General features: G+C 69.9%; 55 protein-coding genes and 3 pseudogenes (1 of these 58 cut by a window edge). 28 read left to right on the top strand and 30 right to left on the bottom strand.

Annotated elements, in window-relative coordinates; all coding sequences use genetic code 11:
* Together ACGFSB_RS28645 and ACGFSB_RS28640 are read left to right on the top strand one after the other, a co-directional pair.
* Window positions 1-714, top strand: the 3' portion of a protein-coding gene (locus ACGFSB_RS28645; RefSeq protein WP_393405134.1) for a DUF2470 domain-containing protein. It extends 6 nt beyond the left edge of the window; only the last 714 of its 720 coding nucleotides appear in the window; the start codon falls outside the window, past its left edge; the stop codon is at window positions 712-714.
* Window positions 715-810: 96 nt separating this feature from the next.
* Window positions 811-2898, top strand: a complete 2088-nt coding sequence (locus tag ACGFSB_RS28640; protein WP_393405132.1) for a glycoside hydrolase — start codon at window positions 811-813, stop codon at window positions 2896-2898.
* 57 nt (window positions 2899-2955) lie between these two features.
* On the opposite strand, the gene ACGFSB_RS28635 is transcribed toward ACGFSB_RS28640, so the two are convergent.
* The gene (locus ACGFSB_RS28635) at window positions 2956-4107 is read right to left on the bottom strand and encodes a hypothetical protein (protein WP_393405129.1); all 1152 of its coding nucleotides are present in this window, start codon (window positions 4105-4107) and stop codon (window positions 2956-2958) included.
* A gap of 223 nt (window positions 4108-4330) precedes the next feature.
* Here ACGFSB_RS28635 and ACGFSB_RS28630 point away from each other — a divergent pair, with 223 nt between their 5' ends.
* Entirely contained in the window at window positions 4331-4948 is a 618-nt protein-coding gene (locus ACGFSB_RS28630; RefSeq protein ID WP_393405126.1) for a TOPRIM nucleotidyl transferase/hydrolase domain-containing protein, read from the top strand.
* Here the strand turns inward: ACGFSB_RS28630 and ACGFSB_RS28625 are convergent.
* Together ACGFSB_RS28625 and ACGFSB_RS28620 are read right to left on the bottom strand one after the other, a co-directional pair.
* Window positions 4870-5286, bottom strand: coding sequence for an EamA family transporter (locus tag ACGFSB_RS28625; RefSeq protein WP_393405432.1), 417 nt, complete (start codon window positions 5284-5286; stop codon window positions 4870-4872). The genes ACGFSB_RS28630 and ACGFSB_RS28625 overlap by 79 nt on opposite strands.
* Window positions 5287-5832, bottom strand: a pseudogene (locus ACGFSB_RS28620) (carboxylesterase family protein); the annotation flags it as partial.
* 131 nt (window positions 5833-5963) lie between these two features.
* Between ACGFSB_RS28620 and ACGFSB_RS28615 the strand changes: the two are divergent.
* The 3 genes from ACGFSB_RS28615 to ACGFSB_RS28605 all read left to right on the top strand — a co-directional run bounded on the left by ACGFSB_RS28615 (window position 5964) and on the right by ACGFSB_RS28605 (window position 8572).
* The gene (locus tag ACGFSB_RS28615) at window positions 5964-7148 is read left to right on the top strand and encodes a MalY/PatB family protein (RefSeq protein WP_393405124.1); all 1185 of its coding nucleotides are present in this window, start codon (window positions 5964-5966) and stop codon (window positions 7146-7148) included.
* A gap of 91 nt (window positions 7149-7239) precedes the next feature.
* Window positions 7240-7791, top strand: coding sequence for a YciI family protein (locus ACGFSB_RS28610; protein WP_393405430.1), 552 nt, complete (start codon window positions 7240-7242; stop codon window positions 7789-7791).
* A gap of 40 nt (window positions 7792-7831) precedes the next feature.
* On the top strand, window positions 7832-8572 hold the full coding sequence (locus ACGFSB_RS28605; protein WP_393405121.1) for a hypothetical protein: 741 nt from the start codon (window positions 7832-7834) through the stop codon (window positions 8570-8572).
* 120 nt (window positions 8573-8692) lie between these two features.
* Here the strand turns inward: ACGFSB_RS28605 and ACGFSB_RS28600 are convergent, their stop codons facing one another.
* Both ACGFSB_RS28600 and ACGFSB_RS28595 read right to left on the bottom strand, forming a co-directional pair.
* Window positions 8693-10666: a collagenase gene (locus ACGFSB_RS28600; RefSeq protein ID WP_393405119.1), complete on the bottom strand. Its 1974-nt coding sequence runs from the start codon at window positions 10664-10666 to the stop codon at window positions 8693-8695.
* Window positions 10667-10987: 321 nt separating this feature from the next.
* Complete coding sequence (locus ACGFSB_RS28595; RefSeq protein ID WP_393405117.1) at window positions 10988-11662, bottom strand: GntR family transcriptional regulator; 675 nt, start codon at window positions 11660-11662, stop codon at window positions 10988-10990.
* A 229-nt stretch (window positions 11663-11891) separates the two neighbouring features.
* Here ACGFSB_RS28595 and ACGFSB_RS28590 point away from each other — a divergent pair, with 229 nt between their 5' ends.
* Window positions 11892-12668, top strand: coding sequence for a hypothetical protein (locus ACGFSB_RS28590; RefSeq protein WP_393405115.1), 777 nt, complete (start codon window positions 11892-11894; stop codon window positions 12666-12668).
* Between the two features lie 78 nt (window positions 12669-12746).
* Here ACGFSB_RS28590 and ACGFSB_RS28585 read toward each other — a convergent pair whose 3' ends face one another.
* Complete coding sequence (locus tag ACGFSB_RS28585) at window positions 12747-13346, bottom strand: hypothetical protein (RefSeq protein ID WP_393405113.1); 600 nt, start codon at window positions 13344-13346, stop codon at window positions 12747-12749.
* 146 nt (window positions 13347-13492) lie between these two features.
* On the opposite strand from ACGFSB_RS28585, the gene ACGFSB_RS28580 reads away from it, so the two are divergent.
* Window positions 13493-13900 (top strand): RidA family protein, encoded by a 408-nt coding sequence (locus ACGFSB_RS28580; protein WP_393405111.1) that lies wholly within the window; start codon window positions 13493-13495, stop codon window positions 13898-13900.
* A gap of 53 nt (window positions 13901-13953) precedes the next feature.
* On the opposite strand, the gene ACGFSB_RS28575 is transcribed toward ACGFSB_RS28580, so the two are convergent.
* The gene (locus tag ACGFSB_RS28575; RefSeq protein ID WP_393405109.1) at window positions 13954-14436 is read right to left on the bottom strand and encodes a cupin domain-containing protein; all 483 of its coding nucleotides are present in this window, start codon (window positions 14434-14436) and stop codon (window positions 13954-13956) included.
* Between the two features lie 218 nt (window positions 14437-14654).
* Between ACGFSB_RS28575 and ACGFSB_RS28570 the strand changes: the two genes are divergently transcribed.
* The 3 genes from ACGFSB_RS28570 to ACGFSB_RS28560 are packed head-to-tail and all read left to right on the top strand — an operon-like array spanning window position 14655 to window position 18320.
* On the top strand, window positions 14655-15191 hold the full coding sequence (locus ACGFSB_RS28570) for a 2Fe-2S iron-sulfur cluster-binding protein (RefSeq protein ID WP_393405106.1): 537 nt from the start codon (window positions 14655-14657) through the stop codon (window positions 15189-15191).
* Window positions 15188-16183, top strand: a complete 996-nt coding sequence (locus tag ACGFSB_RS28565) for an FAD binding domain-containing protein (RefSeq protein ID WP_393405104.1) — start codon at window positions 15188-15190, stop codon at window positions 16181-16183. The genes ACGFSB_RS28570 and ACGFSB_RS28565 overlap by 4 nt, the downstream gene beginning before the upstream one ends.
* Window positions 16184-16232: 49 nt before the next feature.
* Window positions 16233-18320 (top strand): xanthine dehydrogenase family protein molybdopterin-binding subunit, encoded by a 2088-nt coding sequence (locus ACGFSB_RS28560; protein ID WP_393405101.1) that lies wholly within the window; start codon window positions 16233-16235, stop codon window positions 18318-18320.
* 46 nt (window positions 18321-18366) lie between these two features.
* On the opposite strand, the gene ACGFSB_RS28555 is transcribed toward ACGFSB_RS28560, so the two are convergent.
* Window positions 18367-19389: a PHP domain-containing protein gene (locus ACGFSB_RS28555; RefSeq protein WP_393405099.1), complete on the bottom strand. Its 1023-nt coding sequence runs from the start codon at window positions 19387-19389 to the stop codon at window positions 18367-18369.
* 110 nt (window positions 19390-19499) lie between these two features.
* Window positions 19500-19682, bottom strand: coding sequence for a hypothetical protein (locus tag ACGFSB_RS28550; RefSeq protein ID WP_393405097.1), 183 nt, complete (start codon window positions 19680-19682; stop codon window positions 19500-19502).
* Window positions 19683-19866: 184 nt separating this feature from the next.
* On the opposite strand from ACGFSB_RS28550, the gene ACGFSB_RS28545 reads away from it, so the two are divergent.
* The 5 genes from ACGFSB_RS28545 to ACGFSB_RS28525 all read left to right on the top strand — a co-directional run bounded on the left by ACGFSB_RS28545 (window position 19867) and on the right by ACGFSB_RS28525 (window position 24480).
* The gene (locus tag ACGFSB_RS28545; RefSeq protein WP_393405094.1) at window positions 19867-21066 is read left to right on the top strand and encodes a PP2C family protein-serine/threonine phosphatase; all 1200 of its coding nucleotides are present in this window, start codon (window positions 19867-19869) and stop codon (window positions 21064-21066) included.
* Between the two features lie 174 nt (window positions 21067-21240).
* Window positions 21241-21729: a DUF5709 domain-containing protein gene (locus ACGFSB_RS28540; RefSeq protein WP_393405428.1), complete on the top strand. Its 489-nt coding sequence runs from the start codon at window positions 21241-21243 to the stop codon at window positions 21727-21729.
* Window positions 21730-21937: 208 nt separating this feature from the next.
* A complete protein-coding gene (locus tag ACGFSB_RS28535; RefSeq protein WP_393405089.1) occupies window positions 21938-22501 on the top strand; it encodes an HPP family protein in 564 nt (187 codons plus the stop codon).
* 48 nt (window positions 22502-22549) lie between these two features.
* Window positions 22550-22951 (top strand): aldo/keto reductase, encoded by a 402-nt coding sequence (locus ACGFSB_RS28530; protein ID WP_393405086.1) that lies wholly within the window; start codon window positions 22550-22552, stop codon window positions 22949-22951.
* A gap of 116 nt (window positions 22952-23067) precedes the next feature.
* Window positions 23068-24480 (top strand): NADP-dependent succinic semialdehyde dehydrogenase, encoded by a 1413-nt coding sequence (locus tag ACGFSB_RS28525; protein ID WP_393405083.1) that lies wholly within the window; start codon window positions 23068-23070, stop codon window positions 24478-24480.
* 7 nt (window positions 24481-24487) lie between these two features.
* Here the strand turns inward: ACGFSB_RS28525 and ACGFSB_RS28520 are convergent, their stop codons facing one another.
* A complete protein-coding gene (locus tag ACGFSB_RS28520) occupies window positions 24488-24910 on the bottom strand; it encodes a hypothetical protein (protein ID WP_393405081.1) in 423 nt (140 codons plus the stop codon).
* 137 nt (window positions 24911-25047) lie between these two features.
* Window positions 25048-26049 (bottom strand): glycoside hydrolase family 16 protein, encoded by a 1002-nt coding sequence (locus ACGFSB_RS28515; RefSeq protein WP_393405078.1) that lies wholly within the window; start codon window positions 26047-26049, stop codon window positions 25048-25050.
* Window positions 26050-26174: 125 nt separating this feature from the next.
* On the opposite strand from ACGFSB_RS28515, the gene ACGFSB_RS28510 reads away from it, so the two are divergent.
* Entirely contained in the window at window positions 26175-26990 is an 816-nt protein-coding gene (locus ACGFSB_RS28510) for an SAM-dependent methyltransferase (protein ID WP_393405075.1), read from the top strand.
* A gap of 116 nt (window positions 26991-27106) precedes the next feature.
* On the opposite strand, the gene ACGFSB_RS28505 is transcribed toward ACGFSB_RS28510, so the two are convergent.
* Complete coding sequence (locus ACGFSB_RS28505; RefSeq protein WP_393405072.1) at window positions 27107-27715, bottom strand: hypothetical protein; 609 nt, start codon at window positions 27713-27715, stop codon at window positions 27107-27109.
* Between the two features lie 399 nt (window positions 27716-28114).
* On the opposite strand from ACGFSB_RS28505, the gene ACGFSB_RS28500 reads away from it, so the two are divergent.
* Window positions 28115-29059, top strand: a complete 945-nt coding sequence (locus ACGFSB_RS28500) for a DUF2382 domain-containing protein (protein WP_393405070.1) — start codon at window positions 28115-28117, stop codon at window positions 29057-29059.
* Between the two features lie 115 nt (window positions 29060-29174).
* Here ACGFSB_RS28500 and ACGFSB_RS28495 read toward each other — a convergent pair whose 3' ends face one another.
* From ACGFSB_RS28495 to ACGFSB_RS28475, 5 genes are all read right to left on the bottom strand, one after another.
* A complete protein-coding gene (locus ACGFSB_RS28495; RefSeq protein ID WP_393405067.1) occupies window positions 29175-30365 on the bottom strand; it encodes a sialidase family protein in 1191 nt (396 codons plus the stop codon).
* A gap of 58 nt (window positions 30366-30423) precedes the next feature.
* Window positions 30424-31944 carry an alpha-N-arabinofuranosidase gene (locus ACGFSB_RS28490; RefSeq protein WP_393405065.1) on the bottom strand — a complete coding sequence of 507 codons (1521 nt, stop codon included), beginning with the start codon at window positions 31942-31944 and terminating at the stop codon, window positions 30424-30426.
* 59 nt (window positions 31945-32003) lie between these two features.
* The gene (locus ACGFSB_RS28485) at window positions 32004-32891 is read right to left on the bottom strand and encodes a carbohydrate ABC transporter permease (protein WP_393405062.1); all 888 of its coding nucleotides are present in this window, start codon (window positions 32889-32891) and stop codon (window positions 32004-32006) included.
* 1 nt (window position 32892) lies between these two features.
* Complete coding sequence (locus ACGFSB_RS28480) at window positions 32893-33801, bottom strand: carbohydrate ABC transporter permease (RefSeq protein WP_393405060.1); 909 nt, start codon at window positions 33799-33801, stop codon at window positions 32893-32895.
* An 83-nt stretch (window positions 33802-33884) separates the two neighbouring features.
* Entirely contained in the window at window positions 33885-35252 is a 1368-nt protein-coding gene (locus ACGFSB_RS28475; protein WP_393405058.1) for an extracellular solute-binding protein, read from the bottom strand.
* 270 nt (window positions 35253-35522) lie between these two features.
* Here ACGFSB_RS28475 and ACGFSB_RS28470 point away from each other — a divergent pair, with 270 nt between their 5' ends.
* From ACGFSB_RS28470 to ACGFSB_RS28460, 3 genes are all read left to right on the top strand, one after another.
* A complete protein-coding gene (locus ACGFSB_RS28470) occupies window positions 35523-36539 on the top strand; it encodes a LacI family DNA-binding transcriptional regulator (protein WP_393405055.1) in 1017 nt (338 codons plus the stop codon).
* 96 nt (window positions 36540-36635) lie between these two features.
* Window positions 36636-37430, top strand: coding sequence for an NAD(P)H-dependent oxidoreductase (locus ACGFSB_RS28465; protein ID WP_393405052.1), 795 nt, complete (start codon window positions 36636-36638; stop codon window positions 37428-37430).
* Window positions 37431-37575: 145 nt separating this feature from the next.
* A complete protein-coding gene (locus ACGFSB_RS28460; RefSeq protein WP_393405049.1) occupies window positions 37576-37962 on the top strand; it encodes a hypothetical protein in 387 nt (128 codons plus the stop codon).
* Between the two features lie 171 nt (window positions 37963-38133).
* On the opposite strand, the gene ACGFSB_RS28455 is transcribed toward ACGFSB_RS28460, so the two are convergent.
* The gene (locus ACGFSB_RS28455; protein ID WP_393405046.1) at window positions 38134-38772 is read right to left on the bottom strand and encodes a TetR/AcrR family transcriptional regulator; all 639 of its coding nucleotides are present in this window, start codon (window positions 38770-38772) and stop codon (window positions 38134-38136) included.
* A gap of 95 nt (window positions 38773-38867) precedes the next feature.
* Here ACGFSB_RS28455 and ACGFSB_RS28450 point away from each other — a divergent pair, with 95 nt between their 5' ends.
* On the top strand, window positions 38868-39425 hold the full coding sequence (locus tag ACGFSB_RS28450; RefSeq protein WP_393405044.1) for a GNAT family N-acetyltransferase: 558 nt from the start codon (window positions 38868-38870) through the stop codon (window positions 39423-39425).
* A 10-nt stretch (window positions 39426-39435) separates the two neighbouring features.
* Here the strand turns inward: ACGFSB_RS28450 and ACGFSB_RS28445 are convergent, their stop codons facing one another.
* Window positions 39436-40056 carry a LysE family translocator gene (locus ACGFSB_RS28445; protein ID WP_393405041.1) on the bottom strand — a complete coding sequence of 207 codons (621 nt, stop codon included), beginning with the start codon at window positions 40054-40056 and terminating at the stop codon, window positions 39436-39438.
* A gap of 111 nt (window positions 40057-40167) precedes the next feature.
* Here ACGFSB_RS28445 and ACGFSB_RS28440 point away from each other — a divergent pair, with 111 nt between their 5' ends.
* On the top strand, window positions 40168-40620 hold the full coding sequence (locus ACGFSB_RS28440) for an Lrp/AsnC family transcriptional regulator (RefSeq protein ID WP_393405038.1): 453 nt from the start codon (window positions 40168-40170) through the stop codon (window positions 40618-40620).
* A gap of 165 nt (window positions 40621-40785) precedes the next feature.
* The gene (locus tag ACGFSB_RS28435; protein WP_393405035.1) at window positions 40786-42177 is read left to right on the top strand and encodes a (2,3-dihydroxybenzoyl)adenylate synthase; all 1392 of its coding nucleotides are present in this window, start codon (window positions 40786-40788) and stop codon (window positions 42175-42177) included.
* Window positions 42178-42515: 338 nt separating this feature from the next.
* Here the strand turns inward: ACGFSB_RS28435 and dgoD are convergent, their stop codons facing one another.
* The gene (dgoD, locus tag ACGFSB_RS28430) at window positions 42516-43661 is read right to left on the bottom strand and encodes a galactonate dehydratase (protein WP_393405032.1); all 1146 of its coding nucleotides are present in this window, start codon (window positions 43659-43661) and stop codon (window positions 42516-42518) included.
* Window positions 43662-43703: 42 nt separating this feature from the next.
* Window positions 43704-44486 (bottom strand): SDR family NAD(P)-dependent oxidoreductase, encoded by a 783-nt coding sequence (locus tag ACGFSB_RS28425; RefSeq protein ID WP_393405029.1) that lies wholly within the window; start codon window positions 44484-44486, stop codon window positions 43704-43706.
* A gap of 219 nt (window positions 44487-44705) precedes the next feature.
* On the opposite strand from ACGFSB_RS28425, the gene ACGFSB_RS28420 reads away from it, so the two are divergent.
* Complete coding sequence (locus ACGFSB_RS28420; protein WP_393405026.1) at window positions 44706-45017, top strand: hypothetical protein; 312 nt, start codon at window positions 44706-44708, stop codon at window positions 45015-45017.
* Between the two features lie 4 nt (window positions 45018-45021).
* Here the strand turns inward: ACGFSB_RS28420 and ACGFSB_RS28415 are convergent.
* Window positions 45022-45270 (bottom strand): annotated as a pseudogene (locus tag ACGFSB_RS28415) (alpha-amylase family glycosyl hydrolase); the annotation flags it as partial.
* A gap of 61 nt (window positions 45271-45331) precedes the next feature.
* Window positions 45332-45571: pseudogene (locus ACGFSB_RS28410) on the bottom strand (carbohydrate ABC transporter permease); the annotation flags it as partial.
* 148 nt (window positions 45572-45719) lie between these two features.
* Here ACGFSB_RS28410 and ACGFSB_RS28405 point away from each other — a divergent pair.
* A complete protein-coding gene (locus tag ACGFSB_RS28405) occupies window positions 45720-46067 on the top strand; it encodes a hypothetical protein (protein ID WP_393405024.1) in 348 nt (115 codons plus the stop codon).
* Between the two features lie 49 nt (window positions 46068-46116).
* On the opposite strand, the gene ACGFSB_RS28400 is transcribed toward ACGFSB_RS28405, so the two are convergent.
* The gene (locus tag ACGFSB_RS28400; protein ID WP_393405021.1) at window positions 46117-46641 is read right to left on the bottom strand and encodes a MarR family winged helix-turn-helix transcriptional regulator; all 525 of its coding nucleotides are present in this window, start codon (window positions 46639-46641) and stop codon (window positions 46117-46119) included.
* Between the two features lie 40 nt (window positions 46642-46681).
* Between ACGFSB_RS28400 and ACGFSB_RS28395 the strand changes: the two genes are divergently transcribed.
* Window positions 46682-47605: an EamA family transporter gene (locus ACGFSB_RS28395; RefSeq protein WP_393405018.1), complete on the top strand. Its 924-nt coding sequence runs from the start codon at window positions 46682-46684 to the stop codon at window positions 47603-47605.
* A 12-nt stretch (window positions 47606-47617) separates the two neighbouring features.
* On the opposite strand, the gene ACGFSB_RS28390 is transcribed toward ACGFSB_RS28395, so the two are convergent.
* From ACGFSB_RS28390 to ACGFSB_RS28380, 3 genes are all read right to left on the bottom strand, one after another.
* Window positions 47618-48403, bottom strand: a complete 786-nt coding sequence (locus tag ACGFSB_RS28390) for an SAM-dependent methyltransferase (RefSeq protein WP_393405016.1) — start codon at window positions 48401-48403, stop codon at window positions 47618-47620.
* Window positions 48404-48536: 133 nt separating this feature from the next.
* A complete protein-coding gene (locus ACGFSB_RS28385) occupies window positions 48537-49439 on the bottom strand; it encodes a serine hydrolase (protein ID WP_393405014.1) in 903 nt (300 codons plus the stop codon).
* Window positions 49440-49483: 44 nt separating this feature from the next.
* Entirely contained in the window at window positions 49484-50386 is a 903-nt protein-coding gene (locus ACGFSB_RS28380) for a LysR family transcriptional regulator (protein ID WP_393405011.1), read from the bottom strand.
* 181 nt (window positions 50387-50567) lie between these two features.
* Here ACGFSB_RS28380 and bla point away from each other — a divergent pair, with 181 nt between their 5' ends.
* A complete protein-coding gene (gene bla / locus ACGFSB_RS28375) occupies window positions 50568-51476 on the top strand; it encodes a class A beta-lactamase (RefSeq protein WP_393405008.1) in 909 nt (302 codons plus the stop codon).
* Between the two features lie 42 nt (window positions 51477-51518).
* Here bla and ACGFSB_RS28370 read toward each other — a convergent pair whose 3' ends face one another.
* From ACGFSB_RS28370 to ACGFSB_RS28360, 3 genes are all read right to left on the bottom strand, one after another.
* Entirely contained in the window at window positions 51519-52205 is a 687-nt protein-coding gene (locus ACGFSB_RS28370; RefSeq protein ID WP_393405005.1) for a ribonuclease H, read from the bottom strand.
* A gap of 65 nt (window positions 52206-52270) precedes the next feature.
* Window positions 52271-52864: a TetR family transcriptional regulator gene (locus tag ACGFSB_RS28365; RefSeq protein WP_393405426.1), complete on the bottom strand. Its 594-nt coding sequence runs from the start codon at window positions 52862-52864 to the stop codon at window positions 52271-52273.
* A 115-nt stretch (window positions 52865-52979) separates the two neighbouring features.
* Window positions 52980-53948: a GNAT family N-acetyltransferase gene (locus tag ACGFSB_RS28360; RefSeq protein WP_393405003.1), complete on the bottom strand. Its 969-nt coding sequence runs from the start codon at window positions 53946-53948 to the stop codon at window positions 52980-52982.
* Window positions 53949-54128 lie beyond the last annotated feature (180 nt).

Raw genomic sequence — 54128 nt, 5'->3', positions numbered from 1 at the left:
CGACACAGCACCCGCAGCACTCGCATCGCCCCCATCACACCGCCGACCCCCGCCGAACGCGTGCACTCGATCCTGCACTCAGCGCAGTCCATGACAGTGATCAGCGACGGGTGCCACACCGAGATCCACCGGCTCGACGGGATGGGTACGGGGCACATCCACCTGCACGCCCCGAGCCAGGAAGCGCCGGTTTCGCCGCGAGAACGCCGCCCGGTCCGCCTGGAGTTCACCGACATCGCGCCTACTGCCGTACGCGATCGCCTGCGTGCCCGCGTCACCGTCACCGGGCTGCTGACAGCCCCGTACAGCGACGAGTCGCCGAAGAGCACCTGCATGGAATTCGGTCAGGCGCTCCTCGAAGACGGTCAGGGCCGCCACTTCGTCTCCCTCGACGAACTCTGCTCGGCCACCCCGGACCCGATCGCCGGGAGCGAGGCCGCCATGCTGACCCATCTCGTCGACAGTCACCGGGAGCTCGTCCCGCTCTTGGTGCGCCTTGTGCAACCACAGCCCACGAAGGGTATGTCGCGCGCGGTCCCGCTGGCCATGGACCGCTACGGGGTGACCTTGCGCCTGGAGTACCCCACCACGCATCTCGATGTCCGGCTGCCGTTCGCCACTCCCGTCAGCGACATCGACCAGGCCGGTTCTCAGATCCGCGGACTCCTGGCCGCAGCGCGTCGTGCCTCGCACCGCAATCGCCTGTTCGCGTGAGGCGGTCTTGGGTCCCCCCAAGGCCGCCTTGAGTCCCCCTAAGACCCCTCAAGGCCTCTTAAGAACTTCTTATACGCGACCCGCAAAATCGCGATCATGGTCGATCCAGAGAGCATCCCGCGCGCGGAGAGCCAGCAGCACGTGCAGCAACGCCGAGGACAGCGGCACGCGGTGGGCAGCGCACGCAGAAGGCGCAACCGCCTCCTCGGCATCACCGTCGTACTCGTAGCCACCGCGGTCAGCACCTCTGCGGGTTACGCCGCCCTGGCAGGCCCCGAAGGCCGGTCCCCACAGTCCAACCGGCCCCACATAGACGGCAGTTCCGTCACGTTCGATGTGGCGGGCGGCACGGCCACCGTCGACACCGCCTCGCTGCGCGTGACCGGGCACGCCGACGGCGTCCCGGTCCCGATCCCGGTATCCGACGCCACAGCCGACAAGTTGGGCAAGCCCACCGACATCGAGGTGGACGGATCCCATGCCTCATGGTCGTACCCCTCAAAGGGCTTGAGGGTCACCGCCGCCGGCGAGCGGGGACGGCTGCGGATGACGGTGCGCGCCAAGAAGGACGGCACCCTCGCATGGCCGGTCACCGGCCGGGGTCCCGGCACCGGCGCGCGGGACGCCTCCTTGCAGATACCCCGAGGTGAGGGCCTTTCCGTACCCGCCAAGGACCGGTTCTGGAACTCCGCCGAAGCAGGTCTTGCGGGCACCGAAGCCGAACTCGCCACCGGTTCGCTCACGCTGCCGCTGTGGGGCTACACCGCACGCGGACACGGAGTCAGTTATCTCGCCCCGGAGAGCGTCGGCACTTCACTCGCTTTCGCCTCGGCAAAGGGGCGACTGAGCGCGACGGCGAAACATGAGTTCTCCCGGCGGGAGAAGAACCTCGACTACACCGTCGCCTTCTCGCTCACGTCGGCCTCCCCCGTCGCACCGGCCGCCGACTACCACCGCTGGCTGCGCGAGCACGGTGAACTCCGCACACTCAAGCAGAAGATCGCCAAGAACCCGGAGATCAAGAAGCTGCTCGGCGCCCAACACGCCTACCTGTGGGGCGGTGCCCGCGACGCGAAGGCCATCCGCAAACTGCGCGAGCAGGGCAGTACGCGGCTGTGGCTCGGCTACGACGCGGACGGCGACCCGATGAGCGCGAAGGCGATCTCGACCGCCGAACGGCACGGCTATCTCGTCGGCCCCTACGACTCCTACGACAACGGCCAGGACCCGCACACCGCCGACACTCCGGTGGCCAAATGGCCCGGCACGGTCTACCCCGACTACTGCGTGCGCGACTGGAAGGGAAAGATCAAGACCGGCTTCGGAGGGCGCGGCTGCTACCTCAGCTCGGAGGCGTTCGACAAGTCCGAGACCACCAAGCGGTATCTGGCCGAACACACACGGGAGATGACCCGCAACGGCGTCAACAGCGTCTTCCTGGACGTCGACGCGGCCGGTGAGCTGTTCGGCGACTTCTCCCTGAACCACCCGATGACCAAGAAACAGGACCGGGACAACCGCATGGCGCGGATGCGCACCCTCGCGGACAAGGATCACTTCGTCCTCGGATCGGAGTCCGCCGTGTCCTGGTCGGCATCGGCGCTCGCGTTCACTCACGGCTCCCAGACGCCGGTGAACGACCAGCTGTGGCCTTTCCAGAAGGACAAGGCATGGGGCACCTACTACCCGGCCGATGCGCCCATGTTCTTCCTCAAGCCGGTCCAACTGCCCCACGCGCTGGCCAAGTCGATGTACGACCCCGCCTACCGCGTCCCGCTGTACGAGACCGCGTTGCACGACTCCCTCATCAGTACCGACCGCTGGGAGATGCCGTACGACAAGTTCCCCGCTCAGAAGACGGATCGCGCGTTGATGTCCGTGCTCTACAACACGCCTCTCAACTTCGCTCTCAGCGACGGGAACCTGAATACGACCGGCAAGGAGATGGCCGAACTCCAGCGCTACTTCGCTCCGTTGCACAAAGCGGCGGGCACCGAGCGCATGACGGACTTCCGACGGCTGACCGGCGACCACACCGTGCAGCGATCGGTGTTCGGAGACAGCACCATGACGGTGACCGCCAACTTCGGCGAGAAGGCGCACCATGGCCTTCCGGCCGGGTGCGCGGACGCCCGGCTGAAGGGTGAGCCCGAGCCGCGGCGCCTGTGCCCTGCGAACGGCTGACTCGCCACCATGGTGAACTCGCCACCTCGGTGAAGTGGTGACGTACGGGCACGCGTCCTACTTGTTCGGGTCCCGGAAGCGGCCGAACGCCTTCGTGAGGGCGCTCAGCGGCGAGCCGTCCGCCTTGACATGCCCCGGCGCCGGAGGCCGGGGCACACCGTCGCCACCCGTCACGTCGGCCAGCGCGGCCTGCGCCGCCTCGGCCGCCTCCTGATACCGGTCGCGGGAGTTCGTCATGGCTTCGAGCGCCTCGGCGTACCTGGTGACCATGCCCTGGGCGTGGACCAGCTCCTCGTCCGGGGTGAGCAGGTGCCAGCCCTGGCGCAGTTGTGTCAGGGCCCGCTCGGCGTCGGCCTGCAGCGGGCGCGGCAGCGCCGCGAACTCCTTGATCCTGTCAAGGAGTTCGGTCGGCGCCAAGCCGTCGAGGAAGACACTGCGCACCGAGAAACGTTCCGCGTCATAGCCGGGGATCTTCGGCGCCGGGGGCAGGATGACGGCTCCGCCGCGCGGCATCCGCACGCTCAGCTCCCGCTTCATCGCGAAGTCGGCGATCTGCGCCTGCTCCGGCGTGGCCCGGTGCTCGACCACCCGGTGCCGCAGGCTCGGCGGCAGGAACGTCGAGATCGGCCGCTCCCCCACCGCGTCCGGCGTCATCGCCTCGTGCACCACGACATGGATGAACCAGCTCTGCTTGGTGCAGTCCCGGAGGCGATGGCGCAGCTTGTCGTCGTCCTTCGGCAGCTGGTTCGTCGTCCGCAGGCGCACGCCCGGCACTGTCCCGTGGTCCCAGGGGACCCGCTCGCTGTCGGGCCAGAACATGGTGGCGGGCGAGGCCCAGTGCGCATCCCACGCCCGTTCCGCCTCGGCGGCGAGAACCCAGGCGACGCCCTCCCCGTCCTTACGGCGAGGTTCGGGGTCGTACGTGGTCAGGTGTGCGCGCACCGTGACGTCGTCGGCCACACGCCAGCGGGCCTCGAAGAGGCGGCGGGCCGAAGGGCCGGGGTCGGCGGACTCGTCCCGCGGGTGCAGGACGGTGGAGCGGGCCGCCTCGACGGGGTCGAGGTCCAGGAAATCGTCGAGCACCCCGGCCGCCTTGAGGGCGATCAGGTTGCGCCGGACGTCCTGCTCGGGCTCGGGCCCGAGGTGGCGCCCGCGCCCCAACCACACGGTGTCGGGGACAGTGGTCGAGGAGGTGCTGTTCTTCGTCATGGAGTCGTTCTGTTGGGGACCGGGGCCCGACCAGTATGGTCCGTCGACCTTTGAATGTAAGCGATACCCCGCTGATGGCTTCACATGCTCGAACCTGCGTCCGCTCACCCGCGCCTCCTGTCAGGGCGTCCGTGGTCGCCCCGATCCCTGGCCGGTCTGGACGGTCCGGCGCCGTCAGGGAAATTCCCTACCGTGCTGGCCGGAAAGGGCGGAGACTCGTCTGGTGTCCGACATGGGGTTGTTCCGGGAGGCGGTCACCGCGTGGGCGGCGGGTGGCCCCGGCGAGCCCGCGCAGGAGCTCGCCTCGCGGCTGAAGGTACGGACAGCCGTCCTGCTGGAAGGGCCGAGCGACGCCGCAGCCGTCAGTGCGCTGGCCGCGAGCCGCGGCCGGGACCTGGCGGCCGAAGGAGTCTGCGTCCTGTCGATGGGCGGTGCGATGAGCGTCGGGCGCTTCGCCCGCCTCCTCGGGCCACCCGGCCTCGGCCTCCGTCTCACGGGACTGTGCGACGAAGCGGAACGCAGCTACTACGCCCGCGGCTTGGAGCGGGCCAGTGCGGCAGAGCAAGAGTTCTTCGTCTGCGCGGCGGATCTGGAGGACGAGCTCATCCGCGCGCTCGGCGTGACACGGGTGGAGGAGCTCGTCCGGGCGGAGGGCGACGTACGCGCCTTGCAGACTTTCCTGCGCCAGCCCGCGCAGCGTGGCCGCACCGCACAGCAGCAGTTGCGGCGCTTCCTCGGCACGAAGAAGGGACGCAAGATCCACTACGGCCGCGTCCTCGTCGAGGCTCTCGATCCCGACCGCGTACCGACCCCGCTCGACGGCTTGCTCACCAGCCTGTGACCGCTCTGCGACGTCCCTCCGGTCAGTTCTTGCTTAGCCCGCGGCGGGTGGCTGCCCGTGTGGGCGGCGATCGCGCCGGCCGAAGCCGCTGTGATGAGGCCGATGGCCAGCCACTGAAGTGTGGAAAGGCGCTCCTGGAGGAGCAGGAGGCCTGCCATGCCGGCGGCGACGGGTTCCAGACTCTGCAGAACGCCCACCACACGGACCGGCAATCGGCGAAGCGCCGTCAGCTCCAGTGAATAGGGCAGCGCCGCGGACAACAGGGCCACCAGAAGCCCCACTGCCAGCGCATGCGGCTGCACGATCTTGTCACCGCTCTGTGCGAGGCCGAAGGGCAGTACCAGGTCCAGCAGGCCCCGGTTGGGCGGAGCCCCCTCGAGCTGCCCGAACCCCTCAAGACCCACACGGTAGTTGAACGTCACCACGACGACTCCACGGCCGCCCTCACGTGCCCGGCGTCCGCCGTCGTACTCGGGAAGACCTGACATGCCGATCGTGTAGGCGCCGCCCTGGATCCACACCATCACCGGCAGCCCCGCGTCCGGGCCCGGATCGGGCGTCCAGTCGTTGACCGTCAGCCAGTCATCGCCCACCGCCTCCCGCGACAACGCGTCCATGCCGAAGTGGCCGCCCTGAGGCGGTGGTGGTCCGTACGACACCGCCGCCCGCACCCCGTCCCATCCCCGCACCGGCCGCGGCGCCGCGAAGCGCAGCGGGCCGACCGGCGGCTCGGCGAACGGGATGCCACGGAAAACCGCCACACCCGCCTCCCGGCTGCCGCGCAACACCCCGGCGGCCGTGCGGACTTCGGGAGAGGGCCAGGACGGCTCGGACGACTCGGGCGGGTCGGGCGGGTCGGACCGCTCAGGCGGGACGTGGGTCATCACAGCTCCCTTTCTGGGCAGGTGGGCCACCATCACAGCGATCACAGAGGCTCGCGCGCACCCGGACACCACGGATCGTCCCGCCGCATCCAGATGCGCGCCAATCATTTATCGGCCCCTAGTTTTGACCTATGGAAAATGTGTCGCGTGACCTCGTCGTGCCGGACGGTGCGAATCCCCTGCGTCGGCTCTCGCTGGAGCAGTTGCGGCGTCGTACGAGCATGAAGTGGCGGACCTATCCGCAGGATGTGCTGCCGCTGTGGGTGGCCGAGATGGATGTCCCGCTGGCCGAGCCGGTCGCCGAGGCGATCACCGATGCCGTGGCGCTGGGTGACACCGGCTACCCCGCCGGGACGGCCTACGCGGAGGCGCTGGCGGAGTTCGCAGGCAAGCGGTGGGGCTGGGACGGGCTTCTCGTCGAGCACACGGCGATCGTGCCCGACGTGATGCTCGGCATCGTCGAGATGCTCAAGCTGGTCTCCGCACCCGGCGACCCCGTCATCGTCAACTGTCCCGTGTACCCGCCCTTCTACCAGTTCGTAGGGAACATGGACCGGCCCGTCGTCGAGGCGCCGCTCGGGCCGGATCTGCGGATCGACTTCGCCGTCCTTGAGGGCACGTTCCGGCGTGCCGCACAGGGTACGAACCAGCCGGTGTATCTGCTGTGCAGCCCCCACAATCCGACCGGGACCGTGCACACCGCGGCCGAGCTGACGCGGGTCGCGCGGCTGGCGCGGGAGTACGGGGTGCGCGTCGTGGTGGACGAGATCCACGCCCCGGTCGTGGCGGCGGGCGCGTCCTTCGTCCCCTTCCTGAGCGTGCCCGGAGCGGAGAACGGGCTGTCCCTGATGTCGGCGTCGAAGGCGTGGAACCTGGCCGGGCTCAAGGCCGCACTCGCCGTCGCGGGGCCCGAAGCCGCCGACGACCTCGGCCGCATCCCGGAAGAGGTCAGCCACGGCCCGAGCCATCTCGGTGTCATCGCCCACACCGCGGCCCTGCGGGACGGCGGCGACTGGCTCGACGCACTGCTGTCCGGCCTCGACGACAACCGCAGGCTCCTTGCCGAGCGGCTGTCCGAGCATCTGCCCGCCATCGGTTACGCGCCAGCGCAGGGCACCTTCCTGGCCTGGCTGGACTGCCGGGAAGTGGGCCTCGGCGGCGACCCGGCCGAGGTCTTCCTGCGGCGCGGCCGCGTCGCCCTGAGCGCCGGGAGCGCCTTTGGAACGGGTGGCGAGGGCTTCGTCCGTCTCAACCTGGCCGCCTCGCCGGAAGTGATCACCGAGGCGGTCCGGCGGATGGCCTCGGCCGTCGACTGACCGAGGGCACGGTCGGGAGTATCAGCCGCCGAACCGATAGCAGAGGCAGTAACACCCGGTGCCACGGCGGCTGATGGTGGAGAGTGTGGGCATGGAGTTCTTCTGCTACCACCGCGATCGAACCGACTCCCTGGCGCTGCGCGACGAACTGCTCGAGGAGCACTGGTCGTACATGGACGGCTATGAAAAGGAGCTCATCGCCCGCGGCCCCACCCTCGCCAGCAGCGACAGAGAAATACCCACCGGCAGCGTGCACATCGTCGACGTGCCCGGTCCCGCCGCCGCCCGCGCCTTCGCCTTCGACGAGCCCGGATACCAGGCCGGTATGTACCGGGACGTGCTGCTGCGCCGGTGGCGCAACCTCCTCGGGCGCACCATGTGGGACTTCCCCGGTGGCCCGACCGAGGGCGACCGGTACTTCGTGCTCGGTCTCGGCACGGGGCCGGGCGCCGACCTCGCCGTACCGGCCGATCAGGACCAACTGATCGCATATGGGCCGCTGTTGTCCGACGACGGCGCCACCTGGCTCGGTACGGCGGCGCTGCTCCGGGCGCCCGACCCGGACACGGCCCGCGCCGTCCTCACCTCGAGTCTGTATGCCGACATCGAGGTCCACAACTGGCAGTTCGGCGGGCGGGACTGATTCGTCCGATCGCAGGTCGCAGGTCGGTTATGGTGCGCGAATGTCAAACGCGCGTTCGTACGGCGGCTATCGGACCGGCGGCCTCTGGGTCGCGGCCGGGATCTCGTCGGGCGCCGTGATGGTCGGCTCGGCGCTGGCTCTGTTCGGGATGCTCGAATTCGACGAGCGGTGTATGCAGGGTCTTGTGCAGGGGCAGGGCCGACTGCTGAGGGTGCGGAATCAGGCCTTCCCCCCGGCCACCGTCTGCGAGTTCGAGCACGAAGAGGTCTCCTCCCTCGGAGGGTGGGGCGTGATCGGCGTGCTGCTCTGGGTCAGCCTGCTGGTCCTGGTCGTCTGCCTGTTCGCGGCACTGATCGCGGAGTGGTTCGAGCCGCGGCTCGGCAGCAGCGACCTGGTGGTGCCGATGACCAGGACCGAGAAGTTCCGCCGCACGGGAGTGGCTTTCTTCGTGACTGGCTCCGTGTTCCTCATGTTCTACGCGCTGGCCGGCTGGAGGCTGTTCGCAGGGCCGTCGTCGGTCTGCTCCACGGGAGCGGACTGGGGAACCAATGCGCCAAGAACGCTGGAGTACAGCTTCCTTCCACCGCAGGCGACCTGTCAGTACACCAGCGGCATGACGGAGCGGATGAACCCCGGCTGGATGGTCTCGCTGGCCATGGAGCTGGCCGTGCCCGCGCTGATAGCCGGAGTCGGCTTCGGCCTCGCGTGGCGGCGTCGGCATGTGGAGCAGCGGGAGACGCGGGAGACGCGTCAGGATGCCGGTCAGGCGCCTTCCACTTGAACCGGGGCAGTTGAGAAGCCTGGCGTCCCGCGCACGAACGATGTGCGGGGACACCAGGCTCGCCTCTCTCCTTACTCAGTTCTCTCCTGACTCAGTTCTTGCCGCTGACCGAGGCCCCGGTCACCGGCCGCTACGGGCGGGCAGTTGGCCGCAGTCGCCGCCGGCGCACTTGCTCAGCCAGTCAGCGAAGTCGGCGTCGTACTTGGTGCCGATGGTGTCGCGGAGCAGGCTCTGGGCCGCGTCGTACTCGCCTGCGCGGTAGTGGCCGAGCAGGGTGGCCATGTCATCGGGGTGCGACTGGAGCATGTAGCGGACGCCCAGATAGCCCCACTGGTAGGTACGAGTGGTGTCGGTGTTCTCGTAGGTGGTGCCGAAGAGCTGGCTGAGCTTGTAGGTGTTCTTGCCCGCCTCTTCGATCGCCCTGTCGTAGGTGACGCCGCGGTATGAGTAGGAGACGTACTCGGCGAAGCCCTCGATCCACATCACCGTCGGGGTGGTCTGCCCGGCGGCGAAGTCGCCGTACATGTCGAAGCGGCCGTCGAGGTAGTGGGTGTACTCGTGGTTGAGATTCCAGATCTGGAAGGCGCCGTCCTGGGCCGGCTGCTCGTAGGCGATGAAGCGCGGCTGGTTGCCCTGGGCGGCCGGGTCGCCCTCCAGGTACATGCCGCCGTTGTTGGTGTCGATTCCGAAGACGACACCGGCGTACGTCCTGTAATCCGTACTGGAGTTGAAGGCGACGATCTCGATGTTGGTGTTGTTGTCGTCCTTGACCGGGCCGTTGTCCTTGACGATCTTGTGGAAGAACGGGTCCTGCTTGAGGACGCTGTCACATGCGGTCGCGAGCTCGGACGCGGTCAGCTCCTGTGCGAGGATCTTCGCGCTCGGACCGCAGGTGTGCTTGACCGTCAGCACGGCGTCGCGTACGCGGTTCTGCAGGTCACAGGTGTCGTACTCGGCGCAGTTCGCCTTGTCGTACCCATCCGTCATCTCGGCGAGCCCCACCCAGAGCTGGGCAGTGCGTCCGGTGATCTCGCTGCGGCCGAGCAGTTCCTTGACCAGCGGCTTGACGGTGTCCTTGAGGTCGGCGTGCTGCAGAAAGCGGCCGAGTTCGCGTCCGGCGTTGCTCACCAGGTAGGACTTGTCGGTGCCGAGCAGATCGTCGTGGGCGACGGCGAAGTCGCGTAGTCCGGTGAGGACGCTCGGGTCGGCCTTCACGGCTTCCGTGAACTCCGGCAGCTGGTGGCCGCGGAACAGCACGGTATAGGTGTTGTTGACCGCGGCGACCATCCAGTAGAACTCGTCGTACGACGCGTCGTAGTCCTTCTGGAGACGCTTGACCACGTCGAGGTAGCGGGCGTTCTCCTCGGAGCTGTCGATCAGGATGACCGCCTCGGACAGAGTCTCCCCGTTGGCCTCGGTGACGTCGAAGGCGTGGGACGAGCCGAAGAACCCGTCCAGGGCGCCCTGAATGGCGCTCTTCAGTGTCGGCCCGTACTCGCCGACGTTCTCCGGCTGGTTGTACTGGACGTAGTAGCCGGCGCGCAGGTACAGCACTACCTGGGTCGCCGAAGTGCTGTTGTTCCCCGGGTAGTTGGCCGCGACATCCTTGAGCGCGTTCGCCACCGTGACCATCTGTTCCTCGCGGAAGAGGGCCTTGGAGTCCCCGCCGGTCACGCTGAACAGCGTGTTGATACAGGTGGTTTCCGACTGCTTGATCTGCTCGACCAGGGCAGCACCGGTCTTCGACGTGAAGTCGCTGACATCGCAGCCCGCCGCGGCCTTCGCCTCGGCACGGGCCTGCTTGCGCTGTGCGGCGTTCTGGGTCGCGGGGAACGGGGCGCGTCGCGCGGAGTTCGAAGCCTTCGTGGCCGATCTCGCGGGGTCGGCCGCGTGGCCGGGGGCCAGGTCGTCGGCAAGCACCGTGGCGGAGGCGGGCAGCGGAGCGGGGGCCGACCTCGGTGCGGGCTTGGGCGCCCCAGGGCCGACCGGTGCCGCCCCGCTGTCGGGAGCGAGCATCGTGAGCCCCAGGCCGGCGGCGGCCACGGTAGGTATCAGCAGTTTGGCGAACTTTCTGAAGGTGGGGGGTCTATGCATAGCGATGGCCTCCAGGCCAGTCGTCAGCCGTGCCGCGAGGCACGGGGTCGAGGGTGCGGACCGTGCAGGCAACGGGAGTTGAGCGCTCCCGGAGCTGTCATGTCCGCCGAAAGTGTGGCTGTACAATTTCACAGTTCACATGGCAGTGAGAAGAGGGTTGCCGGGGGCAGCAGAAATTGATGTGCCGTCAGAAGGGCGTTCTGGTGGGCTACTTGAGGCTCTCGGAACGGAAATCCGTGATCCGTTCGCTGAGATCGCCAGGGGGCGGGAAAGGTAGACGGAACCCGTCCGAGTGCATCCTGCCGCCGAGTTGGCCTGGCCCTAGGAGGCGCTGCCGCTGCTGGCCCACAGGGAGCGGACATGGCCCAGGTGCTCGGCCATGCACTTCTCCGCCGCCTTCGCCTCGCCCGCGAGCATCAGGTCGAGCAGCTCCAGGTGCTCCTCGGCCGAGGGGATCAGCTCGCCGCGCTCGTCCAGAGTGGAGAGCCCGTACAGGCGGGAGCGCTTGCGCAGGTCGCTGACGGTCTCGACCAAGCGGTCGTTGCCGCAGAGCCCGAGCAGCGAGAGATGGAACTGCCGGTCGGCGTCCAGGTAACCGATCAGGTCGTGGTCCCGCGCCGCCCGGACGATTTCCTCGGCAACCGGGCGCAGCGCCTCGAGCTCCTCGCGCGAGGCGCTGCGGGTGATCCGGCCGATCATGGGGACCTCGATCAGCGCGCGGATCTCCGTGTACTGGTCGAGGTCGCGTTCATTGACCTCGGTGACACGGAAGCCCTTGTTGCGGACCGGCTCCACCAGCCCTTCGCGGGCCAGATCGAGCATCGCCTCGCGCACGGGCGTCGCCGAGATGCCGAAGTCCTCGGCGAGCGTGGGCGCCGAATACACCGCGCCCGGACGCAACTCGCCGGAGATCAGGGCGGCTCGCAGGGCGTGGGCCACCTGATCGCGCAGCCGCTCCCGAGTGGCGTTGAGGTCGCGGCGCTCCAGGTGCCCCATGCGGTGGCGGTCCCTTCGATCTTGGCGAGGATCACCGTACAATGTCACGTTTTCCCTGCTGGCGACAGGGCGTGGGTCCGGTCAAGAGTCCAAGCCAAGACCTGTGTTTGTCCATGTCGTCACGGGCCGCAGATGAGTACAAGTGCCCTGAGGGAAGCGTCCGATGGCTCCTCTCCTCTCCTCCTCGGCTCCCCCACAGACTCGACACCCCCACTGAGAGGAACTGCCCATGTCAGCTCTCACTCCCCGTCGATGTGCCGTTGCCGGCGCGGCGGCCGCACTGCTCCTGCTCTCACCCCCATCCGCCTCTGCTTCCGCCTCTGCTTCCGCCTCTGTCGGAGGGGGCAACGTCTCGGTCGGCTGGTCGATGGACGGCACCCCGTCGGAGGGGCTGACCAACATCACCTTCCCCATCACGGTGAACTCCGCGACGGCCCACCAGAGCGGGATCTACTTCGCCCAGCAGTACGACTTCGCAGGCGGCATGGGCTACACCGGCCTGCAGCCAAGAGCGAACAGCGGCGGCAACGAGCGGCTCTCCGCCCGCTTCTCGACCTTCACCGCGGGCGCGACCACCTCCGACCCGAACTGCCACGCGGGAGCCGACGGCGGCCCCGGCGTGACCTGCGCGGTGGACTTCGACGCCGTGTACGGCCACCGCTACGACATCAAGGTCGCACGGACCGGAACCGACACCTGGTCCGGAACGGCGAGGGACACGGTCACCGGTGCCTCCACCCACCTGGGGACGTACACCCTGCCGGCAGGCAGCGGCAATCTGCAGGGCTCACAGGGAGGCTTCGTGGAGTACTACGCGGGGATTCCGAGCTGCGCCGAAATGCCCAGGTCCGACGCTGTCTTCGGCGGCCCCACCTCCACCGACGCGGGCGGCCTGAGCGGCACGTCCCGGGCCAACTACGAGTACAGCGACTGCGTCGGCGAGTCCAACTACCGGGCCCAGGACGACGGAACGGGGACGCACATCACTCGCGGCTTCATCTCGTAGGAGGTCTCCAGGCATCTCCGGGCAGGCGGCCTCCAGACGGACCGGGGGTCGCCTCGCCGTCGCGCACCACCGCCCGTCTCAGGCCAGGAACGCGCGGGCGAACCCCGTCAGGTTCTGCGGACAGGCCCATACGTCCCTGCCGAGACGGCCCCCGTACCAGGACTGCCGCCAGTCGTCGTCGGCGTACCCGTCCGGATCGGCGAACTCCGCTGCCAGGGCCGCCTCGTGCTCCGCATCCCGCTCCGGATGGGCCAGCAGTTCCAGAACCGCGGGAAACCCCTCCAGCTCGCCACCCTCCGGGACGTCGTCGCAAGGATGCGCCGGATGACCGCACGGGGAGCCGCCCAAAGACCGCTCGGCCCCGGCCATCACCGCCCTGACCCGGGTCTCCGACTCCCCATGGGGCGAGCCGTAGATGACGTAACCCCCGATGTAGTACAGCCCGAGCGTCCACAGAGCCCGCTCCGAGGCGTCCGCCCCGGCACTTGCCTCGAGGTGCCGCGCGCATTCGAGCACCGCATGTCGGGCGCTGCCCAGGTAGTAGCCCTGGTGGAGACTCTCCCAGTCGCCCGCCAGCACATCCCACGCGCCGGGCGTGGTCGGCGCCTCCATCGGGACCGACCGCTCCTCCTCGTACTCCAGGTCCTCCGGAGACCGCTCACCCGCTCCACCGCTCATGACTCCGAGCATGACACGCCCCTGAGCCCGTGAACTGCTGGGTCACCATCCGGTTACCCAGTCACCGGAAAGTGCGTTCTTCCACGTCAGCGGGTGCTCTCTTACGGTTCTTCAGTAACCGCAAGAGAGCAACGAGAGGGCGCAGCATGGCCATCACTCTGGTGAACCCCGACGGACTGCCGCAGATCGACGCCTATCGGCAGGTGTCGATCGCGTCGGGTTCGAGGCTGGTCTTCATCGCCGGGCAGGTCGCCTGGGATGCCGACGGGGTCACGGTCGGCGAAGGAGACCTCGCCGCTCAGGTCGAGCAGTGCTACCTCAACATCGCGACCGCCCTGGCCGGGGTCGGCGGTTCCTTCGACGACGTGGCGAAGCTGACGGTCTACGTCGTCGACTGGACCCCGGACAAGATGCCCCTGTTCATGGACGGCGTCACCCGGGCGGCCGCGAAGCTGGGGACCACGCCGGTAGCGCCCGGCACGCTGCTCGGCGTCGCGGCACTGGACGTACCCGACCATCTGGTCGAGGTCGAGGCCACCGCGGTCATCGACTGAACAGACGACAGGCGACAGACGACGGGCGACAAGCAACAGCCGACGGGCGCCCTTCACCCCAGCTCAGTTCCGCAGCGCGCGCAGTAGCAGGCATCGCGTTCAGCGGCGAGGCGACCGCACTCGGGACAGACGCGGTCGAGCAGGCAGGCAGGCTCACCGGCGTCCGAGCCGAGAGCTGGACCGATGCCGAGGGGCGGGCGGCGGCGGTGAGCCGTCGTGTAGACGAGCCCTTCCTCCCCCGCGTGCAGGGAGCGGGTGGTGCCCGCGGGGAGCCAGGCGAGGGCGCCGGGCGTGAGCTGCCACGTCGCGTCCGGGGTGCGGAGTTCACCGGAGCCGCTCAGCACGGTGAGCAAGACGCCGAGGACGGTCTCCGTGTGTTCACCGATGGCCGCGTCCGGAGCCAGCCTGACGACATTGGCGTCCAGATCCCTCGTATGGCCGCTCAGTGACCACACGACACTGATCTGCCCTCGCCCGACGTCGGCGGTCTGCTCCGGGCCGACGAAGACCAGAGCGGCGGGGGCAGGCGTACTCATGGGAGCTCCAGTCTGCGGTGCGGGCGGGCCCGGAGAGGGCACAGAGAGGATATAGAGAGTGAGGAGACAAGAACTTTAGTGCCCCGGGAGCCCCTCCGTCCGCGCGCAGGCGCACTGCCTCTGAGTCCGTGCTCCTGGCGTGCCGGAACGCGTGTCCTGACTCAGGCTGGACACGCGGTCACCTCACCGGCCACGCCTCGACGAGGGAGCGGAGCACCATGGGAGCCGACGTGTTCCACTCTGAAGTGCGCCTGGCAGTGAACGGCGAGCCCCGCCGCCTCGCCGTCGACCACCGCTCGACGCTCCTGGACGTCCTGCGTGAGCAGATCGGCCTGACCGGTGCCAAGAAGGGCTGTGACCACGGCCAGTGCGGTGCCTGCACCGTCCTCGTCGACGGGCGCCGCGCGAACAGTTGTCTGCTGCTTGCCGTCGCCCATGACGGGTCCGAGATCACCACCGTCGAAGGGCTGCGCGGCACAGGTGGCGGTGAGGGCCTGCATCCCCTTCAGCAGGCCTTCCTGGAGCGCGACGGCTTCCAGTGCGGCTACTGCACTCCGGGGCAGCTCTGTTCGGCGGTCGGCGCCATCGAGGAGGCCGCGGCCGGCAACGCCTCGCACGTGACCGATCCGGCCGCGGCCACGGGCGCACCCGTGGAGCTGACCAGGGACGAGATCCGCGAGCGGCTCAGCGGCAACCTCTGTCGCTGCGGCGCCTATCCGCACATCGTCGAGGCCGTCGAGGACGTGACCCGGTGAAGTCCTTCATGTACGTACGCGCCCACAGCGTCGACGAGGCGACCGCGGCCCACGCGGGCCGCCCGAGCTCCCGCTATCTGGGCGGCGGTACCAACCTCGTCGACCTGATGAAGCTGGGCGTGGAACAGCCCAGGACGCTGATCGATGTCAGCAGGCTGCCGCTCGACTCGGTGGAGGAACTCGCCGACCGGTCCGTCCGCGCCGGTGCGACGGTCCGCAACAGCGACCTCGCCGCACACCCGCTGGTACGCGACCGCTACCCCGTGCTCGCCCAGGCGCTGCTCTCGGGGGCTTCGGGCCAGCTGCGCAACATGGCCACGACGGGCGGCAATCTGCTCCAGCGCACCCGCTGCCCCTACTTCCAGGACCTGAGCAAGCCGTGCAACAAGCGTGCGCCCGGCACCGGCTGCGGAGCACGCGACGGCGTCCACCGCGACCACGCGGTCCTGGGGCACTCGCCGCAGTGCATCGCCACGCACCCCTCCGACATGGCGGTCGCCCTGGCCGCGATCGATGCCCGGGTGGAGCTGGAGGGTGCACGGGGCCGGCGCACGCTCCCTGTCACCGAGTTCCTGCGGCTGCCCGGCGACCGTCCGGACCTGGACACCGAGATCGTGCCCGGTGAGCTCATCACCGGTGTCGTGCTGCCGCCCACGACCGCCGGGCTGCCATCCGCCTACCGCAAGGCACGCGACCGTGCCTCGTACGCCTTCGCGCTCGCCTCCGTGGCCGTGGTCCTGGACGTCGAGGACTCCGTCGTACGCCAGGTGCGGATCGCGTTCGGTGGTCTGGCGCACCGGCCCTGGCGCGCCGAGCGTGCCGAGCGGGCGCTGCTAGGCGGCGCGCCGAGCGACGACGCTTTCCTGCGGGCCGTCGACACCGAGCTCTCCGCCGCCGAGCCGCTGCGGGAGAACGCGTTCAAGGTGCGTCTCGCCCGTAATCTCGCGTGCGACGTCCTGCGCCGCCTGGCCGATTCACCCTCCGCTTCCTGACCGAGACCCCGCCTCGACGACTCACACTCCGCCTCCAGGGAGACACCCCATGCCGGACACCGTCAGCGCTCTCGGGGCGCCCGCCGAGCGCAGGGAAGGCCCCGACAAGGTGACAGGGGCCGCACGCTACGCCGCCGAGCACACGCCCGAGGGGTGCGCCTACGCCGTGCCGGTGCCGGCCACGGTGGCGCGCGGCGACGTCACCGCCGTCGACGACGCGGCGGCCCTGGCGGTGCCCGGCGTCGTCAGCGTCCTCACCCACCTGAACGCACCGCACCTGGCCGAGCCGGACGACGCCACCCTCGCCGTGCTGCAGAACGCGCGTGTCCCGCACCGGGGGTGGTACGTGGCGCTCGTCGTCGCCGACAGCCTGGAGGCGGCGCGCGAGGGCGCAGCCGCCGTCCGGATCAGCTACGCCGAGGAACCGCACGACGTCACCCTGCGGGCCGATCATCCCGACGCCTATGTGCCGGAGGACTCGGACGGTACGTCGGGGGAGCACACGCGCGGTGACGCCGACGGGGCGTTCGACTCCTCGCCCGTCCGCGTCGATGCCGCCTACCGGGTGTCTCCCCTGCACAACCACCCCATGGAGCCGCACGCGGCCACCGCCCAGTGGCAGGACGGGCGCCTTACCGTGCACGACAGCAGCCAGGGTGCCTCCATCGTCCGGAAGGTCCTGGCAGGCCTGTTCGAGCTGCCCGACGACCAGGTCACGGTCATCTCCGAACACGTCGGCGGCGGCTTCGGTTCCAAGGGCACGCCACGACCGCACGTCGTACTCGCCTCCATGGCCGCCCGCGTGACCGGGAGGCCGGTCAAACTCGTCCTGCCGCGGCGCCAGTTGGCGGCCGTGGTGGGCCACCGCTCGCCGACCCTGCAACGGGTGCGGCTCGGGGCCGAGCCGGACGGCACGCTGACCTCCGTGATCCATGAGGTGACCGCGCACACCTCTCGGGTCAAGGAGTTCGTCGAGACGGCAGCCGCCGCGACGCGCGTCATGTACCCATCGCCGTACAGCCGCACCACCCACCACGTGGTGCCGCTCGACGTGCCGAGCCCGTCCTGGATGCGGGCACCGGGCGAGGCGCCCGGCATGTACGCGCTGGAGTCGGCGATGGACGAACTCGCCGTGGCCCTCGACATCGACCCCGTCGAACTCCGGCTGCGCAACGACACCCGGACGGAACCCGACAGCTCCAAGCCCTTCAGCAGCCGTCACCTCGCCGAGTGTCTGCGCGAGGGCGCCCGGCGCTTCGGCTGGTCAGAGCGCGATCCGCGCCCCCGCTCGCGCGCCGACGGGCCCTTCCTGGTGGGCAGCGGGGTCGCAGCGGCGACGTACCCGGTGATCGCCGCGACGTCCCGGGCGAGTGCCCATGCCTACCCGGACGGCAGCTTCGTGGTCCGGATCAACGCCACCGACATCGGCACGGGTGCCCGCACCGTGCTCGCCCAGATCGCCGCAGACGCGCTGGGCGTCCCGCTGGACACCGTACGCACCGACATCGGCAACAGCGACCTGCCCGCCGCCTCACTCGCGGGTGGTTCCTCCGGGACCGGTTCCTGGGGGTGGGCCGTCCACGAGGCCTGTACGCAGCTGGCCGGCCGTCTGTCCGGGCGGCAACTGCCTCCGGAGGGTGTCGGCGCCACCGCCGACACGGCGGGCACCGCCGACGCGGAAAGCGACTACGCCCGCCATTCTTTCGGCGCCCACTTCGCCGAGGTCGGCGTCGACACGGTGTCCGGCGAGGTCCGCGTACGCCGACTGCTCGGCGTCTACGCGGCGGGGCACATCCTCAACTCCCGTACCGCGCGCTCACAGTTCATCGGTGCGATGATCATGGGCCTTGGCATGGCGCTGACCGAGGGCAGCACCATGGACGCGGCTTTCGGTGACTTCGCGGAGGCTGACCTCGCCGCCTACCACGTTCCGGCGCACGCGGACGTACCCGCGATCGAGGCGCACTGGATCGACGAGGACGACCCGCATCTCAACCCGATGGGCAGCAAGGGGATCGGCGAGATCGGCATCGTCGGGACGGCCGCGGCCATCGGCAACGCGGTGCACCACGCGACGGGGATACGGCTGCGCGAACTGCCCATCACGCCGGACCGGGTGCTCGCGGGCGGCAATTGAACCGCCGGGGACAGGCCGGGAACAAACCGGGGGCAAGACGCCGCCCTCAGCCGGCGGCCCGCTTCTCCCCCGTCCAGGCAAGCAGCTTCTCCGCCGTCCAGGTCGTCACCACACGCTCGGCGGGAACCCCGCACTCCTCGGCCCGCGCGCACCCGATCACCTGCCAGTCAAGCTGGCCCGGCGCGTGTGCGTCGGTGTCCACGGAGAACAGGACTCCGGCGTCCACGGCCCGGCGCAGCAGCCGTCGCGGCGGGTCGAGCCGCTCCGGGCGGCTGTTGATCTCCACCGCCGTGCCCGCGGCAGCGCACGCGGCGAACACCGCGTCCGCGTCGAACCGCGACTCGGGCCTGCCACGCCCGGTGACGAGCCTGCCTGTGCAGTGACCGAGCACATCGGCCCGGGGGTCACTGACGGCGGCGACCAGGCGCCGTGTCATCGCGGCAGCGTCCATACGCAGCTTCGAGTGCACGGAGACGACCACCACGTCGAGCTGGTCGAGCAGGTCGGGCTCCTGGTCGAGCGACCCGTCATCGAGGATGTCGCACTCGATGCCCGTGAGCAGCCGGAAGGGCGCCCAGCGTTCGTTGAGGTCGGCCAGCACGGCCAGCTGCGCGCGCAGCCGCTCCGGCGACAGGCCGCGTGCGATGGTCAGCCGTGGCGAGTGGTCGGTGAGCACGGCCCACTCATGGCCGAGCGCCTTGGCCGCCCGGCCCATCTCCTCGATCGGGCTGCCGCCGTCGGACCAGTCGGAGTGCAGGTGGCAGTCGCCTCGCAGCAGCGCCCGCAGCCGGGTGCCGCCGACGGTGAGCGGGACGTCCGCCTCACCCTCGAGCCGCTCCAGGTACTCCGGCACGTCGCCTGCCAGTGCCTCACGGACCACACCTGCGGTCTTGGGCCCGATTCCCTTGAGCGACTCGAGGGACCCGTCGGCGGTGCGCCGCGCGGTCTCGCCGTCGGCAAGACCTCCGACCACCGCGGCCGCGGTGCGGAAGGCCCGCACGCGGTAGGTCGGGGCTCGGCCGCGCTCCAGCAGAAAAGCGATCCGTTCCAGGGCCTCCACGGGCTCCATCAGCACCTCCGGCCGCCGGTGACCGCGACGGCGTACGTGTGCTTCCAGCGTCGCCCATGTCGGGCCGCGGAGCATGTGAGGGGCCGGAGCCTCCCCCGCCCCGGGGAGGCCTACGCCGCGGGTTCGGCGGACGGGGCGTCCGGCACGACCGTGATCGGCCCCCTGAAGTCCAGCACGGCCTCGGCTCTCTGCTGGGTCTCCTCGGCGGCGCGGCGGGCTGTCGCGAGGACATCACCGTGCTCCTGGACGAGGGTGTCGTAGATCGGCGCCTCAGCGGCGTCATTGGCTGGCATGACCAGCGGCTCCTTGTTCGGGTGGCTATGTGGTCCGGTTAGGCCGCAGGCGGCCGGTCCGCGACCTTACGCTGCGCGTGCGGGCACCTGCGGACCGGGGTCGACCGGTGAGACGGGGCGCCCGCCCGCGGCCGGGCGGAATCCGGGGCCGGGTGTGAGACTGCTGGTGAGGCGGTGATCACAGATGCCGAGCCGGCCCAGGCAGCCAGGACCCGGAGAGCAACTGTTCGAGCAACTGCTCGCGGCGGCTCACGCGGCGGCGCCGATGGAGCTTCCCGAGGTGACGCAGTGGTTCGCCGACACCGTCGGGCTCGACCGGATCGACGTGTACCTCGTGGACCTCCAGCAGCGGTGCCTGGTGCCGCTGGCCGATGGGCCGCCCGCTCTCGGTGTGGACACCTCCGTCGCAGGTTCGGCCTACCGGGCGCACGCCCTGCGCGTCGAGGAGCTGGCGCAGGGCAGGATCGTCGCCTGGCTGCCGCTGATCGACGGTGCCGAGCGACTCGGTGTCATCGGTGCGACAGCGGCGGTCGTGGACGCCGCGCTGCTGCGGCGCTGCCGCATGTTGGCCTCCGTCCTGGCCATGACGATCACCTCGAAGCGGGCGTCGAGCGACAGCTTCGCACGCCGGACACGGTCCGAGACCATGCGGCTTCCCGCCGAGATGCTGCGGGCCTTCCTGCCGCCCAGGACGATCGGCAACTCCCATGTCATCTCGACCGCCGTGCTCGAACCGGCGTACGCGCTCGCCGGAGACGCCTTTGATCACTCCCTGACCCCTTCGACCCTGCACGTGGCGATCCTGGACGCCATGGGCCACAACCTCGCGTCGGGTCTGACGACCGCCGTGGCCCTGGCCGGCTGCCGCAACGCCCGCCGGGCCGAGGCCGAACTGCCCGAGCTCGTCAGCACCGTCCAACATGCGCTGGCCCAGTGGCTGCCGGAGCAGTTCTGCACGGGGATCCTCGCCCAGCTCGACCTGGCCGAAGGGGTGCTGCGGTGGTGCAACTGCGGGCATCCGCCGCCGCTGTTGATCCGGGATCACCGCGTGCTCGACCGGGCGCTCGAGCGCCCGGCCCAGCCGCCCCTGGGCACGCCCGCCGTGCTGGCCGACGTGGTGTGGGAAGTCCACGAGGAGGCGCTCGAGCCGGGTGACCGGGTGCTGATGTACACCGACGGCGTCACCGAGCTCCGGATCGGGGGCGGCACCGAGTTCGGCCTCGGGCGGTTCACGGACAGCATCATCCGCGCGACCGCCGCGGGCGAACCGGCGCCGGAGGCACTGCGTCAGCTCATTCACGCGATCCTCGACCGGCAGGACAACCAACTGCGTGACGACGCCACGCTGTTGCTCCTGGAGTGGCAGCCGCCGGAAACGCCCTGACCTGCTGTCCCGGCCTGCCCCCTCCCCCTCCGCATGCCGGAATGTGTGTTCTGGATCAGGGTGGATACACGGCAGGACATCAGCATCAGTCACGCGCGAGGCGCGAGGCGCGAGGCGCGAGGCACGAGGCACGAGGCACGAAGGAGGACGAGCGCCGTGGGAGACGACGAGGCCATGGGCGACGAGGTCTACCAGCCTGATGCCGAGGAGATCCGCGAGGACGAGGGCATCCTCGACGCGGAGGACACGCTCAACGACCGCGGGGCGGATCCCTACGACGAGGGCTGGTCGCCTCCCGAGCGGCCCCTCGGCGTGGCCCACACCGGCACCACCGCTCGGGAGCAGCAGGACGGCGAGAGCCTGGCGGAACGCCTCTCCGAGGAGCGGCCCGACCCCGCGCTCGAAGTTCCCGGTCCTTCCGAGGACGACGACGGCATCGGGGACACGACCGACACGGACGGCGAGCCGATCGACGTGGCGGAGGTGGGAGACGCCCGCGCCGGGCGCCTGTTCACCCCGGACGACGGGGCCGGCGAGGACGCGGAGGACGACGCCGCGCAGGACATGATCGGCGAGGACATGGGCATCGACGGCGGTGCGGCCTCAGCCGAAGAAGCCGCGGTGCATCTCATTCCGGGGGACTCCAACGACCCCGCCGGGTGATCTCCGCCACCCTGTTCACCGGCCCTGACCTCGGACAACACAACAGGACTACGTAAGATTGCGGACGAGTACGCGGACGCCCCGAACCCAGGGCCGCCGACGCGGCCCGCACCCCCTGCCGACCGCACGGGTGGCCGTGGTGACTCCTGCCCCTCTGTCGCACCGCCGTCCGGGTCCCCCGTCGGCCCAGTCCCGGAACGTCTTTCTCTTGAGCACCGACGAAGCCATCGAGGCGCCGCCCGCGCCTGCCGGCCCAGCCCGCCCACGCCCCCGTGTCCGGCCCCGCCTCGCGGGCCGCGCCCCCGCCCCGCCGCCCACGGGCACCGCCGTGCACAACATCAGTGCCGTCACCGCCGTCCTCCTCGCCCTGGTCGCGGTCGGTTCCGTCGTCCACGAGCCGGTCCTGATACCGCCGCTCGCGGCGTCCGCCGCGATCGTGCACAGCGTCCCCCGGCTTCCGCTGGCCCAGCCGCGCAGTGTGATCGCCGGTCATCTGCTGTCCGCGGGGGTCGGCTACGCGGTCGCCGCCGTGCTGGGCAGCGCCCCCTGGGCCGCGGCCCTGGCCGCGGGGATCGCCCTGGCCGTGATGACCGTGGCCCGCACCCCGCACTCGCCGGCCTGTGCGACCGCCGTCGTCATCGTCCTCAACACCCCACCGCCCCTGACCTTCGGGCCGCTGCTCGCCGGCTCGGTCGTGGTGCTCGTCCTCGCGGGCTGGGCCGCCTCGTGCGCCCGCCCCAGCGCACCGCGCTATCCCGCGTACTGGTGGTGATCGTCTTTCGTAGGCGATGTTGTGCGGAACCTACAGAAGAAGACGCGGATGGGCGACGACCCCTCGCGTCGTTCCGAGCAGCTCGCCTCGCTCCGCAGGGGCCTCGACCTGGGCATGACGCTCATCGACACAGCCGAGATGTACGGCAGCGGTGCCTCGGAGGAGCTGGTCGGCGAGGCGATGCGCGGGCGCCGTGACGAGGTGTTCCTGGTCCTCGGCCATCAAGCGCTGGAGTCCGTGGCGTCGGCGCACGGAAGCACACCGCTTCAGGTGGCGCTCGCCTGGGTGCTGCGTCACGACGATGTCATCGCCATCCCCAAGGCCTCCACGGCGGCACACGTGGAGGAGAACCACGCGGCCCTCGGCATCGACCTCACCGACGAAGACCTCCAGGCTCTGGATGCCGCGTTCCCGGCGCCGGTGCGCAAGCAGCCGCTGGAAATTCTCTGAGGGGCGCCGCCCCGTGTGCCTCTCGGCACGTGCCTCCTCGCGGACGCGGCTCTAGGGTGGAAATCCAGGGCCCGCATCGCTGCGAGCCGGTTCCCGGGCCGTATCGGAGGCATCTCATGCCCATCGCCACGGTGAATCCCGCCACCGGTGAGACGCTCAAGACCTTCGAGTCGCTGGACCGCGCGGAGGTCGAGCAAAGGATCACGGTCGCCGACGAGGCGTTCCGTCAGTACCGCACCAGCGACTTCGCCGAACGTGCCCGGCTCCTGAACCGGGCGGCCGACCTGCTGGAGGAGGACGCCCCGGCCATCGCCCGGACCATGACGACGGAGATGGGCAAGCCCGTCAAGGCGGCAAGGGCCGAGGCGGCCAAGTGCGTCAAGGCCATGCGCTGGTACGCCGAGCGAGCAGCGGAACTGCTCGCTGACGAGCATCCCGCGCAGGCCGATGTGGCGGACTCCGGAGCGACGCGGGCGATCGTGCGCTACCGCCCGCTCGGCATCGTGCTCGCCGTGATGCCGTGGAACTTTCCGCTCTGGCAGGTTGTACGTTTCGCCGCTCCCGCCCTCATGGCGGGCAACGTAGGTCTGCTCAAGCACGCGTCGAACGTCCCGCAGACCGCCCTCTACCTTCAGGATCTCTTCCGCCGCGCCGGATTCCCCGAGGGCTGTTTCCAGACGCTGCTCGTCGGCTCGGACGCCGTCGAAGGAATCCTGCGCGACCGGCGGGTGGTGGCGGCGACCCTCACCGGCAGCGAGCCCGCCGGTCGCGCGGTGGCGTCCGTCGCGGGCGACGAGATCAAGAAGACCGTCCTGGAACTGGGCGGCAGCGACCCGTTCCTCGTCCTTCCGAGCGCCGACATCGACCGTGCCGCCGCGACCGCTGTGACCGCCCGGGTGCAGAACAACGGACAGTCCTGCATCGCCGCCAAACGCTTCATCGTGCACACCGACGTGCACGACGCCTTCCGTGACCGGTTCGTCGCCGGTATGCGGGAGTTGACCGTCGGTGACCCGGCGAGCGAGGACACCGACGTCGGCCCGCTCTCCACCGAGCAGGGCCGCAGCGATCTGGAGGAACTCGTCGACGACGCGATCGGCCGCGGTGCCACCGTGCTGTGCGGCGGCCGGCGTCCCAAGGAGCAGGACCGCGGCTGGTACTACTCCCCCACCGTGCTCGCTGACGTGACCGACCGGATGCGCATCCACCGGGAGGAGGCGTTCGGCCCGGTGGCCACGCTCTACCGCGTCGCGGACCTGGGCGAGGCCATCGCGCTGGCCAACGGCACGCCGTTCGGGCTCAGCTCGAATGTGTGGACGCATGACGACACCGAAGTAGCGCGCTGCGTACGGGACATCCAGGCGGGCGGCGTCTTCTTCAACGGCATGACCGCCTCCCATCCCGGTCTGCCCTTCGGCGGCATCAAGCGCTCGGGCTACGGGCGTGAGCTGTCCGCGCACGGCATCCGCGAGTTCTGCAACGCCACGACGGTCTGGTACGGCCCCTCCGACCCGGACTCCGGCGGCTGACGACCGCTCACTGCGGCGGAAGCGGCGGCTCTCCGTGCTCGGGGCCTGTCAGGCGGAGCTGTACCTGCACCTCCTGGTCACCGGAGACGGTGCCGGTGACCGAGGCACTGAAGGCCGATGCGAGCGTGTCCCGCAAGTGGCCGACCGCCACCGGGCCGCCTTGCAGGTCGGCGGTGACAGCGCCCGCGAGGAGCACGCCCGGGACGGGTCCCGTGCTGTGGTCGACGACGAAATCGTCGGTCCAGACGGCGGGCAGCGGCTGCTCCGTCCGGTGGGGCGCCGCGTCCCCGCGGTCGGAGGCGAAGTGGGTGCGCAGCACTCCGAAGACGGCGTCCGCGTCGGCCACGGAGCACTCGTCGAGGACCACTTGCACCAGGTCGCAGGATGCGGACGGTGCGGTCGGGGAAGCCGGGTCAGGTGTGCCGCTCACGTTGTGCTCCAGTGGGGGTCGTGGGCTGATGTCGTCACAGGCAGTAGCCGATTTCCACCATATTGGTACGGTTCGCCGAACTGTGCCCGCTGAAACATGCTGAAGCAGCGGCGTGGGCTACCCGGCTCCCTCCGGCCCTACTTCCAGCCGTACGCGTAGGCGGCGACCCAGGTGATCTCCAGCTGCGCGCTGCTGCCCGGCGCCGCTCCCGGGCCTTCGAGCGCGCTCTCGTTCTGCAGGACCCAGGACAGCGGGTGGTCCGGCACTCCCCTGGTGTCGTGTCCCGTCTCCCGGCCGTCCACGAAGAAGCGCACGTTTCCGGGGGTCCACTCGGTCGACACCGTGTGCCACTCGGTCCAGTCGTCGGCGCCGCGGAACGAGCCCTGTTCGCCGCCGCCGCAGGGATGGTGGAAGGCGGTGAGGGAGCCGTTCCAGTTGCCCTCCGGGTGGTCCATCTCGCAGCCCCCGCCGTAGTGCAGCCAGGCCGACTTATAGCCGGGGGCCGGTTCGGTCACCTTGATGCGGGCGCTGTACTTGCCGTACTTCATCTGCATGACGGCACGCGGCACGACCGCCGCGGCGTGGACGGGACCTCCGTCGTCCGGTCGCCACATCCGGATACGCATACGGCCGTCGCCGTTCTCCGCAGGGCCTACGCTCACGGTGTCCTCCGGGTGGTAGACACCGACGACGTCCCTGCCCCGGTCGTTGGACGTGTCGCGCCAACCGGTGGGATAGGCCCACCAGTTGTCGCGATAGGGGCCGTCGAGGCCTTCGCAGTACGCGGCGGAGGTGTCGGCGTGATGGTCGCAGCCGCTGAACGCGCCGAGCGGCACCCGGTCGCCATTGAAGTCCTCGGCGACGACCTGCCAGAACGGCCCGCAGTCGCCGCGCGGCAGCTCGACGCCCGTACTGCCGCAGGCGTCGGCCGAACACGGGGCACCCCCGGCGCTCGGGATGGAAAGCAGGGCGGCGAGCAGTGTGGTGCCGAGTGCCGCGAACACGACCGGCCTGCGCCGTCTCGCCGCCGCGTGTGAACCCATCGCGATGCCTCCCGCCGCGCCGCGTACGCCCCCACGGAATCCATCCACGGACGCACGTGAAGGGGCATCCTCGCCGAGGGCGCGACGTCCTGCCATACCCCGGACGTCCGTCCGAGCGACCCGAATCGCCGGAGCCTGAACTGGTGTACACGTCCGGATCGTTGGGACGTAGGTTGTGCCTTGCACAGTTCTCACGCCTGGTGGAAAGACGGACGGTACCCATGACCGACGACGCGAAGACGCCCGGACCGACAACGCATCAGACGATCGACACATCGGTGCCGCACTCGGCCCGGATCTGGAACTACTGGCTAGGCGGCAAGGACAACTACCCCGTCGACGAGGCAGCGGGCGACGCCTACAGCTCCGTTTTCCCCGGCATCGTCACCGTCGCCCGCAGCAGCCGCGCCTTCCTGCGCCGCAACATCACGTACCTGGTCACCGAGGCGGGCATCGGGCAGTTCCTGGACATCGGGACCGGCCTGCCGACCGTGGACAACACCCATGAGGTCGCCCAGCGGCTCGACCCCACGACCAGGATCGTCTACGTCGACCACGACCCGATGGTTCTCGCGCACGCCCGCGCCCTGCTCACCTCCACCCCCGAGGGAGCGACCGCCTACGTAGACGCCGACCTGTACGACCCCGACCGCATCCTGGCGGCCGCGGCCGAGACACTGGACCTGAGCCGCCCCACGGCCCTGATCCTCAGCAACATCCTGGGCCACATCGGCGACTACGACCGGGCACGCACGATCGTCACCCGGCTGATGGAGGGACTGCCGTCCGGCAGCTATCTCTCCATCAACGACGGCTCACGGGGCACCGACGCCGACTACGAACAGGCTCAGGACGCCTACAACGAAACCGGCGCCGTCCCCTACTTCCTGCGCCCCATCGACAAGATCACAGCGTTCTTCGACGGCCTGGAACTCCTGGACCCCGGGGTCGTCTCGGTCCCCTTCTGGCGCCCGGAGGCCGCCTCCCCCACCGCGGAACCCATCGGCGAACACGGCGGCCTCGCCCGCAAGCCATGACGCCCTGAGCCCGCTATCGGCGGCTGCACAGCGGACAGTTCGTGACCGCGCGGACGTGGAGCGCTATCCGCGCGGTCACTTGATCTCACGATCGAGAAAGTTAGCCTCACCTAACCTTAGCTGGAAATAGAGCTGTACAGCTTGTTGACGGCCGTGACGGTCGTGTCCTTGAAGTCGGCCACCTGCGCCTGGGCGAAGCCGCCCAGCTGCCCCCACTGGACGAGCGTCACCGTGCTGCCGTCCCTGCCGACCGAGAACAGGTTGATGTCGGAGGCTCCACCCGTGGACTCGGTGTGGACGCCGTAGACGTGGGCCCCCTCCTCGACGTTCAGCTTCCCGTAGTACTTCTGCGTCGCGGTGATGTCGGGGTTCTCCTTCATCACCGTCGCCGCACAGCCCGCGAGATCCTTGCGCAGCAACGCCGCGAAGTCCTTCGCACGCTGCTCGCTGCGCTCGACCACCGTCACCTGGAGGGCCCCGGTGTCGAGGTCCGTCCGATAGGTGCGGTACATGGAGATCGACGGCAGGGCCCCGCCCACACACATCGGCAGCGGGTCGGGCTGCCCGGCGGTCACCGGTCCTGCGGTCCAGTCCGACGACTGGTGCGGCGGCAGTTCGGCCGGGGCCAGGAACCGCGGCGTACCGGCGGCGGCTGCCGGGCCCGTACCCGCGACCACACCCGCCACGGCACCCGCGGCGGCCAGCACGCACAGCCCTCGGCTCATACGAACGCTCATTGTCGTCAACTCCCCGTATTCAAGGTCGATTTCCTGACTTCCTACGCCTCGTACGACCCGCGACACCCCGCACCCGTTGCCCTTCCGCACGTCACGGATCTGTCCGCTATGTCACCGAACGGCGACATCACCACAGACAACAGTTCACGGTGGAGCGGGCCCGTTCTCCCTATGTCACCCGAATGGGCTAGTTGGCGGAGGGGGGGACTCGATCGGCCCGATCGCCGTGGTCAACCGCCCGCAGCCCTCCCACCGGACGGCCCGCGCACGTTCAGTGACGCTTCTGGTTGCGTCGTTCACCGGTACAGAGCCCGATGGAGACAGGCGCGCGTCGTCCGTGGCGAGATTCGATTCTGCCCGTCGCGCGATCCAAGGGAGTGATCACCCATGACGCAGGGCGAGGCCTTCACCAACGCCGACGGGCTCGCGGGCCTGACGGCCTACGACCGGACCGGCGAGAAGATCGGCAGCGTCGAGCAGGTGTATCTGGACGACCGAAGCGGCCGTCCGGAGTGGGTGACCGTCAAAACCGGCTTCTTCGGTATGAAGCAGAGCTTCGTACCGCTCGCCGGAGCCCGCCGCCAGGACGACCAGCTCCACGTGACGGCCACGAAGGAGGCCGTCAAGGAGGCCCCCCGCGTCGACGCCGACCAGCACCTCGAACCGGGCCAGGAGAATGACCTCTACGACCACTACGGGCTCGCCCGGCCCACCGGTACAAAGCCGCGTTCCGCACCGGCGGCGAGTGGCCGCGCGAGTGCGGGCACCGGCACTGCCACTGGCACCGGCACCGCGGCTGCGGGCATGACCGGAGCGGGTGCGGGCATGGGTGCGGGCATGGCCGGCGCGGGTGCCGGCATGGGTGCGGGCGACGGCCGCGCACGCAACCCCGGCTCGCGCGAGTTCGCGACCCGCTCGGCGGCGGGTGACGACGACAGCAAGGCGAGCGAGATGGTGCGCTCCGAGGAGCGGCTGCGGGTGGGCACGGAGGACGAAGAGGTCGGGCATGCCCGGCTGCACAAGGTGGTCAGGACCGAGACCGTGAAGACGTCCGTCCCCATCACCCACGACGAGGTTCGCGTCGTACGCGAACCCATCCGCGAGGGCGACGGCACGCGGGCCAAGTTCGGCGAGGAAGAGACCGAAGTGACCCTGCACGCCGAGAAGGCGGTCGTCCGCAAGGAAGCGGTGCCGGTCGAGCGCGTCCGTCTGGAGACCGAGAAGGTCACCGAGACACGTGAGATCTCCGAGACCGTGCGCAAGGAAGAGATCGAGTTCGACAACCCGCAGGGCGAGTCCCGGCGCGACCGGAAGCAGGGCCCCCGGCACTGACGCCCCTCAGCGGCCTCTCAGCGCGCCCTGATCGAGGGCAGCGGAACATGATGGGCGGGAACACCCTTGCCGGGCGTTCCCGCCCATCACGTGCACGTTCCCGCTTACCCGCGGATCACACCGAGCCCGTGGCGAAGTACGGCTTGCAGACCGATCCTGACCAGTCCGTGGCGATTTCGAGCAGGCTGTTGCCGTCCGCCGACGGCAACAGGCTCGAGCTGTAGTTGGGGCAGTAGTCGACGGTCGTCGACTCGACGGCGACCGGCGCCGGAATCTCCCGCCAACTGCCGGACCCACCCGAGCTGTTGACCCAGACAGTGCGCCCGCTCCCGGCCGCCCGGCTGCCGTCGCGGTTGTACAGGACCTGGCCGACGAGGAAAAGCCGCCCCTTCGGGTTGCCCACCTCGGGCGCCCACGCCAGGTTCGGCGCGTGCTTGAAGTACTTGCCGTCGGCGGTCTCCGGGCGGATACCGAGGGAGGTGGGAGCGCCCCAATTCCAGCCGTCGGACGAGGTGCGGTAGTGCACGACGCACACGAACTGGCCTGCGGCGGCGCAGATCTCGTACGACATGAAGTACGTCCCGTCGCCGACCCTGCGGACCACCGCCATGCCGGGCCGGTCCGAGGCCAGGGTGCTCGCGACGGTGTCGTGGTGCCCCGTCCAGCGCACCCCGTCCGCAGTGCGCGCGGCCACGAGCTTCTGACTGTGTGCCCCGTCCGTCTCGTCGGAGTAGTGCGCGACGAGCTGCCCCGAGGCGTCGACGGAGAACTCCGGCTCCCACAGGCCCTTGTCGTTCGGCGCCGTGGCGATCGTGGACAGATAGCTCCAACTGCGGCCTGTGTCAGTGCTCTTGAAGACGCGGAGGGACATGCGCCGGTTCGCCTCGTCCTGGCCGACCGATGCCGCCCAGAGCAGCGTCCCCTCGGGCATGTCACCGATGCGCCGCGGAAGTTCGTACAGGGTCGAGCAGCACAGACCCTGCCCGCCCGCGGCCTCGGGGTCGCGCACGATGCCGGCCTCGTGGAACGAAGCGCCCCCGTCCGTGCTCTCGTGAATGGCGCCGAGTCCGTCGTTCCCGGAGAACGTCACCACGGAGGCCAGGATCCGGCCGTTCGCCTCGCCACTGTGGGCGAGTCTGACGGCGCGCGGGTACAGGCCAGTGCCGTCCCGCAGCAGGGTGCCGGTCGCGGCGTCGGCCGATGACCCGGACTGCGTGACGAACAGCGCCGCCAGGAGGGCGAGCAGCAGGGGGAACAGGACGGTGGGGCGGAGGAGACGTGGTCGTGCGGGGTCGTGCGCTGACATGTGCCTCTCCTGACTCTGCGGTGGGCGGGGGACGGAGCGGTTCGAACTACGGGAGCTCTCAGGCGCCTTGGGGGGCGAGCCGGATGACGTTCCAGGAGACCGGCGGCAGTTCCGCGGCGAGCGCGCCCTCCGCGGTGATGTGCGTCCCGGACGCGCGGCGCGGCACCACCCGGTCCGGTTCGGCCTCGGTGTTGACCGCGTCCGGGTCCTGGTCGGCGAGGACCAGGTGCTCCACGACGCGGTACCCGGCCGCATCCCCGCGCAGCGCGGCATCGAGTCGCAGCGGCTGCTCCTGGCCGCGATTGACGGCGAGGACGGTGAGCTCGCCGCTCTCCTCGTCGTACGTCACCACGGAGTCGAGGGCGGCTACATCCCCGTACTGAGGCGTGTCGATGCGAGGCCCGGTGGCGTCGGTGCGCAGCACACGTCCTGTCGCGAAACGGGCCGCCTGGGCGAAGGGGTGGAAGATGGTCTGGCGCCAGCTCGCACCGCCGGGCTCGGTGCGGATGGGCGCGATGACATTGACCAGTTGGGCGAGGCAGGCGACGGCCACCCGGTCGGCGTTGCGCAGCAGCGTGATGAGCAGCGAGCCGACCACGGCGGCGTCGGTGACGCTGTACGTGTCCTCGATGAGCCGGGGTGTCTCGGCGGTCTTCAGGTTGCGCTCGCCGGGGAAGCGGGCGGCGTACCAGACGTTCCACTCGTCGAAGGACAGCTTGATGTGCTTCTTGGCGCCGCGCACCGCCCGGACGTGATCGGCGGTCGACACCACGTCGCGGATGTACTGGTCCATGTGCGCGCCCGACGCGAGGAAGCTGGCACGGTCGTCGTCGAACTCCTCGTAATAGGCGTGCAGGGAGAGGTAGTCGACCTCGTCGTACGTCTGCTCCAGGACTTCACGCTCCCAGGTGCCGAAGGTCGGCATCCGGGAGTTGGAGCTGCCGCACGCGACCAGCTCGATGGACGGGTCGACCTGCCGCATCGCCTTGCCCGCCTCGGCCGCGAGCCGTCCGTACTCGGTGGCCGACTTGTGGCCCGTCTGCCAAGGCCCGTCCATCTCGTTGCCCAGGCACCACAGCTTCACGTCGTGCGGCTCGGGCATGCCGTGCTTGATGCGCAGGTCCGACCAGGCGGTGCCGCCGGGGTGGTTGCAGTACTCGACCAGGGCTCGGGCAGCGTCGATGCCGCGCGTGCCGAGGTTCACGGCCATCATCGGGTCGAGGCCCAACTGGCGTGCCCAGCCGAGGAATTCATTGGTGCCGACGTGGTTGGTCTCGATGGAGCGCCAGGCCAGGTCGAGGCGGCGCGGGCGCTCGGCGACAGGGCCTACGCCGTCCTCCCAGTGGTATCCGGAGACGAAGTTGCCACCGGGGTAGCGCACCAGGCCCGTACCGAGTTCGCGCACCAGGTCGGCGACATCACCGCGGAATCCGGCGGCGTCGGCTGTGGGGTGGCCGGGGTCGTGGATGCCGGTGTAGACGCAACGTCCCATGTGCTCGACGAAGGTTCCGTACAGGCGCGGGTCGACGTCGCCGACGCTGAACTCCGGGTCGATGACGAACCGTGCGGTGTGCGGCATGTTCTGGCGCCTCTCTCTGTGGTGCGGTTCTTGTATGTGCGGTTCTTGTATGTGCGGGGCTACTTGAGGCCGGTGCCTGCGATGCCCTCGACGATGCGGCGCTGGAACAGTGCGAAGACGGCGAGCAGCGGGATCGCGCCGAGCACGGCGGAGGCCATGAGTTGGGCGTAGGGGACGCCGAACACGTCCTGGACGGAGGTGAGTCCGACCGGCAGCGTCATCATCTCGGGGTCGGTCACCACGAGCAGCGGCCACAGGAAGTTGTTCCAGACACCGACGAACACGAAGATCGTGACGGCGGAGACCGCGGGGCGGGAGATCGGCATCACGATCTGCCAGTAGGTGCGCAGCCAGCCCGCGCCGTCCGCGCGCGCCGCGTCGATCAGTTCGCGCGGTATCCCGTCGAAGAACTGCTTGAAGACGAACACGGCGACGACGTTGGGGACTTGGGGCAGGACGACGCCCCAGTAGGTGTTCAGGAGCCCTGCCGACTGGAGCGCCAGGAACTGCGGGATCATCAGGACCTGCCCCGGGATCATGATGCCCGCGAGCATCATCACGAACGCGGCCCGGCGCATCCGGAACCGGGTCTGCGACAGGGCGAAGGCGGCGAGTGACGCCGTGATCACCGTGAGGACCGTGGTGAGGACCGAGGTGATGAAGCTGTTGGCGTACCAGTAGGGCAGCTTGCCCGCGTCGAAGATCTCGCCGTACGCCGCCAGGGTCGGATGCGCGGTGAACCATCCGGTCGGGTTGGTGACGACCTCCTGCGCCGGCCGCACCGACGTGACGAGCGCCCATGCCAGTGGGACGAGCCACAGCAGCGCGAGGGCGATGAGCGTGCCGAGGGCCACCCGGTTGAACAGGCGCTCCGAGTCACGGCGGACCGGCGGGACGGTTTTGCCGCGCTGTCCGGTCTCCTTGGGGCGCGTGGCGATCGCGGTCATGTCAGTTCTCCTTCTCGGCACGGCGTACGAGGGCGAACCAGACGAGGGAGACGAACAGGATCACCAGGAACAGCAGCAGCGACACGGTCGAGGCGTAGCCCACGCGGCCCTCGACGAACCCGGTGTCGTAGATGAGCTGGAGCGAGGGACGTGTGCTGCCGTCGGGACCGCCGTTCGTCATCATGTAGATCTGGTCGAAGACCTTCAGCGAGGCGATGATCTGCAACACCGTCACCAGCGTCGTCGTACGGCCCAGCATCGGCACGACCACGTGACGGATGCGCTGCCAGGGCCCGGCCCCGTCGATGGCGGCCGCCTCGTGGACCTCGCGCGGCACGTCCTGCAGACCGGCCAGATAGAGCACGAAGTTGAAGCCGACCGTCCACCACACGGTGGCCGCCGCGATGGAGATCATCGCCCAGTCCGGGTCGCCGAGCCAGGACGGCGGGGTGTCGACGCCGAACCACGTCACCACCTCCTGGGCCAGGCCCAGTTGATCGGCGTAGATGAACATGAAGAGCAGCGAGACGACCGCCGACGGCAGTACGAACGGCGCGAAGAAGGCGAACCGGAAGAACCAGCGGCCCCGCACGAACCGGTCGGCCAGCAGGGCGAGCACCAGGCTGAGCAGTACCAGCGGCACGGTCGTCAGAACCGTGAACCACAGCGTGTTGCGCAGGGTCCGCCAGAACTCCGCGTCACCGAGCACCGCCGAGTAGTTCGACAGGCCGGCGAACTCACCGAGGCCGCTCTTGAGCAGACTCGTCTCGAAGAATCCGGCGACCACGGTGTAGATGAGCGGCCCCACGAGGAACACCAGGTAGAAGAGGGCGAAGGGCAGCAGCATCCCCGGTCCTGCCCAGCGGTCGCCTCGGCTGGTCTTCGGGGAGGGAACGGTCGTCGTGGCCACGGTTCGGCCTTTCGGTCAAGGCGTACGGGATCCAAGGGAGGGTGGGGCAGCTGGAGTTGAGCATCCGTCGGGGGCGGGCCAGGTCATACGGGAGCAGGTTGCGCCGCCAGCTTTCGCAAGCGGCGGCGCATCCGCGCGGCGCCCTCGGTGGGGCTGGTGTCACCGGCGAACACGGAGGCCACCACGTCGCCCACCACGATCTGCATGGTGCTTCCCGCACCGCCGTACCAGGCGGCCGGGTCGTAGACCGCTCCGTCGGCGGCAGTGGCGTAATGCGACTGCGGCACCAGTTCCTTGTACGCGCGTGAACGCTGTGTCGGCAGCCAGGCAGGCACATGGCCACCCTCCGCCCACGACTTGCTGGAGTGCAGCATCGATGCGATGAACCCCAGGGAGAGATCGAGGCGTTGGGCCGATTCCGAGGGGGCCTTCGGCAGCACAAGGGCGTGCGAGTCGGCGGCGCAGGCGTAGGGCGCGTCCTTGAAGACGCGCGGCAGGGGCCGCATGTCGAACTTCACCTTGGCCGACTTGACCGCGAGGACCTGCCAGACGCCGTCCATCAGGAACCCGGCCTTGCCGGTGGTCAGGAGCGTGATGGCGCCCTTCCCGTCGGTGTTCGCCGGGATCACCTTCTCCTGGCTGAGGCGGCGGATGTACGCGAGCGCCTCGGCCGCGGCAGCCGTGTCGATGACCACCCGCTTGCCCTGGTCGGCGACCAGGTCCCCGCCGCCGACCTGCCGGTACAGCGACCAGAAAATGCGGAACTGCATCGAGGACTCCTTCACCGAGGCGATCGAACCGCCCCAGGCGCCGGTCACCTCCTTCGCCGCGCGCAGTGCGTCGATGAACGCGTCGGGCCCGTCCACATCCACCAACCGGCCCTGCCCGTCGAGCAGTCCGGCCTTCTCGGCGATGTCCGTACGGAAGAAGAGCGCGAACGGATGCGTGTCGAGCGGCACTGCCCGCAGCGCTCCCCCGACGTGGGACTTCCGCCACGGCCGGGAGTCGAACTTGTCCTCGGTCAGCCCGTACCTGGCCAGGTCATCGGTGTGCAGTTCGGTGAGCAGCCCGGCCTCGGCGAGCGTGGGCAGCTTCGACAGGTGGACCACGGCGACCTGCGGGGGCCGGTCGCCGAGCGTGGCGAGGGTGAGCTTCGTGTAGTACGGGTTGCCCCACAGGAACGTCGCCGACTTCAGGTCGGTCGAGCCGTGCGCGGCCCGGTAGGCATCCTGCATCGCCAGCATCCGCTCGCCGTCGCCGCCGGTGAACGGGTTCCAGAAGTTCAGCCGCGACGCCGAGGGCGCGCCGCCGGTGAACCCCTGGGCAAGGGTGCTGCCGCAGCCGCCGGCGGTGAGTGCGGCGGCGCCGGTCGCGCCGACCGCGAGCCCTGCGCGCAGGACACGGCGGCGGGACGGGGCGGGCGGCGGCAGGCTCGGTATGCGGTCCCGCATGGGCATGCGTCCTTCCACGGCGGACAGGGGCGGATACGGAGTGCAATGTGCAACGTTGGAGCAGACCCGGACGGCAATCACTTTTCCTGACCGCCCGCTCTGTTTACAACGTTGTACTCAGCTGGCAATTCAGCGTCAACACCTAGACACGGATTACCTGTTCACGTGGCTGGGGCAGCCAGGCCAGTCCAGATCCGTCCAGATCCGTCCGCAGCTTCTACAACGTTGGACCGTGCCGTACGCTGCTGCTGCCTGGGGAGGGAGAACCACGTGGCAGGCACTCGCCTGAAGGACGTCGCGGAGCGCGCCGGGGTATCGATCAAGACGGTGTCGAACGTCGTCAGGGGCGAGACCGGAGTCGCCGAGCGGACGCGCGAGCGGGTCCTGCGCGCCATAGCCGACCTCGGCTACCAGCCGAACGCTTCCGCACGCCACTTGCGGACCGGCCGCAGCGGCATCATCGCGCTCGCCGTCCCCGAACTCGTCGCGCCGTACTTCGCCGAACTGGCCGCGCAGGTCATCGCGGCGGCCAAGCAGCGCGGCTGCACGGTGCTCATCGAGGACACCGGAGGGAACCCGGACGAAGAACTCCGCATCGCCTGCGGGCTCAGCGACCCGCTCATCGACGGCGTCCTGCTCAGCCCGCTCAGGCTCGACGAGCAGGTGCTCGGCGCCCGCGAACGCCGCGTACCGCTGGTGCTGCTCGGCGAGCAGTCGTACGAGATCCCCGCCGACCATGTTCTGATCGACAACTCGGCGGCGGCCCGCGAGGCCACCGACCACCTCCTGTCCATCGGCCGCCGCCGCATCGCCGTCATCGGGCAGCCGTCGGGGCCCGCCCACGCGACGACGGTCCAGCGCATGCACGGCTATCTGACCGCGCTGCACGCCGCGGGCGTCCCGCACGATCCTCGACTCGCCCCGGACACCAGGGCGTTCACCCGCGTCGCGGGAGCCGCGTCGATGCGCGCGCTCCTTGCCCTCGACGACCCGCCGGACGCCGTCTTCTGCTTCAACGACCTGCTGGCGTCGGGCGCGCTGCGGGTCGCGCACGAGCACGGCCTCCGGGTCCCGGACGACCTGGCCGTGGTCGGCTTCGACGACGTGGAGGAGTCCCGCTACAGCGTGCCCACCCTGACTACTGTCGCCCCGGACAAGCGGGGTATCGCGGAGCTCGCCGTGGACGCGCTGCTGCGCAGGATCGACGCGGGCGCGATGGCGCCGCACACGCGGCTCACCGCGGGATACGAGCTGGTGGTGCGGGAGAGCACGCGGGCGCCGGGCTGAACGGGCGCGCGACTCTGACGGTAGTGGCCAGATCCTTGCACTCCCTGGCCATCTGGCCACTCGTCCGCAGCCGGTCCCCGTCGCAGGATCAATGGCATGAAGATTCTTTGGGTATTCGCACATCCCGAGCCGCAGTCCCTCAACGGATCGTTGCGCGACGACGGGACACAGGCACTGCGCGACCTCGGCCACGAGGTCCGGGAGTCCGATCTCTACGCCATGGACTGGAGACCCGTGGTGGACTCCGCCGACTTCCACCGGGAAACGTCCGACCGGCTCTTGGTGGGCGCCGAACAAGAACACGCCTACGGTGCGGGCAAACTGACCGACGACATCGCAGCCGAGCAGGAGAAGATCGCCTGGGCCGATGCGCTGGTGTTCCAGTTCCCGCTCTGGTGGTTCGGACCTCCCGCCATCCTCAAGGGATGGTTCGACCGTGTCCTCGTACAGGGCTTCGCCTTCGGGCTCCAGGACCACTCGGGACGTACCCCGCGCTACGGGGACGGCGGCCTCGCCGGGAAGCGCGCCATGGTCATCACCACGGTCGGGGCCAGGGAGTCGGGCTTCGGGCCGCGCGGCATCCACGGGCAGCTGGACGAGGTGCTGTTCCCGCTGCTGCACGGCACGTTCTGGTACACGGGGATGGACGCGCTCCCGCCGTACGTCGTCTACGGCGCCGACCGCCTCGACAGCACCGGCTACCGCGCCCGCTCGGCCGAACTCCGCGAGCGGCTCCGCACACTGCCGGACACCGAACCCCTCCCGTACCGCCACGAGCACCGCGGCGACTACGACGACGACCTTGTCCTGCGCCCGGCAATAGAGCCGGGCCTCACCGGTGTCGCGGCGCACCGGTCAAAAGCGCCGCATCCAGAGCGTGGAGCCGCGTAACCCATGATCCTTCCGCGCGTTTGTCCGCGCGGGCCATGCACCATGCATCGGATGACGCCTGACCGCCTGGCCCCGGAAGAACAGGAAACGACGTGAGTCGGTGCCCCGTGCGCGGGGCCGGGAAGAAAGCTTGAGGGTCGTCACCATGCGCGACATCACCAGGAAGATCGCTGCGGGAATCGGGGCGGCAGCCGCGGCGCTCGGCTGTGTCATCGCCACCGGGCCGCCGGCGGCGGCCGACGGCAAGTGGTGCAACAACGCGGTCTGCATCGAGACCTACGACTCCGGCACCTACTTGGGCAGGGTCGAGGTCTCGGTCATCAACACCAACCAGCCGCACACCATCAGCGCCCGGGTGTGGACCACCGATGGGTGGAGCGCCAACACGAAGGTGGAGGACGTCGACGCGTTCAGGACCTACCGGGACCAGGCGTACCCCCAGCGCCACTTCCCGGCGGGCACCCGGCTCTGCGCCGAAGGCTTCCGCGGCGGCGAAAGCGTGGGCCTCCCCTGCGTCACCATCACCGGCTGATCTCACCGGCTGATCTCACCGACTGAGGTGACCGGCCGAGGTGACCAGCTCATGTCGCCGCTGTGACCGGCTGGTTCGCGAGGCTCCAGTTCGTCGGTCAGGACTGGAGCCGACGTCGGCCAGGCATACGACCGGGAGCATCAGCCCTTGACTCAACCCTTGACCTCACGCTCAAGTCGAGGTCGAGACATCACTCGATGTGCCCAGCACGGCCGCCCGTGTCAGATATGCGTCGACGAGGGCGATCTGCCGCTCGGCGGGGAACTCACCGGGCGCGAACAGTGCCTGGACGACAAGGCCCAGCACAAAGCTCTGGGCAGCCGCAGCGGTGTCCTCGGGCGTCGGGTCGGGCGGCAGTTCGCCCAGTTCCTGTGCCTCCTCGATGTGCCCGGCCATCCGCTCGCGCGCCCGGCGGTAGCGCGCGGCGTGCTCGTACGCCAGTTCCTCATCGGCGAGCACTACGTCCCAGGAAGCCACCCAGATCCGGTTGCTCGCCGCGCTCTCGGCGTCCAGCGGGAGGATGTCGAGCAGCATCGCCCGCAGCATCACGAGGCCCGACGCCTCCCCCGCCCGCTCCGCAGCCGGGCGCGGGCGGTCGGCCGAGCGCCGGTCGAGTACCTCGAGGGCGTGTTTCAGGAGGGCGCGCTTGCTGGGGAAGTAGTGGGTCAGCAGGCCGGTGGTGGCGCCCATCTCCGTGGCGACCGCACGCAGGGTGAGCCCGCCGAAGCCACCGGAGGCCAGCACGCGCCACACCGCCTGGGAGACCTCGGTACGGCGGGCATCATGGTCGGTACGGGCCGGCGGCGTCATGCCCGCTAGAGTACATACCCAACGTTCGTTACGTACCTGGGTGCGCGGCAGCGGAACACCGCGTGCGCCCGGCCGAACCACGCATAGGACCCGCCATGTACGCCATACCGCTGACCGAGAGTGCCGAGCTCCGCCCGCTCGAGCCCTGGCAGGACGCCGAGTTCCTGGCACATATCGACCGGGCCCGCTCCCACACCGACCCGTGGATCCCCTGGGCCACGTGGTCCACCGACCTGGAGTCCGCACGCGCCACCCTCCAGAAGTACGCGGACAAGCAGGCAGCCGACGCCGGGCGGATCTACGGGATCTGGCGGGACGGCACCCTGATCGGCGGCGTGATGTTCGTGCAGTTCGACGCCGCGAGGGGCAACTGCGAGATCGGTGTGTGGGCCGAGCCCGCGGGTGAGGGCCACGGGCTGATCAGCGCCGCCGTCCGGTACTTGATGGAGTACGCCTTCACAGAGCGCGGCATGTATCGCATCGAGTGGTGGAACAGCGCGGGGAACACCCGCAGCCGCGCCGTGGCCCAGCGCGCGGGCATGCACCTGGACGGCACCCTGCGCGAGCAGTCCCTGTACAACGGGGTCCGCCATGACATGGAGATCTGGTCCCTGCTGACGCACGAATGGCAGGGCGCACCGAAATCCGCGTGATGCGGCCGCCTCAGACAGCGAGGCGTTCCGCGAGGAGCAGTACACCGATCACGATCATGGCAGCGCCCGAGACACGCGTGACGGCGCGCGCGGCCGCCGGGCGCGCCCGCAGGATGGTGCGGGCCAGCACGCCCACGCACAGGTAGACCGCGGCGCAGCTGAGCGTGTGCACCAGACCCAGCGTGCCGATCTGCGCCGCCAGCGGCCAGCTGCCATGCGGGGCGGTGAACTGCGGCAGCAGGGCGAGGAAGAGCAGGAGCCCCTTGGGGTTGAGGCCGCTTATGCCTATCCCCTTGAAGACGCGGGCTCCCACCGTCCCGGCGTCCGGTTCCTTCACCGAGGTCCCGGCGACGGCGGGCTTTGCCAGGGTCATGGCGCCGAGCCACATCAGATACAGGGCTCCGAGGACGGTCAGGGCGGTGAGGACGGACGGCGTCCGTGCCACGACCGCCGCCACCCCGGCGGCGACCACGGCGGTCAGCGCGAGGTAGCCGAGCAGGAGGCCGCTCACCGCGGGCACCACGGAACGGTCGCGGAGCCCGGCATTGATCGCGTAGGCCCAGTCCGCCCCCGGCACGAGGATGAGCAGGACGGAGACCGCCCAGAAGGCGGTGATGGAGCTGACAGCCACGGAGTATTTCTCCCTCTCAAACAGGTTCTGAGGAGGAGATTAGTTGCGATATGCCCGAAGGTGTTTCCAACTATTGCCCGCCTGAGCGCCCGCAATGGGAGAATCTTCCGCATGGATGATGTGGACCGGAAGATTCTTGCCGAGCTTCAGAACGACGGCCGCCTGACCATCACGGAACTGGCGGCCCGCGTCCGGCTCAGCCTCTCCCCCTGCCACCGCCGACTGCGCGAACTCGAACGCGGTGGAGCGATCCGCGGTTACCGCGCGATCCTCGACGCGGGTGCCGTGGGGCTCAGCTTCGAGGCGCTCGTCTTCGTCACCATGCGCCAGGAGGACCGCGACACCGTCTCCGCCTTCGAGCGCGCCCTCGCCGACATCCCGCAGATCCTGCAAGCCGAGCGTCTCTTCGGGGACCCCGACTATCTCGTACGCATCGTCAGCAAGGATCTGCCCGCCTTCCAGCGGCTCTACGACGACAAGCTCGCCACCCTGCCCGGCGTGCAGCGTCTGAGCTCCACGCTCGTCATGAAACACGTCGTGAGCGAGCGCGCCCTGCCCCTGTGAACGCCCCCTGCCGTTCCTCCTGGTCAGCGGCGCTCATTGGACCTTCCGCCGATGGAATCCAGCGTCCATGGTTCGGAAAGCACATTGTGTACAGGGGTGTTGCCCGATTGGATTGCCAAGATCAAGTCGGCGGGGCCGCCGCACCGGCGATGCAGAAGGAAGCGAATGACATCGATGCTCGACGGCTGCACGCGCTGGCCCGAGGAGTTCGTCGACCGCTACTGGGCGGCCGGGCACTGGCGCGGCTACACGCTGGACAACCTGCTGCGCGGCTGGGCCCTGGAGTACGGACCGCGGACCGCGCTCGTGCACGGCGGGACCCGCATCACGTACGCGTACCTGAACCGACGCGTGGACCGCATGGCCGCGGGATTCCGGCTGCACGGCCTGCGGGCCGGGCAACGGGTCGTCATCCAGCTGCCGAACGTCCCCGAGTTCGTCATCACCGCGTTCGCGCTGATGCGCGTCGGCGCGATCCCCGTGTTCTGCCCACTCACATACCGCGCCCCCGAGGTGTCCCGCCTCGTGCGGCTCGCCCAGGCCGTCGGCTACGTCGGCCCCTCGGCACACCAGGGCTACGACCACACGGCGATGGCGGCGGACATCGCTGCCCAAGGGCCTTTCCTGCGGCAGGTGTTCACCCTTGAGGCGCCGGGCACCTCGTCCCCGTACGGCGGCCTGACGACCGACCCGTCGGGCTGCCGCTACTTCCCGCTGGCCTCCATCGACGCCCCGCCCGACCCGGCACTCGCGCAGAGCGCCGACCAGGTGGCGTTCCTCCTGATCTCCGGCACTGCTTCCGCGACGCCCAAGCTCGTTCCGCGTACCCACAACGACTACGCCTACCAGGCTCGGGCCGCCGCCGAGCTGGTGTCGCTCACCGAGAACGACGTGTATCTCGCCGCACTGCCCACGGAGTTCAACTTCACCTTCGGCTGCCCCGGCATCGTCGGCACCCTCTCCGTCGGCGGCACGGTCGTCCTCGCCGAGAACCCGGATCCCGCCGAATGCCTGCCGGTCATCGACCGGGAGCGGGTCACCGTCACGTCGCTGGCGCCCGCCGTCTCCCGGCGCTGGCTCGACGTACTCCCCACGGTTCAGGCCGACTTGAGCAGTCTGCGTCTCGTGCAGCTGGGCGGCGGCCCCTCCTTGGAGCGGTCGACCGCCGAGCGGACGGGCCCCGCATGGGGCTGTCGGCTACAGCAGGTGTACGGGATGGCTGAAGGGCTGATCACTCTCACCCGGCCCGCCGATCCGGACGAGACCGTGCTCACCACGCAGGGCCGCCCGCTCTCGCCCGACGACGAGATCCGCATCGTCGGCATCGATGGCAAGGACGTGCCCGACGGTGAACCCGGCGAACTCCTCGCCCGCGGTCCGTACACCCCGCGCGGCTATTACCGGGCACCCGAAGACAACGCACGCTCCTTCACCACCGATGGCTACTTCCGCACCGGCGACCTCGCACGGCGCACCCCGGACGGCGACCTGGTGGTGACCGGCCGCCTCGAGGACGACCCTCGACAGGCCGACCACGAAGACTCATCCGGCCTGTGACGGCGACGCCGTGGCCCCGGCGGTCAGGCGTCGAGGCGGCACTTGGCGAGCCAGCTGACGATCTCCGGGTCACGGTGGTCGCAGCCGCAGCATGGACATGCTCGCCTGGAACCCCAGCGGCCTCGCCCGCTACGCGGGCCTGGACGACTGGCCCGCCAAGCACCGCAACCTCGCCCGCTGTCGGCCAGCGCATCGGGGTCCACACCGCCGAACCCGGGACCCCCGGGCACGACGCCCCGCTCCTGCTCGACATGACCGCACCACGACCGGCGCAACGCCCCGCGCCCGCCCCGAGAGCCACCGGCCGGCAGCCGTGAGCCCCCGCCGCGCGGCCCGCCTCACCACTCGGCGAACGAACCGTCCGCGTGCCGCCACACCGGGTTGTGCCAGCCCGCCTGGCTGTCGTCGGCCTCCCGCACCGCCTTCTCGTCGATCTCGATGCCGAGCCCCGGCCCGGTCGGGCGCAGCAGGTGGCCCTCGTGGAAGCGGAACACTTCGGTGTCGGCGAGGTAGGAAAGGACGTCGGCGCCGGTGTTGTAGTGGATGCCGATCGACTGCTCCTGGATGAGGAAGTTGGGGACGCTGACGGCGATCTGGAGGCTGGCGGCCAGTGCGACGGGGCCCAGCGGGCAGTGCGGGGCCATGAGCGTGTCGAAGGTCTCGGCGAGCGAGGCGATGCGGCGGACCTCGGAGATACCGCCCGCGTGGGACAGGTCGGGCTGCAGGACCGCGATGCCCGCCTGCAGTACGGGAAGCACGTCGTGCCGCGAGTACAGGCGCTCACCGGTGGCGATCGGCACGGGCGACGATGCGGCCAGGGCGGGCAGCAGGTGACCGTACTCCGGCAGGAGTGGTTCCTCGACGAACATGGGGGTCAGCGGGGCCAGGTGCGGAAGTATCCGGCGGGCGTTCGCGGCGTGGAAGCGGCCGTGGAAGTCCAGGGCGAAGTCCCGTCCTGGGCCGAGGACTTCGCGGGCAGCCGCGGCACGGGTGACGATCTCGTCGATGTCGGCGACGGTCGCGAGGGGGTTCATGCGGCCGCTCGCGTTCATCTTGACGGCGGTGAAGCCCGCCTCGACCTGGGCCGTCACCTGTTCGGTGATGTGGGCGGGGGTGTCTCCGCCCACCCAGCTGTAGGCGCGTACGCGTTCGCGCACCGGGCCGCCGAGGAGCACATGTACCGGCACTCCGAGTCGCTTGCCCGCGATGTCCCACAGCGCCTGGTCGAGCCCGGCCACCGCACTGGACAGGACAGGGCCGCCCCGGTAGAACGACCCCTTCGTCATCACCTGCCAGTGGTCCTCGATGCCCGACGGGTCCTTGCCGATGAGGAGTTCGGCCAGCTCGGCGACGGCCGCGCGGACGGTAGCCGCCCGCCCTTCCACCACCGGCTCACCCCAGCCGACCACTCCCTCGTCGGTCTCCACGCGGCACAGCAGCCAGCGCGGCGGCACCGCGAACGTCTCGATACGGGTGATCTTCATCTAATCAACCTCCTTGAACGGCAAGGGAGATGGCGGCTCGCTTCAGGCGGACGTCTTGTACACGCTCCAGCCCCCGTCCACCACAAGACTGGCCCCGGTGACGAACGACGCCTCATCGCTCAGCAGGAACGCCGCGCTCGCCGCGACCTCCTCCGGGCGGCCGAGCCGCCCCGCAGGTGTCTGCTCGACGCTGCGCGCCCGGTCCTCCTCACCCACCGCGTCCCAGGCCCTGGTCAGGACCGGCCCCGGCAGCAGTGCGTTGACCCGCACGCCGGGCGCGTACTCCACCGCCAGCTGGCGCGCCAGGCCCGTCAGGCCCGCCTTCGCCGCCGCATAGGCGGGGCGTCCCGGCAGACCCATCAAGGCGTGCACCGACGAGACCAGGACGACTGCGCCTCGCGTGGCACGCAGGTCGTCCAGGCAGGCCCGTACGCCGAGGTACGCGCCCGTCAGCGTGACCGCCAACTGCTGGTTCCACTCCGCAGGCCCGATGGCGTCGGCAGGGCCGCCGCGCACCAGGTAGGCGTTGCTGAGCAGGCCGGACACGGGGCCGAAGCGGGCGCGGGCGGCCGCCACCGCCCGCGCCCAGGACTCCTCCTCGGCGACATCACACTCCTCGAAGACCGCACGCCCGCCGTCCTGCCTAATGGAGCGGGCAGTGCGCTCGCCCTCCTCGACATCCACGTCCGCGATCACCACAGCGGCTCCCTCGGCCGAGAGCCGACGGGCCGTCGCCGCGCCGATCCCCTGGGCTCCGCCGCTCACCAGCACACAGCGACCGACGAACCGCTGCCCGCCCGACGCACCCGACGACTCAGCACTCACAGGCAACTCCCGCCCCTCGCACCGGCACACACAGCAGTAGGCGTCCCCCGCCGCGCCCCCACCCATGCCATGAACCACCCCTGAGCACCCTGCCGCCGGCCCGCCGCTACAGTCTCCCGGGCAACTCAAGGTCGACACGGGGAGACGCGAATGCACCCACTAGCGGTTGAACAGAACTTCCGGGCGCGGGCCCGGCGGTTTCAGAGTTGGGGAATCGGGGTGCTGGTCTTCGCGTCGCTGTTCTGGGTCTACGCCGCATGGCAGCTGTTCACGTCGTACGGGTCCACCTACAACCAGGTGGACTGCCCTTCGCCGGTGAACTCCGACCCCAGGGACCTCTACTTCGAGGATTCCAGCGACATACACGACGAGGCGCTGCAATGCGCGTCCGACCGCAGCTGGCCCAAACCGCTGGCGGCCCTGGTGGTCTCCGTGCCGCTGTCGGGCGTAGGTGCCGCACTGTTCACCGCCGGGACGATCAGCGTCCGGCTGCGCCATCACGACGACGATCTGCAGAGCGCTCGCAGCTAGGCCGCAATGGGGCCCGGCAGCCGTCGCGGCCCGGATCGATGCCGCCGGAGCGGAAGTGCAGGGGGTCCCGGATGCGGTCGAGCGGGATGTCGGCCTCGGGCAGGCCCAGTTCGTCGCCCTGGTAGATGTAGACGGCGCCGGGGAAGGGCGCGAAGCCGGTGTCGGCGCGGCCGTAGCGGGTGACGGTGCGGGTCACGTCGTGGTTGCACAGGACCCAGGTGGCGGGGGCGCCGACCGGGGCGTGCTCGGCGAGGGCCGCCTTGAACCAGACATGCTGGTCGGAGACGTGATTCGGGACGATGTCGATGATGGTGGACGCTGGCGGCCAGCGAGTACATGCCGACCTTCACGGTCTGCTTGCCGGGGTCGGGCAGGGTGAGCATCGGCCAGAGGAAGTCCTTCCGGACCGCGACCACCGCGAAGATCGACACGACGCCGAGGATCGGCCGCGAGAGGGGCAGGGCCACGGAGCGCAGCGTGCGCAGGGAGGAGGCGCCGTCGATGGCGGCGGCGTAGATGGCGGCGGCGTCGAGGATCTCGCGCGGGATGGAGTCGCGCCCCCTCGGGCCGAGCCCTGCCGGGACCGAACGGGTGAGGGCGGATCGATTCGGCTGCGGCCGTCCGTGAATCCACGTATCACTGCTGGTCAGGACGGGAATGCGGAATGCGTTCACGTGCCGTTCCCAGCAAAGGAAATGATCCATGCGTCTTCGTCACTCACTGGCCGCCGCAGCCGGCGCCGCCGTGCTGATCCTGACCGTGCCCGGCTCCGCGTACGCGGCAGAGGGCGACTTCAGCTACACATACATCAGCAGCGCCGGTAACGAAGGGCAGGTCACGCTGCACGACCCGGCCGGCGGGGAGTGCATCACGCTCGCAGAGGCGGCTCAGGAGTACTCCCAGCCCCCCGCCCACTCTCCCAAGAACCGCACCGACTCCTTCGCGATCGTCTTCACGAACGCCGACTGCTCCGGCGCCAGCTTCACGTTGCGCCCCTACACCGGTGGCGCGAGCGAGCGGTTGAAGCTCCGGTCGGTTCTCTTCTCCTGAACTCCCCCTCAGGCAGTGCCGCCCATTGCCGCACGCCCCGGGCGACGGGTCAGTTCCTGTCGGACGGGTGCGGGGTCTCCATCTGGGTGAGCCAGGTGGTGAGCAGTCCTTCGAGCGCCTCGGCCTCGTCGGGCGCCAGCAGGTCGCGCAGGCGTCGTTCGTTGCGCATGTGGTCGGTGAACGCCCGGTCGATCAGCTCACGTCCGGGCCGGGTCAGGGCGACGATCCGGCCGCGCTGGTCATCGCCGGAACGGCGGCGGGTGACAAGTCCGGCCCGCTCCAGGCGGTCGATTCTCTTCGTCATCGCACCGGTGGTGACCATGGTGTGGGCGGCGAGTTCGCCGGGCGCGCGTTCGTAGGGCTCACCGGCGCGGCGCAGCGCGCACAGGACGTCGAACTCTCCCTCGTTGAGGCCGTAGCGGCCGTAGACGAGGCAGAGCTCCTCGGTGAGCTGGTCGGCCAGGCGGTGCAGTCGGCCGATCACGCCTTGCGGGGAGACATCGACGTCGGGCCGTTCTCGGCGCCAGTCGGCCTGGATGCGGGCTACGCGGTCCAGCGGTTGTGGGTCGTCCATACACAGCATGTTAACTTCCCAGGAAGCTATATTAACTTCCATGGAAGCTAATATGCGCTGGGTGGCGCTGACCGCGGTCGCGCCGATGGCCTGGGGAACCAACTACTTCGTCACCCATGAGTTCCTGCCCGCGGACAACCCGCTCTACGGGGCCGCCCTGCGGGCACTGCCCGCGGGCCTCGTCCTGCTGGGCCTGTGCAGGCAGCGACCGCGCGGCGCATGGTGGTGGCGGTCCGCGGTGCTCGGGCTGCTCAACGTGAGCGTGTTCTTCGTGCTCGTCTACGCCGCATCCCAACTGCTCCCGACGAGCATCGCCTCGACCGTCATGGCGGTGTCTCCGCTGGCGATGATGCTCATCGCCTGGACCCTGGTGTCCGAGCGGCCCGGCACATCGCATCTGGCCGGCGCCGCGATCGGGCTCGGCGGGGTCTGTCTCATGCTGCTCACGGGGGCGGCGGGAGTGAGCGTGCCGGGAGTCCTCGCTTCGGCCGCAGCCATGTTGGTGTCGTCCTTCGGCTACATCCTGACCAAGCGGTGGAGCGCCGATACCGACGTGCTCGCCTCGACCGCCTGGCAGCTCACCGCCGGAGGCCTGTTCCTGCTGCCGGTCGCCGCGGCCGTGGAAGGCCCTCCGCCCGCACTCTCCGCACCGGCACTCCTCGCGTTCGGCTACGTCACCCTGGTCGCCACCGCGTTGGCCTTCGCCTGCTGGTTCACCGGGCTACGGCACCTGCCCACGGGGACAGTCGGCTTGATCGGACTACTCAACCCCGTCACCGGCGTTCTGCTCGGCACCGTGGTCGCCGGAGAGGTGCTGACAGTCCAGCAACTGTGCGGCCTCGCACTCGTCCTGGTCGGAGTCGTCCTGGGCCGCCCCACACGCGAGGGCCGCCGCGGCGGCGGTCGGACCCCTCCACATCCCGTCTCCGACGAGCATCCGCGAGCGGCTTCGGGCATCACCTAGCCATGGTCGGCATCACGGGACACGGGCGACCGCGACATAGAAACCGCTCAACTCGGCCTTCGGAGCGGGCGATTCCTTGTACCAGTACGTCGCCGTCACCAGGCCGGGATCGACCAGCTCCAGTCCCTCGAAGAAGCGCTCGACCTCCGCGCGGCGCCGCATCCTCAGGGGCACCTGGCCCTTCTTGTAGGTGTCGGTCACGGAGTCCGCGAGGTCGGGGTGCTCGTCGGTGGTGCCGTGGGACAGCACCAGATAACTGCCGGACGGCAGCGCGTTCACCAGGGTGCGCGCGAGGCCGTAGGGGTCCTCTTCGTCCGTGATGAAGTGCATGAGGGCGATGAGGGAGAGCGCGATGGGCTGGTCGAAGTCCAGCAGGGCGCGGGCGTGGTCGAGGATCGCCTCGGGGCGCCGCACGTCCGCCTGGACGTAGTCCGTCGCGCCTTCCGGGCTGCTGACCAGCAACGCTTCGGCGTGCCGCAGCACGATGGGGTCGTTGTCGGCGTACACGACCCGGCAGGCGGGATTGATCGCCTGGACGATCTGGTGGAGGTTCGGCTCGGTGGGGATGCCGGTGCCGATGTCCAGGAACTGACTGACACCGTTGTCAGCCAGCCAGGCCACGGCGCGGTGCATGAACGCCCTGTTCCGTGCCGCGTTCGCACGCGCCTCGGGCGGCAGCTTCTCGCCCATCTCCTGATCGACCAGGTAGTTGTCCTTGCCGCCCAGAAGCCAGTCGTAGACACGCGCCGGGTGCGGCTTGCTGGTGTCGATGCGGACGTTGGCGTCTTCTGCAGTCATATCCGTGGCTCCACTACGTATCTGACCGGGTACGCCCCGCGCGCCGACCGGTAAGGATCTTCTGAGCGTACAGGTCACCGGGTCAACTGTTCTGACTGGTGAGGGAGTTCATCGCGGCCGTGGCAGCCCGTGGCTACAGCTGCCGAAGGTGGTCACGCAGCCTGCGGGCGACCTGCGCCATGAGGGCGTCGGCGCCGGGCTGCGCACTGGCCGGCACGAGGGACTCGGTCAGGGCGGCGATCGCGAAGGACTGGCCGTCCGAGTGCTCGACGACACCGATCTCGTGGCGCAGGTTGAGCAGGCTGCCGGTCTTGGAGGACCAGGTGCTTGCGTCGGAGCTGAAGTCCGGGGTGAGCCGGTGCCGCAGCACGTTGTGGGCCATGAGGTCACGCAGCCGCTCGGCCACATCCGGGTGGATCTTCGACGGTGTCCACAGGGCTTGCAGCAGGTCGACGAACGTGCGTGCGCTGCCGGTGTTCGCACGAGTGGTGTCGAGCTGCGGCACCCGGTGTCCGCGACCGCTGGTGCCCGCGTCGATGGCGAGGGCGTGGGCGAGATGGGCCTGATCGGCGTCGAAACGTTCCACGGGGGTGTCGGACAGCTCACCCACGCTGTGCCGGACAGCGATGCCACGGATGCCGAACTCGTGGAGGATTCCGGTCACTTGGGAGGGCGGAGTGAGTTCGAACAGTGCGTCGGCGGCCATACCGTCGCTCAGACAGGTGCTCAGGTAGAGCAGGTCGTCGATCGCGATCCTGGCGGGGTGGCGAAATCGGCTCAACCCGGTGGGACCCGGCGTGGTGACCCGTCCGGGCCGCACCTCGAGCATCGTCGCTCCGTCGAGCTCGCCCCGCCGGATCCGCTCGACCGTCGCGAGCGCGAGCGGGACCTTGACCAGGGAGGCGGAGGGCAGGTGGGTGTCCGCCTCGATGCCCAGCTCGTCCCCCGTGTGCAGGTCCCGCACGAGCAGACAGCCGTGCAGGCCGCCGTCGCGCAGCTGCCGGCGTAGCTCACGCAGGAGCGCCTCAGTATGCATGCCACCACCCTTGCCACCCCTCATGCCACCGCCCACGTCGCCGTTCATACCGTCGCCCCTCCCGTGGTCCCGGTCTGGGCTCCCGTGCCCAGGCAGCGGGCGATGGCGTCGCCCAGGCGCGCTTCGATGTGCTGCGGATTGCCGTCCGCCGCGGCGGCCAGGGCGAACCCACGGCCGAGTGCGATCTCGCCGATGGGCCGCCAGGTCAGGGCGAGTTCCTCGGCCTGAGCGAGGGAGCACAGCAACAGGTCGCCCGAGCAGAGGACTTCGGCCGCGGCGCTCGTCAGGTCGGCGGCGGCGACGAGCTGCGCGGGCCGCAGGCCCACCGCGTCGCGCAGGCGCGTCAGCGGATCGCGGATGTGCGGCACGTCGTCCTCCGGCTGGATCCAGACGCGGCGGGCAGGACCGGAAAAGGCGCGTCCGACACGCAGCGTCTCCAGGTAGACGCGTCGTACGCCGGGTTCCTCGGCAGCGGCGAGCCCGAGCGGCACGGACCACGTCGCCTCGTCCGCGGGCACCGCGAGCAGAGCGGCGCGCACCTGCTGCGCGTGGAGGAGCTCCGTGCGTTGTGTCGGCGCCGCGACCCGCAGGTCGAGCGTGATGCCGTGCCCGCGCGCCTCGGCGACGAGGCGCGCGAGACCGACCGTGGAGCAGATGCCGGGCACCGCGAGCCGCCACGGCTTGCGCTTGACGGCTTCCGCCTCGTCAAGGAGCACATCGGCCGCCTGTACGAGTTGCCTGGCCGTCGGCAGCATGTCGCGCCCGAAGGGGGTGAGGACGGCGCGCCGCGACGTGCGCTCGAACAGCGGCTCGCCGAAGCGTTCTTCCAGGGCGGCGACACGCCGGCTGGCCACCGACTGGGACATCAGGGCAGCGGCCGCTCCGTCGGTGAAGCTGCCGTACTCGCTGACGCTGACGAACGCGCGACACGCTCCCACCAGATCCACGCACTGGATCCTATGCCAGAACAGCATGGAATCGCGCATGAGCGTATTGGACCGCATACGTACCCGAGGGCGAGGGTGGCTCTGGCACTCACGACCACGTACCGGGACGGAGCGGTGCCGTTCCGTCCGTCCCCTATGCGCCCTGCCTCGGGGCGCCCCGGAGGTTTGCCCCATGCGGTCCATGCAGTCCACCCGTGCCCGTCGCACCGCTCTCGGTGCGCTTGCCACGCTCTTCCTCGTCCCGCTCGTGGCCTGCGCGGAAGACGACTCCCCGGCCTCGGCCTCCCCCTCCACGGCGACCACGAAGCCGTTCGCCCACGACCTCAAGAAGCTTGAGCGCAAGTTCGGCGCACGCCTCGGTGTCTACGCGATCGACACCGGTACCGGGCACGAGGTGGCCTACAACGCCGGTGAGCGCTTCGCCTACAACTCCACGTTCAAGGCGCTGGCCGCCGGAGCCGTCCTCGACAAGTACTCCCTGAGCGGCCTCGACCGGAAGATCACGTACTCCAAGGACGATCTGGTCGCCAACTCCCCCGTGACCGAGAAGCACGTCGGGACCGGCATGACCCTGGGTGAACTGTGCGACGCGGCCGTCCGCTACAGCGACAACACCGCGGCCAACCTGCTCTTCGACGAACTCGGCGGTCCCAAGGGCCTGGACGCCGCACTCGAGAAGATGGGCGACGACGTCACGCGGATGGACCGCCGCGAGCCCGATCTGAGCAGTTGGGTCCCGGGCGAGAAGCGGGACACGAGCACGCCTCGGGCGCTGGCGAAGGACCTGCGTGCGTTCGTCCTCGGGGGCGAACTGGGCAAGGGCGAACGCGCGCAGCTCACCAAGTGGCTGCGGACCAACACCACCGGGGACAACACCATCAAGGCCGGTGTGCCCAAGAACTGGGTGGTCGGCGACAAGACAGGGACCGGCACCTACTACGGCGCCCGCAACGACATCGCCGTGGTGTGGCCCCCCGACAGTGCTCCCATCGTCATGGCGATCTTGTCGAACCGCGGCAAGAAGGACGCCGAGCCCGACGACAAGCTGATCGCGGCAGCGGCGTCCGTGGCCGTGGACTCACTGTCGTAGCCGTCGACTCACTGTCGTGGCAGGAGATACGCCGCCCGGACATCAGGCGCCCCGGCACTCCACGTGCCCCCAGCCGTGCGCGTTCTTCGCGATCTTCTCTCCGGCGGCGTAGGGCTTCTGGCAGTGGCAGCGGCCGGGGAACTTGGCCTTGATGACCGCGCCCGACGTCCCCTTGGCGGCCCGCGGGGCAGTGCTCTTGCGCGCGCCTCCTGCGGGTGCCGCCGTCATGCGCTCCTGCCGCGGCTCCGGGATCGCCGTCGCCCCGTGGGCGGTGCCCGCGGGCTGCTGCGACGTCGCGGCGTCGCTCGCTGCGACGTCGGCGATCGCGTTGAGGTGATCGCCGTCCACCTGGTGGGCGGCGACATGCCGAAAGGTCACCGCGCGGCCTTGCAGGAGTGCGTCGATGCGTACGACGAGATCCTTGTTGGCGACCGGCTTCTTCGCCGCGGTCAGCCAGCCGTTCCGCTTCCAGGACGCGATCCACTTGCTGACCGCGTTCATCGCGTACTGGCTGTCCATCCGGACCTCGAGCGGAACGGCCGGGTCCGTGGACTCCAACAGCTCGGCCAGCGCGGTCAGTTCGGCGACGTTGTTCGTGGCGTGGCCGAGCGGACCGGCTTCCCACCGCTGCGGGTTCTCATCGGCATCGGCGACCACCCAGGCCCAGGCCGCAGGACCGGGGTTCTTCTTCGCGGCTCCGTCACAGGCGGCGATGATCAAGTCAGACATCCCTAGATGATGCCAGCCGGCAGAAGCCGCGGAAGCCACCGCCCCTCCGGCATCCGCCTGCGGAGCTACCGCCCGCCCGCGTCCAGCGCCGGAGCGATGACGGCGAAGGTCCGGTCGGTCAGCTCGGCGGGATCCTCCGCCCCGGCACTGTCGCTCCACCGCTGAAGCACGGCGTCGAAGGCGGTCAGCGCCATCCCGGCGGCGAGCCGCGGATACAGATCGGCGTCCGCGTCGAGCCCCAAGCGCACCGCCACCTCCCCCGTCAGCTCGTCCCGCCACTGGGCCTGACGCTCCAGGAAGCGTGCGCGCAGGGCCGGCGTACGCAGAATCAGCCGCACCACGGGCAACACCCGCTCGGAGTGGTCGCCACAGGCGGCGATGGGCACCCATACGGCATGGCGCAGCGCCACGGAGGGTGGCTCCTCAGCGGGGCGATCCGCCAGCTCCGCCCGGATGCCGGCGCCCATGTCGGCCAGGAACTGGACAACGACGTCTTCCTTCGATGCGAAGTACCGGAAGAACGTGCGCCTGGAGACACCGGCGGTGGTCACGATCTCGTCGATGGTGACCGCGTCGAACCCCTTCAGCGCCAGGAGTTGCAGCGCGGCTTGGGTCAGCTCGGTCGCGACGAGCTGCCGTTTACGCTCGGCCATGCTCATTTCGGGGCGGGAACTCACGCGGTCATGGTACATGCCATGCCCTGCATGGCACCTAGTAGCCTCCTTGTCACTGACTGACACACACGACATCATCTGCCGCATGAGGCTCGCGGCGTCAGCTCGCGGCGGGGCGGATCAACCGGATCAACTCCCAGGTCTGGACGGCGAAGTCGAGGGTCATGCCGTGGCGTTCGTACAGGGCGAGCGCGCCGCTGCTGTTGTCGGTGTCCACGCCGAGGCCGATCCGGTCGCGGCCCAGCGCCGCGTAGTGCCCGAAGGCATGACACAGGAGGTAGCTGCCCAGACCCCGGCCGCGGGCCTCGCCCAGCACACCGATGTGGCCGATCCAGGCCATCGAAGTGCGGTCGTTGTGGGTGCGCAGTACCGCCGCGTCGCCGATGCCGTCGACGTACGCGATCCACATCAGTGACCAGTCGGCGCGCTCGGCGTCGATGTCGTCCAGCCACTGTTCGTACGTACGGGGCTGGAAGTCGAAGTGGCCGGCGAAGGAGGTCTGGAGCAGCGCGTGGGCGCGTCGGCGGTCCGGTTCGGCCAGGCAGGGACGCAATGTCACACCGGGCGGGGGCACAGGCACCCGGTCCGCGCCGGTGGACAGCTGACGGGCCATGGAGTTGTAGCGCCGCACCACACGCCAGCCACGCCCGCGCAGCGCGTGCAGGTCCACGGCCGGGTCGATGTTGAGGTGCAGGTGCACCACGGCCCGGTCCACCCCGTTGGCAGCGGCGCGCTCCTCGGCGCGCGCCTCCATCAGGTCCAGCAGATGCCGGGCGGCTTGCGGCCGGTCGGGCAGCGGCCAGTACTCCATGTCGATCCGCTCGCCACCCGACTCGTCCCACAGCAGGCCGTACGCGATCAACCGGCCGTCGTCGAAGACCAGCCAGCTGTCCTGCTCCAAGTCCACTTCAGGGTGCTTCAAGTCGGCCTGGATCTCGGAGAGTTCGGTGTCGGCGCGGCCGACCTCCAGCAGATCGATCTCATTGAGCAGCGCGCACACCGCCGCCGCGTCGTCGAACGTCGCCGGGCGCGCGGTCAGGCCGGACGGGAGGTGGGTGGAGGAGGTCATGGGCCCACTGTCCGATGCACGGGGCCCGGCCGCAACGGACTTTTTCGGGCCGTGGGGGGGGGGCGGCGGCCCCCCCCCCCCCCGCGGCCGCGGGGGGGGGCCCCCCCCCGGGGCGGCGCCCCGGCGCCCCGGGCCCCGGGGGGCGGGGGCCCCGGGCCCGGCCCGCCCCGCCGCGCCCCC

Origin of the sequence: Streptomyces sp. NPDC048441, from assembly GCF_043200235.1 — a bacterium.
In the GTDB taxonomy this organism is placed as follows: domain Bacteria; phylum Actinomycetota; class Actinomycetes; order Streptomycetales; family Streptomycetaceae; genus Streptomyces.
The sequence above is the reverse complement of the archived record's forward strand: the minus strand, read 5'-3'. Positions and strand labels throughout refer to the sequence as shown.

What these genes read in the sequence shown, in the direction of transcription:
- ACGFSB_RS28640 (WP_393405132.1), top strand. Translation starts at nt 811, where the DNA reads ATGGTCGATCCAGAGAGCATCCCGCGCGCGGAGAGCCAGCAGCACGTG.
- ACGFSB_RS28635 (WP_393405129.1), bottom strand. Translation starts at nt 4,107, where the DNA reads ATGACGAAGAACAGCACCTCCTCGACCACTGTCCCCGACACCGTGTGG.
- ACGFSB_RS28615 (WP_393405124.1), top strand. Translation starts at nt 5,964, where the DNA reads ATGGAAAATGTGTCGCGTGACCTCGTCGTGCCGGACGGTGCGAATCCC.
- ACGFSB_RS28610 (WP_393405430.1), top strand. Translation starts at nt 7,240, where the DNA reads ATGGAGTTCTTCTGCTACCACCGCGATCGAACCGACTCCCTGGCGCTG.
- ACGFSB_RS28605 (WP_393405121.1), top strand. Translation starts at nt 7,832, where the DNA reads ATGTCAAACGCGCGTTCGTACGGCGGCTATCGGACCGGCGGCCTCTGG.
- ACGFSB_RS28600 (WP_393405119.1), bottom strand. Translation starts at nt 10,666, where the DNA reads ATGCATAGACCCCCCACCTTCAGAAAGTTCGCCAAACTGCTGATACCT.
- ACGFSB_RS28595 (WP_393405117.1), bottom strand. Translation starts at nt 11,662, where the DNA reads ATGGGGCACCTGGAGCGCCGCGACCTCAACGCCACTCGGGAGCGGCTG.
- ACGFSB_RS28590 (WP_393405115.1), top strand. Translation starts at nt 11,892, where the DNA reads ATGTCAGCTCTCACTCCCCGTCGATGTGCCGTTGCCGGCGCGGCGGCC.
- ACGFSB_RS28585 (WP_393405113.1), bottom strand. Translation starts at nt 13,346, where the DNA reads ATGAGCGGTGGAGCGGGTGAGCGGTCTCCGGAGGACCTGGAGTACGAG.
- ACGFSB_RS28580 (WP_393405111.1), top strand. Translation starts at nt 13,493, where the DNA reads ATGGCCATCACTCTGGTGAACCCCGACGGACTGCCGCAGATCGACGCC.
- ACGFSB_RS28575 (WP_393405109.1), bottom strand. Translation starts at nt 14,436, where the DNA reads ATGAGTACGCCTGCCCCCGCCGCTCTGGTCTTCGTCGGCCCGGAGCAG.
- ACGFSB_RS28570 (WP_393405106.1), top strand. Translation starts at nt 14,655, where the DNA reads ATGGGAGCCGACGTGTTCCACTCTGAAGTGCGCCTGGCAGTGAACGGC.
- ACGFSB_RS28560 (WP_393405101.1), top strand. Translation starts at nt 16,233, where the DNA reads ATGCCGGACACCGTCAGCGCTCTCGGGGCGCCCGCCGAGCGCAGGGAA.
- ACGFSB_RS28555 (WP_393405099.1), bottom strand. Translation starts at nt 19,389, where the DNA reads ATGGAGCCCGTGGAGGCCCTGGAACGGATCGCTTTTCTGCTGGAGCGC.
- ACGFSB_RS28550 (WP_393405097.1), bottom strand. Translation starts at nt 19,682, where the DNA reads ATGCCAGCCAATGACGCCGCTGAGGCGCCGATCTACGACACCCTCGTC.
- ACGFSB_RS28545 (WP_393405094.1), top strand. Translation starts at nt 19,867, where the DNA reads ATGCCGAGCCGGCCCAGGCAGCCAGGACCCGGAGAGCAACTGTTCGAG.
- ACGFSB_RS28540 (WP_393405428.1), top strand. Translation starts at nt 21,241, where the DNA reads ATGGGCGACGAGGTCTACCAGCCTGATGCCGAGGAGATCCGCGAGGAC.
- ACGFSB_RS28530 (WP_393405086.1), top strand. Translation starts at nt 22,550, where the DNA reads ATGGGCGACGACCCCTCGCGTCGTTCCGAGCAGCTCGCCTCGCTCCGC.
- ACGFSB_RS28525 (WP_393405083.1), top strand. Translation starts at nt 23,068, where the DNA reads ATGCCCATCGCCACGGTGAATCCCGCCACCGGTGAGACGCTCAAGACC.
- ACGFSB_RS28515 (WP_393405078.1), bottom strand. Translation starts at nt 26,049, where the DNA reads ATGGCAGGACGTCGCGCCCTCGGCGAGGATGCCCCTTCACGTGCGTCC.
- ACGFSB_RS28510 (WP_393405075.1), top strand. Translation starts at nt 26,175, where the DNA reads ATGACCGACGACGCGAAGACGCCCGGACCGACAACGCATCAGACGATC.
- ACGFSB_RS28505 (WP_393405072.1), bottom strand. Translation starts at nt 27,715, where the DNA reads ATGAGCCGAGGGCTGTGCGTGCTGGCCGCCGCGGGTGCCGTGGCGGGT.
- ACGFSB_RS28500 (WP_393405070.1), top strand. Translation starts at nt 28,115, where the DNA reads ATGACGCAGGGCGAGGCCTTCACCAACGCCGACGGGCTCGCGGGCCTG.
- ACGFSB_RS28495 (WP_393405067.1), bottom strand. Translation starts at nt 30,365, where the DNA reads ATGTCAGCGCACGACCCCGCACGACCACGTCTCCTCCGCCCCACCGTC.
- ACGFSB_RS28490 (WP_393405065.1), bottom strand. Translation starts at nt 31,944, where the DNA reads ATGCCGCACACCGCACGGTTCGTCATCGACCCGGAGTTCAGCGTCGGC.
- ACGFSB_RS28485 (WP_393405062.1), bottom strand. Translation starts at nt 32,891, where the DNA reads ATGACCGCGATCGCCACGCGCCCCAAGGAGACCGGACAGCGCGGCAAA.
- ACGFSB_RS28475 (WP_393405058.1), bottom strand. Translation starts at nt 35,252, where the DNA reads ATGCGGGACCGCATACCGAGCCTGCCGCCGCCCGCCCCGTCCCGCCGC.
- ACGFSB_RS28465 (WP_393405052.1), top strand. Translation starts at nt 36,636, where the DNA reads ATGAAGATTCTTTGGGTATTCGCACATCCCGAGCCGCAGTCCCTCAAC.
- ACGFSB_RS28460 (WP_393405049.1), top strand. Translation starts at nt 37,576, where the DNA reads ATGCGCGACATCACCAGGAAGATCGCTGCGGGAATCGGGGCGGCAGCC.
- ACGFSB_RS28455 (WP_393405046.1), bottom strand. Translation starts at nt 38,772, where the DNA reads ATGACGCCGCCGGCCCGTACCGACCATGATGCCCGCCGTACCGAGGTC.
- ACGFSB_RS28450 (WP_393405044.1), top strand. Translation starts at nt 38,868, where the DNA reads ATGTACGCCATACCGCTGACCGAGAGTGCCGAGCTCCGCCCGCTCGAG.
- ACGFSB_RS28440 (WP_393405038.1), top strand. Translation starts at nt 40,168, where the DNA reads ATGGATGATGTGGACCGGAAGATTCTTGCCGAGCTTCAGAACGACGGC.
- ACGFSB_RS28435 (WP_393405035.1), top strand. Translation starts at nt 40,786, where the DNA reads ATGACATCGATGCTCGACGGCTGCACGCGCTGGCCCGAGGAGTTCGTC.
- dgoD (WP_393405032.1), bottom strand. Translation starts at nt 43,661, where the DNA reads ATGAAGATCACCCGTATCGAGACGTTCGCGGTGCCGCCGCGCTGGCTG.
- ACGFSB_RS28405 (WP_393405024.1), top strand. Translation starts at nt 45,720, where the DNA reads ATGCGTCTTCGTCACTCACTGGCCGCCGCAGCCGGCGCCGCCGTGCTG.
- ACGFSB_RS28400 (WP_393405021.1), bottom strand. Translation starts at nt 46,641, where the DNA reads ATGGACGACCCACAACCGCTGGACCGCGTAGCCCGCATCCAGGCCGAC.
- ACGFSB_RS28395 (WP_393405018.1), top strand. Translation starts at nt 46,682, where the DNA reads ATGGAAGCTAATATGCGCTGGGTGGCGCTGACCGCGGTCGCGCCGATG.
- ACGFSB_RS28390 (WP_393405016.1), bottom strand. Translation starts at nt 48,403, where the DNA reads ATGACTGCAGAAGACGCCAACGTCCGCATCGACACCAGCAAGCCGCAC.
- ACGFSB_RS28385 (WP_393405014.1), bottom strand. Translation starts at nt 49,439, where the DNA reads ATGCATACTGAGGCGCTCCTGCGTGAGCTACGCCGGCAGCTGCGCGAC.
- bla (WP_393405008.1), top strand. Translation starts at nt 50,568, where the DNA reads ATGCAGTCCACCCGTGCCCGTCGCACCGCTCTCGGTGCGCTTGCCACG.
- ACGFSB_RS28370 (WP_393405005.1), bottom strand. Translation starts at nt 52,205, where the DNA reads ATGTCTGACTTGATCATCGCCGCCTGTGACGGAGCCGCGAAGAAGAAC.
- ACGFSB_RS28365 (WP_393405426.1), bottom strand. Translation starts at nt 52,864, where the DNA reads ATGAGCATGGCCGAGCGTAAACGGCAGCTCGTCGCGACCGAGCTGACC.
- ACGFSB_RS28360 (WP_393405003.1), bottom strand. Translation starts at nt 53,948, where the DNA reads ATGACCTCCTCCACCCACCTCCCGTCCGGCCTGACCGCGCGCCCGGCG.